Origin of the sequence: Castellaniella caeni NBRC 101664 (assembly GCF_001592225.1) — a bacterium.
GTDB lineage: Bacteria > Pseudomonadota > Gammaproteobacteria > Burkholderiales > Burkholderiaceae_B > Castellaniella > Castellaniella caeni.
This window is the reverse complement of the sequence record NZ_BCWN01000023.1, coordinates 1-57,671: the sequence shown is the minus strand read 5'-3', so window position 1 is coordinate 57,671 and position 57,671 is coordinate 1. Positions and strand designations below refer to the sequence as shown.

Sequence of the window (57,671 nt, the reverse complement as noted above, 5' to 3'; positions counted from 1 at the left end):
AAGGCTACGGGCGGCGGCGCTGGCGCACCAGCTGCCAGGCCGACCGCACGCTCGTGCCAGGCATGCCGCTGAAAATTCTGGCTGATTTCCAGCCCGAGGCCGACGACATCCTGGAACCGGGCGACATGCTCTACCTGCCACCGCACGTCTGCCACGATGGCGTGGCCATCGGCAACGACTGCATGACGCTATCCATCGGCTTTCGCGTACCCAGCCAGGCGACGCTGGCTCGCGGCCTGCTCGAATCGGCGGCGGATCAGATCTCGGCCCAACACCTGGGTGATCCCGGGCTCTACGGGCACCCGTGCCTGCCCGGCGCGGATCTCGCCACGCTGTACACCGACGCCGACACCCCCGCCACCCGCACCCCGGCGGCGCTGCCGCCGCACCTGGTGCAGGCCACGCTCGACACCCTGAAACAGATTCGCCTGGACGAGGCCGTTGCCGCCCGCTTTCTGGGCCAGTGGCTGACATCCTTGCCGGACAACGCCCTGTTCGACCCCACCGAAACCGCCGTCGCCCTGGCCGAGACGGTGCCAGCCACGGGCCGCCTGGTGCTCGACCGCTGCACGCGCCTGATGTACAGCGGCGCCCAGCTGTTCATCAACGGCGAAGTCGCCGCCTGCGCCTCCGAGCCCGCCCTGCAGACCCTGGCGGACGAGCGCGCGCTGCCCGCCGAGGCCATCCGCGCACTCGACGCGCACACGCGCGCCCACCTGGACGAATGGCTGCAGGAAGGCTGGGCGCACTGGCAAGACGCCGCCTGACGCACGGCTCTGCCCGCCACACGCGCCCCGGACGGCCCCACACGGCCCGGGCTGCGGATACCCCAGCGGCCCCGGACGCACTCCGCACCGGGGCCGCTTCATCGATTTCGGCAATCGCGAGGATGCATACAAACAATTGGCGACCTGTACGAACAAGGAGTACGGTGAATGCTCTATTGTCCTATTTCCGTGGAGGTCATCATGGCTGAAATCCTGGGTCCGCAAAAACTTGGGCCACTCACCCCGCTGGTCGGCGAGTGGGAAGGCGACGTCGGCGTCGATCTGTCTTACCACAACAAGGATGACGAAACATCCCAGACCGGCTACTTTGAAAAGGCTTGGTTCCACCCCATCCCCATCGTCGAAAACGGCCACCAGACCATGGAAGGCCTGAACTACGGCATGACGGCCTGGCGCCACGGCGAAGAAGCCATGGATCCTTTCCACGACGAAGTGGGCTATCTGCTGTGGGACAAGGCCAATGGCCAGATCATGCGATGTTTTGCCGTGCCGCGCGGCCTGGCCATTCTGGCGGGCGGCAACGCCGGCCCACGCGACAAGACCCTGCATTTCAAGGCCGAGCCGGGTTCCAAATCGTATGGCCTGTCGCAAAACAAGTACCTGCTTGAACACGCCGAAGCCACCGCCTTCGAAAGCTCGTTCACCTTCAATGCCGACGGCACCTTCAGCTATGTCTCAAGCCTGGTGCTGAAGCTCGCCGCCACAGGGGCTTCGATGCACCACACCGACAAGAACACACTGCACCGGGTACGCCAAATCCACCCCAGTGTCGAACACGGCTAGGCCGCGTTTCTTTCATCACCGCACCTGTCCGCCAGGCCGCCCCGCCAGCGGCGGCGGTGCGGTCGCCAATCAAGCACCCCGCACGCAGACCTGCCCACAGCAGGCACGCATCGTCTTCGCCTGCTCTTTCAGCTCGCGCGGCACTCGCCGCTGGCAATACCCCTCATCCCGTATGAGGAAAAACCCTATCAGGGTTGGTTTTTTTGCCCCACAAGGCCATACTGCGCTCATACCCCACGTAACACGGGGTAATCTCACGTTTACACACAACAACAATAAACAACAATATTTCTTACAAGTCATCCCACTCTTGATCTGGAGGACACCATGTTGAACATGAGTCGTCGGCAGTTCTTCAAGGTGACGGGGGCAACACTGACGGGCTCCAGCCTGACCTTGCTGGGGGCGGCCCCCAGCCCGGCCCTGGCGGAAGTACGACAGTACAAGCTCGCGCGCATGAAAGTCACCCGCAACACCTGTCCCTACTGTTCCGTGGCCTGTGGCGTACTGCTCTACAGCCTGGGCGATGGTGCCAAAAACGCGACGGCAACCGTCATGCACGTCGAGGGCGACCCCGATCACCCGGTCAACCGCGGCACGCTCTGTCCCAAGGGCGCGGGGCTGCTCGACTTCATCAACAGTCCCAACCGGCTCAAGCATCCGGAATACCGCGCGGCGGGTTCCGACAAATGGCAGCAAATCTCGTGGGACGACGCCTACGACCGCATCGCCAAGCTCATGAAGGCCGACCGCGACGCCAACTTCATCCAGAAAAACGAAAAGGGTGAAACCGTCAACCGCTGGCTCACCACGGGCATGTTGGCCGCTTCGGCCACGTCCAACGAGGTCGCGTACATCACCCACAAGGTCATCCGCAGTCTGGGTGCACTTGGGTTCGACAACCAGGCTCGTTTCTGACACGGTCCGACGGTGGCAGGTCTTGCCCCGACGTTTGGCCGTGGCGCCATGACGAATCACTGGGTTGACATCAAAAACGCCGATGTCGTGCTCATCATGGGCGGTAATGCCGCCGAGGCTCACCCATGCGGGTTCAAATGGGTCACCGAAGCCAAGCAGCACAACAAGGCAAAGCTCATCGTGGTCGATCCGCGCTTCACGCGTTCGGCTTCGGTCGCTGACGTGTACGTGCCCATCCGCACGGGCACCGATATCGTCTTCTTGGGCGGGGTCATCCGCTACCTGCTCGAAAACGACAAAATTCAGCACGAATACGTCAACAATTACACTGATTTCCCCTTCATCGTCCGCGAAGACTTCGCTTTCAACGACGGCGTGTACTCCGGCTACGACGAAGATTCCCGCAGCTACGACCGCTCCACCTGGGAATACGAGCGCGACGAGCAGGGCTTCGTGCGCAGCGACCCCACGCTCAAGCATCCGCGCTGTGTGGTCAACCTGCTCAAGAAACACTACGAACGCTACACGCCCGACATGATCGCGCGCATCTGCGGCACTACCCCAGAGCAGTTCAAGCAAGTCTGCGAAATGATGGCCTCCACCGCGGTGCCCAACCGCGCCATGACCATCATGTACGCCCTGGGCTGGACGCAACACTCCATCGGCTCGCAGATGATCCGCACCGGCGCCATGGTGCAGCTGTTGTTGGGCAACATCGGCGTGGCCGGCGGCGGCATGAACGCCTTGCGCGGGCACTCCAACATCCAGGGGCTCACCGACATCGGCCTCATGTCCGAACTGCTGCCGGGCTACCTCACCCTGCCCAAGGATGGCGAGCAAGACTACGGCGCCTACATCGCCGCACGCGCTCACAAGCCGCTGCGCCCCAACGCCATGAGCTACTGGCAGAACTACGGTAAGTTCCACGTCAGCCTCATGAAATCGTGGTGGGGAGACGCCGCCCGGGCCGACAACAACTGGGCCTACGACTACCTGCCCAAGATGGACAAGCTCTACGACATGATGCAGGTCACCGAGCTCATGGTGCAGGGCAAGATGAACGGCTACATCTGCCAGGGCTTCAACCCGCTGGCCTCGTCGCCCTACAAAGCCAAGAGCATCAAGGGGTTGTCCAACCTCAAGTTCCTCATCACGATGGATCCGCTCATCACGGAAACCTCCGATTTCTGGCGCAACGCGGGCGAATACAACGACGTTGATTCCAGCCAGATCAAGACCGAGGTCTTCCGTCTGCCCACCACCTGCTTTGCCGAGGAAGAAGGCGCGCTGGTCAACTCGGGCCGCTGGCTGCAATGGCACTGGAAAGCCGCCAACCCGCCGGGCGAAGGCAAGAGCGACATCGAGATCATGGCGCAAATCTACCTGCGCATCCGGGCCTTGTACGAGAAAGAAGGCGGGGCCTTCCCCGACCCCATCACCAAACTCTGGTGGCCCTACGCCGTGCCCGGCAACCCCACGGCCCAGGAACTGGCCAAGGAAATCAACGGCGCAGCGCTCGTCGATCTCACCGACCCCAAGACCGGCAACGTCGTACGCAAGGCGGGCGAGCAGCTGGCGGGCTTTGGCGAAATGCGCGACGACGGCACCACCACGGGCGGCTGCTGGCTCTATACCGGCAGCTGGACACCCGACGGCAACATGATGGCCCGGCGCGACAATAGCGACCCCACCGGTATCGGCCAGACGCTGAAATGGGCCTGGTCGTGGCCCGCCAACCGGCGCATCATGTACAACCGCGCCTCGTGCGACCTCGAAGGCAAACCCTTCAACCCGGATCGCACGGTCGTCTACTGGGACGGCAAGCGCTGGACGGGCGCCGACACCCCCGACTACAAACTGGATGAAAACCCGGCCGCCGGCATGGGGCCCTTCATCATGAACGCCGAAGGGGTGGCGCGCTTCTTCGCCCGCAAGGGGCTGGCCGAAGGGCCGTTCCCCGCGCACTACGAACCTTTCGAAACCCCCATCGGCCGCAATCCGATGTACGAGGACAAGCGCGCGCTCAACAACCCGGCCGCCCGGGTCTTCAAGGACGACCGCGAATCCTTCGGCACGGCGGCCAAGTTCCCCTACGTGGGCACGACCTACCGTCTCACCGAGCACTTCCACTTCTGGACGAAGCACGCCAAGCTCAACGCCATCATCCAGCCGCAGCAGTTCGTCGAGATCGGCGAGGCGCTGGCCAAAGAGCTCGGCATCCAGGACGGCCAGCAGGTCAAGGTGTCGTCCAACCGGGGCTTCATCAAGGCGGTGGCAGTGGTCACCAAGCGCATCAAAGCCTTGCAGGTGGACGGCAAGACGGTGCATCAGGTGGGTATTCCGCTGCACTGGGGGTTCGTGGGGCTGGCCAAACCCGGGTATCTCACCAACACCCTCACCCCGCCCGTCGGAGACGCCAACACTCAGACGCCTGAGTTCAAGGCTTTCCTGGTCAACGTGGAAAAAGTGTAGGAGCCCGTCATGGCATTGCAATCCCTGGACATCAAACGGAGCTCCGCCACCACGACGCCTCCACCCAGCCAACGCGACATCGTGGTTGGAGGTGGGGTGGCCAAGCTCATCGACACCACCATCTGCATCGGCTGCAAGGCCTGTCAGGTGGCCTGCATGGAATGGAACGACCTGCGAGACGACGTGGGCATCAACCATGGGGTATACGACAACCCCATGGATCTCACCGAAAACTCCTGGACGGTCATGCGCTACGCCGAGTACGAAGAGCCCGAGAGCAACACGCTCGAATGGCTCATCCGCAAAGATGGCTGCATGCACTGCGAAGACCCCGCCTGCCTGAAGGCCTGCCCTTCACCGGGCGCGATCATCCAGTACAACAACGGCATTGTGGATTTCCACCAGGAAAACTGCATCGGCTGCGGCTACTGCGTCACGGCCTGCCCCTTCGACGTGCCGCGCATCTCCAAAAAGGACAACAAGGCCTACAAGTGCACGCTGTGCTCGGATCGTGTCGCGGTGGGCCAAGAGCCCGCCTGCGTCAAGACCTGTCCTACCGGTGCCATCACCTTCGGCACCAAGGAAGAAATGATCCAGAAGGCCGAAGAGCGCATCGTTGACCTGAAGTCGCGCGGCTTCGACCAGGCCGGCCTGTACGACCCTGCGGGGGTGGGCGGCACCCACGTCATGTACGTGCTGCATCACGCCGACAAGCCGGAAATCTACAGCAATCTGCCCAAAGACCCTGTCATCAGCCCCACCGTGTCCCTCTGGAAGGGGGTGGCCAAGCCCATCGGGCTGGCCGTGATGGCACTGACCGCCTTTGCCGGGTTCTTCCACTACATGCGGGTGGGCCCCAACGAAGTCACGGAAGAGGACGAACAAAAGGCCAGAGACGAGGAGACGTCATCATGAGCGATACCCCCAGGCTTATCGATCGGTACACCGCCAGCCAGCGCAGCAACCACTGGGCGGTGGCCATCCTCTTCATCCTGCTGGCGCTCTCGGGGCTCGCCCTGTTCCATCCGGCCCTGTTCTGGCTCACCAACCTCTTCGGAGGCGGCACCTGGACGCGCATCCTGCACCCATTCGTGGGCGTGCTGATGTTCCTGCTGTTCTTGATCCTGGCCTTGCGCATGATCCGTCACAACGGCATCGGCAAAAGCGACCGCCAATGGCTGTGTCATGTCAACGACGTCATCAACAAGCACGAAGAAAGGGTGCCCGAAGTCGGGCGCTACAACGCCGGGCAGAAGCTGGTGTACTGGGTATCCGTCATCTGCATGATCGGGCTCATCCTCACGGGCCTGGTGATGTGGCGCGAATACTTCAGCCTGTACTTCAGCATGGGCGTGGTGCAGCTGGCGTCGGCGCTGCATGCCATTTTCGCCTTCGTCATGATCTGCACCATCATCATCCACATCTACGCGGGCATCTGGGTCAAGGGCTCGATGCGCGCCATGACGCGCGGCAGCGTCACGGCGGGCTGGGCCTGGAAACACCACCACGCCTGGTTTCGCCAGACGCAGAAGGCCGCCCGCAAATAGGCGCTACGCTCTTTCCCAGGGCCGATGATCCATGACTGCCTGGCGGTACGCAGGCAGTCAGTCTTTCAGGAGAACACGTTGCAACGTATCCTCGAACGCGGCGAAATCGAATCGCTGGACCACACGAAAATCCCCCGTCTGCGCCTGCCCGAAGGCGGCACCGTTTTCGCCGAACGGGCCGCCCGGCTGCGGCAGCTCTCGGCGGGCCACGCAGCCGCGGCCTACCTGCAGCTGATGGCGCAAATCGCCGACATCCAGCACCGGCTGCTGCCCGACTGCCCGGCCCCCACTCTCGACCCCGAAGCCCTGCAACTGGCCCAGGCACACGGCATGCCGCCCTTGCAGGCCATCGGCCGAGAACGCGACCCCAGCTGGCGGCACGTGCTGCAGGCCTTGCTCGATCAGCTGGCGGGGCTCGACACGCTCACTCCGCAGACGCGCAGCGTCATGACTCAGCTGCAGACGCTGCGCACCCAGTCGCCCGACGACCTTGAATCGCTGGCGGACGCCATTCTGGCCGAACGCGACGCCGACATCGACTGCCAGCAGGCACCTTTCATAATGGCTGCCCTGCAGGTGTACTGGACGGCCCAGGCCAGTCGCCTCGACCCCGTCCAGGTGCCCCATGGCACGCCGTTTGGCACCTGCCCGGTCTGCGGCAGCCTGCCCGTGGCCAGCATCCAGCGGGTGGGCGGCACGCGCGACGGCCTGCGCTTTCTCTGCTGTTCGCTGTGCGCCACCGAATGGCACGTCGTGCGCGTCACCTGTACGCACTGCGAGAACAACAAATCCATCCTGTACCACAGCATCGAAGGCGGCCCCGAAGCCATCCAGGCCGAATCCTGCGACGAATGCCACAGCTACCGCAAGCTCTTCAACCAGGAAAAAGACCTCGAGGTCGAACCCGTGGCCGACGACCTGGCCAGCATTCCGCTCGACGTCCTGATGGGCGAAGCCGGCTATTCGCGCGCCAGCGGCAACCCGCTGCTGTGGCAGGGCGCCGCCGCCACCTCCGAATAGGCGCGGCATCATGGCAGCCATTCCCCAGCCCGCGCGGGCCGCTGCCCGCCTGTCGGACATCCCCAGCGTCGATCGGCTGCTGGGCGACGCGGGCAGCGCCGCGCTCATTGCCCGGCACGGGCGCAGCCAGCTGCTGTCGGCCCTGCGCGCCCTGCTGTCCGAGGCCCGTGAACAGGTGCTTCGCGGGCAGGCCAGCCCCGAGGCGCTGGCGGTGGCCACCCTGCTTGCTCAGGCACGCGATCGCCTGGCCGTCGCCGCACGGCCCCGGCTGCAGGCCGTCTTCAACCTCACGGGCACGGTGCTGCACACCAATCTGGGCCGCGCCCTGCTGCCCGAGGCCGCCATCCAGGCGGTCGTGCAGGCCATGCAGGCCCCCGCCAACCTCGAATTCAACCTGGCAACCGGGCGCCGGGGCGACCGCGACGACCTCATCGGCGAACTCATCTGCGAACTGACCGGCGCCGAGGCCGCCACCGTCGTCAACAACAATGCCGCCGCCGTCTTCCTCATGCTCAATGCGCTCGCCAACCGGCGCGAAGTCATCGTCTCGCGCGGCGAACTGGTCGAAATCGGCGGGGCCTTTCGCGTACCCGACATCATGCAGCGCGCCGGCGCCAAGCTGCGCGAAGTCGGCACCACCAACCGCACCCATACCGCCGACTACGAACAAGCCATCACCGCGCGTACCGGCCTGCTGATGAAAGTGCATTGCAGCAATTACGCCATCTCGGGCTTCACGCACAGCGTCGAGGTCGATGCCATGGCGCGCATCGCCCGGGCGGCGGGCATCCCCAGCGCCGTCGATCTGGGCAGCGGCACCCTGCTCGACCTCACCCAGTGGGGGCTGCCCAAAGAAACCACCGTGCGCCAGACCATCGAATCCGGGGCCGACATCGTCACATTCAGCGGCGACAAGCTGCTGGGTGGCCCGCAGGCGGGGCTGTTGGTCGGCCGCCGCGAACTCATCCAACGCATCAAGAAAAACCCGCTCAAGCGCGCGCTGCGGGTGGGCAAGCTCACGCTCGCCGCGCTCGAACCCGTCTTGCAGCTGTACCGCGACCCCGAACACCTGGCCCAGCGGCTCACCACCCTGCGCCTGCTCACCCGCCCCATGGGCGAAATGCGGCAACAGGCCCTGCGGCTGCAGGCGCACGTGCAACAGGCCGTCACGCGACAGTACACAGTCAGCGCCGAGCCCCTGTTCAGCCAGATCGGCAGCGGCGCCCTGCCCGTCGATCAGCTGCCCAGCTATGGCCTGGGCATTCGCAGCAGCGGTGCGGGCCGCGGCGGCAAGGCCCTGCACGCGCTCGAACAGCGCCTGCGCCAGCTGCCACGCCCCGTCATCGGGCGCATTGCCCAAGATACTCTGTGGCTCGACCTGCGCTGTCTCGAACCCGCCGACGAAGCCGCCTTCACAGCCCAACTGGAGGCCCCCGACGCATGATCATCGGTACGGCTGGCCACATCGACCACGGCAAGACCACGCTGGTGCGCGCGCTCACCGGGGTGGACACTGACCGCCTGGCCGAAGAAAAAAAACGCGGCATCTCGATCGAGCTGGGCTACGCCTATCTCAGCGCGGCGGACGGCGCCACGCTGGGCTTCATCGATGTGCCCGGCCACGAGCGCCTGGTACACACCATGGCGGCCGGGGCCAGCGGCATCGACTTCGGCCTGCTGGTGGTGGCCGCCGACGACGGCGTCATGCCGCAAACCCGCGAGCACCTGGCCATCCTCACCCTGCTGGGCATCCGCCACGGCGCGGTCGTGCTCACCAAATGCGACCGCGCCGACGACGCCCGGCAGGCCACGGCGCTGCAGCAAATCCAGGCCCTGACGGCGGATACGTTCCTGGCCGATGCTGCGCGCTTCACGGTGGATGCCACACAGGCCGATTCGCCCGCCCTGCGGGCGCTGCTGGCCCATCTGTATACGCAATCGCGGCAGTTCACCCGTCACGACAGCCAGGGCCTGTTTCGCCTGGCCATCGACCGCGCCTTCTCGCTGCCCGGGCACGGCACCATCGTCACCGGCACGGTCGAGGCGGGCACGGTGCGCCTGGACGACCCGGCAAGCGTGCTGCACCTGATGCCGCAGGGCAAGCCCGTCCGGGTGCGCTCGATCCACGCGCAGAACCAGGCCGCCACGCACGCCGACGCGGGCCAGCGCTGCGCGCTGAACATCACCGGCGTCGAACTCGGCAGCATCGAGCGCGGCAACTGGATCGCGGATCAACGCTGCTTCGTGCCCGCGACCCACATCGATACGCAACTGCGCCTGCTGGCCAGCGCCGAGCACCCCATCCGCGCCTGGACGCCAGTGCACGTCCACCTGGGGGCCAGCCACCAGCTGGCGCACGCCGTGCCGTTGTCGGCCGACGTCCTCGCGCCGGGCCAGACGGGCTGGGTGCAGCTGGTGTTCGACACCCCCGTGTGCGCCATGGCGGCGGATCGTTTCATCATCCGCAACGCACAGGCCAGCCAGACCATCGGCGGCGGCACGGTGCTGGACGCCAACGCCCCCGAACGCAAGCGCAAGTCGGCGCAGCGCCTGGCCTGGCTGCAGTCCCTCAGCCGCTTCCAGCAAGACGCCCAGCTGGCTGCCCTGGTGCGGCAGGCCCCGATGGGGCTGGCCGAACCCGTGCTGCTGCGCCTGCTCGGGCGCCCGGCGCAGGCGGACGACCTCGCGCCGGACATCCTCTGGGTGCAGGCCCGGGCGACGCACGCCAGCCGCATCCTCATCGCGCGCGCCCACTGGGATGCGCTCGGCCAGAGCGTGCTGGACGTGCTGGGCCACTACCACGAACGCTGGCCCGAAGAACCCGGCATCGACGCCGCCCGCCTGCGGCGCATGGCCCTGCCCACGGCCAGCGAATCTCTCTGGGCCGCCCTGTGCGACGCACTCGTCAGTGACGGGCGGCTGGCGCGCAACGGCCCCTGGTTGCACCTGCCCAGCCACACCATCACCCTGGCCCCCGAAGAAGCGCGCCTCGCGCAAGACCTGGGGCAGGCGATCCACAGCGGGGCCTACGACCCACCCTGGGTGCGCGACCTCGCCAAACAGCACCAGCAGGCCGAAGACCAGGTGCGCGGCCTGCTGCGCAAGATGGCCCGCACGGGGCACCTGCACCAGGTGGTGCCCGACCTGTTCTACGACCGGCAGCAGATCGCCCGCCTGGCCGCCTTGCTGGACACCCTTGGCGGCGCGCAGGGCGTCACGGCGGCCCAGTTTCGCGATGCCAGCGGGCTGGGACGCAAGCGCGCCATCCAGGTACTCGAATTCTTCGACCGGGCAGGCTATACGCGGCGCCTGCGCGACCGGCACGTCCCCCGTGGGGACAGCGCGGCATTTTGGAAAAAACTGTCATAATGGCTCACAAGGAAGGCATGCGTGTCCGGTGGCACGGCTGGGCTTCAAACCCAGTGGGGGGCGTCAGACGTTCCCAGGTAGGTTCGACTCCTGCTGCCTTCCGCCATTCTTTGCCATGGCCCTGATCAATTCCGCCTTCACCCCCGAAGCCCTGGCAGGCAACACCCCGCACGTCCTGCGCGACGTCGTCCGGGTGCGCGGCCCGCAGGCCGACGCCGGTCACGACGACATCGCCCGCGAACAGGCCGTGGCGCTGGAATACAACGGCATCTCGCACGCCGCCCTGATGGCCAGCCCCGCACACATCGAAGAACTGGCCCTGGGCTTTTCGTTTACCGAAGGCATCATCGAATCCCCCGCCGACGTGCTGGATCTCGACGTCGAGACCACGGCCCTGGGCCTGATTGCCCATCTGCGCATCACCAGCGCCCGGCTGCACGCCCTCAAGCTGCGCCGCCGCAGCCTCATGGGGCGCACCAGCTGCGGCCTGTGCGGCGTGGAAAGCCTGGGCGAAGTGCCTCGTGCCCTGCCAGCCCTGGCCGCGCCCGCAAGCCCCTGGACGCGCGCGGCCATCGACCACGCCCTGGGCCAGCTGCGACAATGTCAGCCCCTGCACAACCTCACTGGCGCCACGCACGCCGCCGCCTGGGCCACGACACAAGGCAGCATCGCCTTCATCTACGAAGACGTGGGCCGCCACAATGCCCTCGACAAACTCATCGGCCGTCTGCTGTGCGAACCCACCGACCGCACCCAGGGCTTCATCGTGGTGTCCAGCCGGGCCAGTTTCGAGATGGTGCAGAAAACCCACGCGGCGGGCGTACGCGCGCTGGTGGCCGTCTCGGCCCCCACCACCCTCGCCATCGAGCTGGCCCACTCGGCGGGCATCCTGCTGGCCGGGTTCGCACGCGAAGACCGCTTCACGGTGTACGCCCACCCCGAACACCTCGACCTGTCCGCAAGCCAGGCCCTGTCGCAACGGGCCTGAGGCCGATGCCCACCAAAGGCGCGCACCATCCCCCGGGATATTTGCTTATATGCGCATAAAAACATAAGCATCGCTTCGTTCACGGCATGCCGGAAGCCCCTCAGAATGGACGCTTCTTTCGTCTGACCAAGGTCATGCCATGCTCGCGCCCAATTACGTCCCCGAGGCCCACCATACGCTGATTGCCGAACTGGCCGGCACACTGGAATCCTCCAGCCTGCACTGGCTGTCGGGTTATTTTGCCGGCATTGCCCAGGCCCGCCAGCCCGCCCGCGAAGCCGTCGCGGCACCGCCCTTGAGCGTCGCCGCCGCCCCCGCCACGGACGCGGCGCAGCGGCTGACCATTCTGTACGGCAGCCAGACGGGCAACGCCAAGCGGCTCGCCACGCAACTCTACGAACAGGTGCAGGCACAGGGGCTGGAAGCCCGCCTGGTGCGCGCCGACCAGTACAAGACCAAAGAACTGAAAGACGAACAGCTGCTGTACGTCGTCATGAGCACCCAGGGCGACGGCGACGCCCCGGACGATTCCATCGCCTGGGTGGAGTTCGTGCTGGGCAAGCGGGCACCCAAGCTGCCCCGGCTGAAGTACGCCGTGCTGGGGCTGGGCGATTCCAGCTATCCGTCTTTCTGTGGCATTTCCCAGAAGGTGGATGCCCGCCTGGCTGAACTGGGCGCGCAGCGCCTGCAAGACGCAGGCACCGCCGACCTGGACATCGACACCGTGGCGGGCCCCTGGCAGACCAAGGCCCTGGAACAGGCCCGTGAAGCCCTGAAACCGGGCGGCGCCGCCGCGCCGCAGGCGACGGTGACGCCGCTGCACCCCCAGGCCGAGAAATTCACGCGAGATCGCCCCTTTCAGGCCGAGGTGCTGCTCAACCAACCCATCACCGGGCGCGACAGCGACCGCGACGTGCGCCACATCGAACTCTCACTGGAAGGCAGCAATCTGCAATATGAACCGGGCGATGCCTTGGGCGTCTGGCCGGTGCAGGACGACACGCTGGTAGCGCGCATCCTGGAGACCACGGGGCTGAATGCCGCCGACACGGTGGATCACCAGGGCACCCAGCGCCCGCTGGGCGAATGGCTGGGGCGTTACCGCGAACTGACCGTGCTGACCCGGCCTTTTCTGACGGCGCTGGCTGAGCGCGCCCAGCAGGCCTCGCTCAACGAGCTGCTGAAACCCGAAGCCCGCGAGCAGCTGGCCGCCTATCTAGGCAGCCATCAACTTATCGACGCGCTGCGCCAATGGCCCAGCCGCTGGAGCGGGCCCGAACTGGTAGCCGCCTTGCGCCCCCTCACGCCCCGGCTGTATTCGATCGCATCGAGCACGGCGGTCTCCGAAGACGAGGTGCACCTGACCCTGGGCCATGTGGCCTTCGAGCAGGACGGTGAATCCCGCTGGGGAGTAGCCTCGCACTTTCTGTCCGAACGGGCCGAAGGCGAAACGGTGCCGGTCTTCATCGAGGAAAACAGCCGTTTTCGCCTGCCCGCCGACCCGGCGCGCGACATCATCATGATCGGCGCAGGCACGGGCGTGGCGCCGTTTCGCGCCTTCGTGCAGGCTCGCGCCGAAGCGGGCGCCGACGGGCGCAACTGGCTGTTTTTCGGCAACCCGCACTTCACCAGCGACTTTCTCTACCAGACCGAATGGCAGCAGGCCCTGAAGGACGGCAGCCTGAACCGCATCGACCTGGCTTTCTCGCGCGACCAGGGCGACAAGGTCTATGTGCAGCACAAGCTGCTGGAACAAGGCGCCGACGTCTACGACTGGATTCAGGCCGGTGCCCATGTCTACGTCTGCGGCGATGCCAACCGTATGGCCCGCGACGTCAATGCCGCCCTGCTGGAGATCGCCCGCGACCAGGGGGGGCTGGACGAAGAAGGCGCCCGCCAATGGCTGGACGATCTTTCAGCCCAAGGCCGCTACGCGCGCGACGTGTACTGAACACGCCACCCTCCCCCGATTGTCCCCATCCACATTCATCCAGGCACCGGCTCGTCCGGTTGCCGGTGGGCACCTTTTTCCATTCCAGTTGACCCGACATGAGCATTTCTCCCCTCTCTCCGCTTGAAGACATCAAGACCAAAAGTCGCTTTCTGCGCGGCACCATCGCCAAGGAACTCGAAAACCCGGTCACCGGCGCCATCCCCGAGGCGGACACCAAGCTGCTGAAGTTTCATGGCAGCTACATGCAGGACGACCGCGACATCCGCGACGAGCGGCGCAAGCAAAAACTGGAACCCGCCTACGCATTCATGGTGCGCGCCCGCCTGCCAGGCGGCGTCATCCCGCCCGAACAGTGGCTGGCGCTGGATCAACTGGCACAAGACTACGCCACGCGCGGCCTTCGCATCACCACGCGCCAGACCTTCCAGTGGCACGGGATTCTCAAGCGCAATCTGCGCGCCTTCATGCAGGGCATCCACGCGGCCCGGGCCACCACGATCGCCGCCTGCGGCGACGTCAACCGCCAGGTGATCAGTTCGGTCAACCCGTACCTGTCCAGCGAACACGCGCTGACGCAAGCCTGGGTGCTGAAGCTCTCCAACCACTTCCTGCCGCGCACCACGGCCTACGCCGAAATCTGGCTGGGCGGTGAAAAGGTCGGCGAAGCGGCGGACGACGAACCCATCTACGGCAACAATTCGGCCTACCTGCCACGCAAGTTCAAGATCGGCATTGCCATTCCGCCCACCAACGACTGCGACGTCTTCGCCAATGACCTGGGCCTGGTGGCCATCATCGAGAACGGCACACTGCAAGGCTTCAACGTGGCCGTGGGCGGCGGCATGGGGGCGACGGCGGGCGACCCCACCACGTATCCGCGGCTGGGTTCGATGGTGGGCTTCGTCACGCCCGACGACCTGATCGCCGTGGCCGAGGCCGTGGTCACGCTGCAACGCGACCACGGCGACCGCAAAGAACGCCAGCACGCGCGCCTGAAATACACGGTCGATCGCCTGGGGGTGGACTGGTTTCGCGCACAGATTCAGGAACGCAGCGGACGCACCCTGCAAGCGGCGCGCGCTTACCGCTTCGAAAGCAACGGTGACCGCTACGGCTGGGCACGCGGCCAGGATGGCCGCTGGCACCTGGGGCTGTACATCGCCTCGGGTCGCCTGTGGGATCACGACGGCCTGCGCCTGCAGACCGGCATGCGCGAGATCGCCAAAGTGCTCAAGGGGGAAATCCGCCTCACCTGCAACCAGAACCTGGTGATCGCCAACGTGGACGAGGCCGACCGCCCGGCCATCGATGCCCTGGTCGAGGAATACGGGCTGGACGGCTACAAGGCGCAAAGCGGCATCCGCCGCCATCACATCGCCTGTGTGGCCCTGCCCACCTGCGGCCTGGCCATGGCCGAGAGCGAGCGCTACACGCCCATTCTGCTGCCCAAGCTCGAAGCCCTGCTCGACAAGCACGGCCTGCGCGACGAGCCCATCCTGCTGCGCATTTCGGGCTGCCCCAACGGCTGCTCGCGGCCCTATCTGGGCGAGATCGCCCTGGTCGGCCGCGCCCTGGGCCGCTACGACCTGCGCCTGGGGGCGGATTTCGTTGGCGAGCGGCTCAACCGCCTCTATAAAGAAAACATCGCCGAGCCGGAAATCCTGGACAGTCTGGACACGCTCTTTGGCGCGTACGCGACGCAGCGCCAGACGAGCGAGGCGTTTGGCGACTTCCTGGTACGCACCGGGGTGGTGTGACGTCATGGATCTGTTTCCGCTCTTCACCCAACTGAAAGGCCGCACGGTGCTGGTGGTCGGCGCGGGCCCTGTGGCCGACCGCAAGATCGGCCTGCTGCTGTCCGCCGGGGCACGCGTCATCGTCGGTGCCCACGCGGCGCACCCCCAGGTGCAGGCCCGCGCGCAGGCGGGCACGATCGAACTGCGCCTGGCGCCCTTCGACCCCGCCTGGCTCGACACGGCCTGGTTCGTCGTCGCGGCCACCAGCAACACCGCGCTCAACCGCCAGGTGGCGCAGGCCGCCGAAGCCCGGCGGATTTTCTGCAACGTGGTGGACGACGCCGCGCTCTCCAGCGCGCAGGTGCCCGCCATCGTCGATCGCGCGCCGCTGACCATCGCCATCTCATCGGGCGGCAGCGCGCCGGTGATCGCGCGGCGCCTGCGCGAGCGCATTGAATCCCTGTTCGAGCCCGCGCTGGGCGCCCTGGCGGCCCTGGCGCAGCGCCAGCGCCTGGCGATCCGCCAGGCGCGCCCCCAGCTGCGGGCACGGCGCGACTTCTACGACTGGCTGCTCGATGGCCCCGTTCTGGGCGCCCTGCGCCGCCAGCGTCCAGCCGAGGCCGAGGCGCTGCTGACGCAAGCGTTGGGCCAGGATACCCAGGCTCCCGTGGGCAAAGTCGTGCTGGTGGGCGCGGGCCCCGGCGACCCCGGCCTGCTCACCTTGCGTGGCCTGCGGGCCCTGAACGAAGCCGACGTGATTCTCACCGACCGTCTGGTGAGCGCCGAGGTACTGGCCCTGGCGCGGCGCGACGCCGAGGTGATCGACGTGGGCAAGCGCGTGGGCGGCCCGCACGAATCCACCCAGGCGCGTATCCACGCGCTGATGGCCTCGCACGCGCGCCAGGGGCGCTGCGTGGTGCGCCTGAAGGGCGGCGACCCGATGATCTTTGGCCGCGGTGGCGAAGAGCTGCAATACCTGCGCCGCCACGGCATCGCCTACGAAGTCGTGCCCGGCATCACCGCCGCGCTGGCCTGCGGCGCCTACGCCGGCATCCCGCTGACCCAGCGCGGCCACGCCCAGTCGCTCACCCTGGCGACGGCGCACCGGCGGCACGACACTGTGGCGCCCACAACGGCGCGCAGCACGCCTGCGACAACACCCGCCCCGGACACCGGTCGCACGCACGTCTTTTACATGGGGGTCGAACGCCTGCCCACCCTGCGCCAGCAACTGCTGGCCGACGGCCTCGCGCCGCAGACTCCCTGCGCCATCGTGGAAAACGGCTCGCGGCCCGAACAACGGGTGCTGCACACCACGCTGGATACCATCGAAACGCAGGCACAGGCACACGCCATCCAATCGCCCGCCCTCGTCATCGTGGGTGACGTAACAGCCCTGGGAGCGGAACTGGGATGGTTCGGCACAACGCTGGGCACCCTCCCATCCCGCGCGCACGACGCCCCCCTGCAGACCTGCGCCTGATCGCTCCGCGCGCCCGCCACGGTCGAAAGCGGGCGGCATTACGCAAAAGCCCCGCCAATAGACGGGGCTTTTGCGTGAATCAGCCTTGAAGCCGCAGTGCCTTGGCGGCACTGGCGGCGTCCGCTTACTGTGTCCCCTTCAGGTTTTTGTCGATGACTGTCAGGATGCGCCGCGCCGTGGCGTCGGTAAGCTGCTTGCCATCCTGGTCGAGCACCGTGACTTCGCTGCCGCCGCCCTGTTGCGCAACGTGGACGCGGAACTTTTGCGGCTCGGCGGCATTGCGCGTACCGAACAGACGGCCAAAGACCGTTTGCTGCTCGATCTTTTCGCCCGTATCGGTATCCAGGTAGCGGATGTAGTAATCGCCCTGATCGCGGTTGCGGTCTTCGACCGTGAAGCGCGCGGAGTCGATGGCCACCCCGACACGGCGCCAGGCACGATCGAAGGTTTCGTTCACCATCAGGGAAGCCTGGCCGCTGCTCAGCTGCGTGGTGGTGGCCGGGCCGGCATCTGGCGTGGCACCCTTGATCTCTTGTGCGGCCTTTTGCTGGTCAGTGCCCAGATAGACCATCAGGCGCGCCAGCATGGCGGCGTTGAGCCCCTGGTCTTCTTTGCCGAACACCCACTTGAAGCCCGTACCATCGGACGTGGGGGTTTCTTCCATGTGCTGGTGCGAGACGTAGACTTCGGTCTTGCCGTTGGCGTCGCGTTCGAGCCGGATGGTGAAGCGGTCGCGCTCGCCGCTGTCGAAGACTTGATCGAGCACGCTGCCCAGCGCGCTGCGCAGCCAGCCCTCGGGGATTTTGGCCCGATTCTCGGCCCAATCGGTCTCGATGAGGCCGGCCTTGGGGTTTTGCGACTGGATGGTGAAGCCCTGATTACCCCAGAACTCGATGAGTTTGGGATACAGGGTTTCAGCGGGCTCGCTGACCACCAGCCAGCGCAAGGCGCCATCGCGCATCACCTGCACGCCCGCCGTCTGCGGCAGCACGCGATCAGCCGGGTTGGCGCTTTGCGCCTTTTGGCCCGCCGCGTATGCACTGAGCGTGGCCACGCCTTCGGGCGCCCGATAGTGGGTGTTGTCGCTGGCCTGGGTGAGGTCGGGCGGGATGGAGAGCGGTTCACCGGTAACCGTGCTCTTGTATTCGACGGACTCAGATTGCCCCGTCAGCTGGTTGAAAGAGGAGCAGGCGGACAGTGCCAGCAGGCTGGCCAGCGTGACGCCAGTGACTAGGGGCGAACGTTTCATCTTCATGTTAGAGGCAACCTGCATCAATCAAGGCCTGGCGCACGGTTGCGCGGAAGGAATCGGACAGGGGAGTGAGCGGCAGCCGGTAGCTGAGCTGAATGAGCCCCATTTCGGCCACGGCCCATTTCACGGGGATGGGGTTGGCTTCGAGGAACAAGACCCGGTTGAGCGTGGACAGCACGGCATTGAGACGGCGGGTTTCAAGCACGTCGCCGCGCAGGGCCGCGGCGCACAGTTCGTGCATCAGGCGCGGGGCGACGTTGGCCGTGACTGAAATATTGCCGCGCCCCCCGAGCAGGATGAGGGCCGCCGCCGTGGGGTCGTCGCCGCTGATGACGTGGAACCCGGCGGGCGCGGCGGCAATCAGCTGGGCGCCCCGGGCGATGTTGCCGGTGGCGTCTTTGACGCCAATGATGCCGGGCACCTGTGCCAGGCGCAGGATGGTCTCGTTGGAGAGATCGGCCACTGTGCGCCCGGGCACGTTATACAGGATGCTGGGCAGTTCGACGGATTCGGCGATGGCGCGGAAGTGCTGGTACAGGCCCTCTTGCGTAGGCTTGTTGTAGTACGGCACGACCGTCAGCCCCGCTGTGGCCCCCGCCGCGTAGGCGTGGCGCTGCAGCTCGATGGCCTCGGCGGTGGAGTTTCCGCCGGTGCCCGCGATGACCGGGATGCGGCCATCGGCATGGCGCACCGCCAGCTCGATGAGTTCGGCCTGTTCTTGCACCGTGACGGTGGGCGATTCGCCGGACGTGCCGACCACCACCAGGGCGTCGGTGCCTTGCTCGACGTGCCAATCGATCAGTTTTCGAAAGGCTTCGAGATCCAGCTGCCCGTCTGGATGCATGGGCGTAACCAGGGCCACCATACTGCCCTGAAGGACTGGAAGGGATGAATCCGAGCCGGCCATGATGAGGGATGCCTCCGAAAAACGCCCGAGCGACTTCCCGGGCGAGAAAAAAACCAAGTTTACCGGATTCGCGGCCCGGGTTTACAAAAATCCACTGACGATCCAGTGGCCCAGGGCCAGGAGCGGCTGCATGAGCGGCCACAACCAGCCCAGCATCATGAGCACGATGAGGATGACGATGCCGTAGGGCTCGATGCGGCCATACTGCCACGCCATGCGCGGGGGCAGCAGGCTGAAGACGATGCGCCCGCCGTCCAGGGGCGGCAGCGGCACCAGGTTGAGCGCCATGAGGATCAGGTTGACCTGCACCCCGGCATACGCCATCTGCGACCAGAAGTCGCCCCCCGTCTGTACGATGCCCGTGAGCAGCAGCAGACGCCACAGCAGCACCCAGGCAATCGCCTGCAGCAGGTTGGACGCGGGGCCGGCGAGCGCCACCCAGAGCATGTCCTGCTTGGGTCGGCGCAGCCGCCCCCAGTTGACCGGCACCGGCTTGGCCCAGCCAAACAGCAGGCCGCCGCCCATGAATTTGGTGACGAACAACAGCACCAGCGGCACGACGATGGTGCCCATGGGATCGATGTGCCGGATGGGGTTGATGCTGATGCGCCCCGCCTCTTGCGCCGTGGGATCGCCAAAAAAGCGGGCCACATAGCCGTGCGCCGCCTCGTGCAAGGTGATGGCAAACAGCACCGGCAAGGCATAGACCGCGATGGTCTGGATGAGTTGATTCATGAAAAGGGGTCGTGGGGGCCAGCCCGTGCCGGCGACCCCCGCAAGCATAACCCTATTGCAGACCCAGCGAGGCCGGATCGCCACGGCCCACGCGCAGCACCTGCGGCACGGCGCCGGTGAGGTCGATGACGGTGGTGGAATCGAAGGGGCACGGCCCGCCATCGACGATGGCGGCCAGGTCGTGCTCGTAGCGGGTGAGGATGTCTTGCGCGTCGTTGAGCGGCAAGGTTTCGCCCTGGGGAATCAGGGTGGTGGACAGCAGGGGCGAACCGGCGGCGTCGATCAGGGCGCGCGCCACCCGGTGGTCGGGCACGCGGATGCCGATGGTCTTGCGCGAGGGATGCGACACCCGCCGGGGCACTTCTTTGGTGGCTTCGAGAATGAAGGTGAAGGGGCCGGGCGTGGCCATTTTCAAGAGACGGTAGTGGGTGTTTTCGACCTTGGCGAAGTGACTGATCTCGGCGAGATCGCGGCACAGCAAGGTAAGGTGATGACGCTCGTCGAGCCCGCGCAGGCGGCGCAGGCGCTCGGCGGCGGCTTTATCGTCGAGCCGCGCCACCACGGCGTAGCTGGAATCGGTGGGAACAGCGACCAACCCGCCCTCAGCAAGCAGTTCACCGGCCTGCTGCAAGAGGCGGGACTGAGGGTTCTCGGGATGAACGACGAAAATCTGAGCCATGAGCATTTCCTTTGTGGGAGCGGTCGGTTAACGATAGCCTGAGCCATTGGCATCCGTCACCCCATAAAATGACCCAAATCGCCGCGCTAATCAAGGGCGGACGGGGTGCTCTGCAAAAGGCGCCCAGTCATGCTAGAATCTCGTTTCTTTCGGCGGTGACCGTAGCTCAGTTGGTAGAGTCCCGGATTGTGATTCCGGTTGTCGTGGGTTCGAGCCCCATCGGTCACCCCAATAATTCCTTTATTTCCATGATGATGAAGAACACAGTAGATTCCATCATGTGAAAATCAGAACAAAAACACGAACTTTAGAAGAATGCCCGCCACAGCGCGGGCTTTTTTGTCTCCGCTTTTTCTTACGCCCCACCCAACCGGGGCCACCACGCCCCAACCGCCCGGTTTTCTTCACACCACCCGGATTTCCAGGTTCTTGCCCAGCTTGTGAAAGGCCAGCTCGATGCTCTCCAGTTTCGATGAATGCCGCAGGTCGACCAGACGGTCTACTTGCGGCATGTGCACATTGAGCCGCCTGGCAAGCTCTGCTTTGCGCACGCCCTGGGACACCATTTCGTTGGCCAGCAAGACCTTGGCGGCAACCAGCGCCGGCAGCGTCACAGCCAGCTGGCCGCGCTTGATTCTGGATGGGGTCGGCACGAGGCGCTTTTCGTCAAAGTAGATGCCGATGGCGGCCTCCAGCGCATCCAGGCCATTGACGAGCGCTTCGTCCGCATCTTTCGCCACACTGAGCGCCTCGGGCACATCCGGGAAGCGCACCAGAAAAATTCCATTGGTGTCAGGCGTCAAAGTCATAGGGTAGGTCAGCATATGATGCTCCTGCCATCGAGCCGCGATCTTCTGCGCCTTGCTTCTTGAGCCATCTTTTGAACTCACTGTATTTCATCCGATCCTCGTACTCGGACAATATCCATGATACAACAAATATGTTGCATTCATACCAGTGCTCCCGGACTCGGTGTTGAACCGCACGTTCCTCTCCCCGAAGGCAACCCTGGCGCCGCGCCTTACACGTTCCCCGCATGCCGTTCTACCCGCCCCCGGCTTTCTTTTCAACCCAGGGTGTGACAAGATTCGCCCAGGTCTGGTGACCTCTGATATCTCCATGGACATCGACATGCCTGCGACACCTGCTGCTTTCCCCGACTGGTCTGACGCCCCCGAGGGCTGGAACTGGTGCGCGCAAGATGCCGATGGCCGCTGGTACTGGTATCGCACCGAACCCGTGCCTGGCATCGGCGGGGGGGTCTGGCGGTCGAACTCGCGCAACCAGCAGTACGCCGGGCAAGGCGCCCCCAACGCCGACTGGCTCGAATCCCTGCGCACGCGCCCCGGCACTGCGGAAGCAGCCTGATCCCATGCAGATGGTCTCGACGTTCCTGCTGACTTACTGGCCGCACATGGTGGCGGCCTGCTCGCTGGTCATCGGCGCGGCCGCGGCCATCCACGCGGCCATGAACAAGAACGACGTGCGGGCCGCCATCGCCTGGGTGGGCGTGATCCTCATGTCGCCCCTGGTGGGCCCCTTTCTGTACCTGGTGGCGGGCATCAACCGCATCCGTCACGACCAACTCTCCACCCAGCGCAGCCGCCTCATCAAGGATTACGTCAACCACGCGCGCGAGCCCTTTAAAGACGTGGGTTCGCTGGCGGGCCCGCAGTTTGCCTCGCTGCGCGTGCTGGGGGATCGCATCAGCCGCTTTCCGCTGCACGACGGCAATCACATCACGCTGCTCGACAGCGGCGACGAAGCCTACCCGGCCATGCTCAAGGCCATCGACGAGGCAGCCCACTGCATTGCCCTGCAAAGCTACATTTTTGACCACGACCGCATCGGCCTGCGCTTTGTCGAGGCCCTGCACCGCGCGCAGCAGCGCGGGGTGGTCATCCGGGTGCTCATCGACACCATCGGTTCAAAGTATTCGCACCCGCCCATCATTCATCTGCTGCGCAGCCGCGACATCCGCACCGAACTTTTCATGTCGCACGTGCTCAGCCTGCGCATGCCGTACGCCAATTTGCGCAGTCACCGGAAAATCCTCTTTATCGACGGTCACCTGGGCTTCATGGGGGGGATGAACATCCGCGAGAGCTTCATGGCGTCGCTCAAGGGTCATCACGCGGCGCACGACACGCACTTTCGTGTCGAGGGGCCCGCGGCCACGCAGCTCTTCGCCGTCTTTGCCAACGACTGGGAATTCACCACCCACGAACGCCTGCGCATCGAAGACTGGTGCAAAGTGACGCCCGAGGCGCCGCAACCGCAGGTGCCCGCGCGCTGCATCCGCTCCAGCCCAGATCGCTTCATCGCCGCCACCCACAACGTGCTGCTAGGGGCGCTGGCCGTGGCGCAGCGCCACGTGCGCATCCAGTCGCCCTATTTCCTGCCCGACCAGACGCTCATGGGGGCGTTGAACACGGCGGCCCGGCGCGGCATCCAGGTGGACATCGTCATCCCCGGGCGCAACAACCTGCGGCTCGTCAACTATGCCATGACCGCGCAGCTGGCCCAGGTAATCTCGGCGGGGTGCCGCGTCTGGCGCAGCCGCGGCAACTTCGACCACTCGAAGCTGCTCACCATCGACGATGGCTGGTCGTACGTGGGCTCGTCCAACCTCGACCCCCGCAGCCTGCGGCTGAATTTCGAGCTGGACATGGAAATCTACGACCCGGTGCTGGCCAGCAAGATTGCCGGGCGCATCGACGCCGAGATCGCCCAGTCCGACTTGGTGACGCCCGAGTCGCTCAAGGCCATCCCTTTCATCAAACAGCTGCGCAACCGCATCATCTGGCTGGCCAGCCCCTACTTGTAAGTAAAAACCACAGACCTGGCAGACAAACCGCGGACAGGAGTCATCCGCCCGTCCTGACGGGGTGGCTGCAAGTACAGCCACCCCCGCAGTTTTGCGCCAGGCAATCCGCACTAAAATGGTACGGCTAAGGCCAGTTCATCTGGCCTCATGATTTTTCAACCCCTTTTGGATCGATACCGTGACCCGACGCCTCAATTATTATCAGGCTGCCCCCGAAGCAGCGCAGAAATACTCGGAATTCAGCCAAGCCCTGCACAAGAACCCCTTCCTGGCCAAGATCGGCTACCTGGTGACGCTGCGCGCTTCGCAGCTCAATGGCTGCGCATTTTGCGTGGACATGCACGTCAAAGAGGCCAAGCTGGCGGGCGAGCGTGAACTGCGCCTGCATCACGTGGCGGTCTGGCGCGAATCACCGCTGTTCGATGCCAAGGAAAAAGCCATCCTCGAATGGACCGAAGCCCTGACCCAGCTGCCGCCGCACGGTATCCCCGACGAGCTGTTTGCCCGTGTGCGCGAACAGCTCTCCGAAGAAGAACTGGCCGATCTGTCGTTTCTGATCGTCGGCATCAACGGCTGGAACCGTCTGGGCGTGGCCTTCCGCGCCGTGCCGGGTTCGGCCGACAAGCAGTTCGGGCTGGACAAGGCCGGGCTGAACTAAGACGCGGCCCAGTCACGCGTCTGAGTCCTGAACAGGCGCAGGCCGTGACCAGCACCCGCCGCAGTGCCGCAGGCAGGCGCGCTCCCAAGTGCCACTTGCCTGCTGCCCGCCCTAAGCAGCAGCCACCGACTGCGCCAGTGCCTGGGCCAGGTCGGCCTTCAGGTCGTCGATGTGTTCTACCCCCACCGACATGCGCACGAAATTGGGCTCGATGCCGGCGGCCTGCATTTCGGCCTCGCTCATCGAGCTGGCCCACATCGAGGCCGTGTGCACCGCCAGGGTCTCCACCCCGCCCAGGCTCACCGCCTGCGTCGCCAGTTTCAGGGCCGAAACGAAACGCTGCGTGCGCGCGTAGCCGCCGCGAATCGAATAGGCCACGATCGCCCCGAACCCTTTCATCTGACGCGCCGCCAGCGCATGCTGCGCGTGGCTTTCCAGCCCCGGATACAAGACCTGCTCGATCTCGGGCCGGGCTTCGAGCCAGCGCGCGACCGCCAGCGCATTGGCATTGATGCGTTCCATGCGCAGCGACAGGGTGCGTAGGCCACGCAGCAGCAGCCAGGCATCCATGGGCGAGAGCACGGCCCCCAGGGTGACGTGCATTTTCCAGATTTGTTCGGCCAGCGCGTTGCTGCAGCAGATGGCCCCGGCCATGATGTCGCTGTGCCCGCCCAGGTACTTGGTGGCGCTGTGCACGACGATATCGATGCCCAGGTCGTGCGGGCGCTGGTTGAGCGGCGAGGCGAAGGTGTTGTCGGCCACGGTGAGGATGCCGCGCGCCCGGGCGATCTGCGCCACAGCGGCCAGGTCGGTGATCGACAGGCTGGGATTGACCGGCGTCTCGACCATGATGAGCCTGGTATCGGGCCGCAACGCGGCCTTCAGGCTGTCGAGATCGGTCTGATCAAAAAAACTGACCTGCACCCCGTAGCGCGTGAGCACCTCGGAGAACAGCTTGGACGTGCTCATATAGTGGCGCTGCTGCGCCACCACATGATCGCCCGCCTTGAGCAGCGCCAGAATGGTAGTGCAGATGGCCCCCATGCCCGACCCCGTGAGCAGCGCGGCCTCGGTGCCTTCCAGGCCCGCGAGGATGGCCTCGACGTGCTTGTTCACCGGGTTGCCATGGCGCGTGTAGAAGCTGGCCGGGCGCACCGTGGTGGCCATGGCCGAGAACTGCTCGGCGGATTCCGCCCGGAACGTGGCGCTGTAATGGATGGGCGGCACCACGGCGGTATCGTGGTGGCAAGCGGCATCGCCGTGCAGCACCAGCGTCTGTTCGTGCCAGAAAGCCGGGTCGTTGATATTGCGAATATCAGGGGAAGGCGTCGTCATGAATCATGCATCCAAAAGCCAGAGATTGCTCATGATACGCCGGGCCAGGCGGCCCGCCGGGCCCGCAGTCCCTTTTTCCGCAGGCCGCCTTGACGGCTGCAACAGGCGCACGACACGGATGCGCGGCGGCGCGGAAACGCCATCGGCCCCACAGGGCCGATGGCAAGCATGACACGTGCCAAGCCTGCGCGCACGGGGCGCGCAGGCGCACACCGTTTAGTGCGCGCTGGCGGCCGCCGCGCCCACGCCGGTTTCGCTGCGCACGGTCTGCGCCTCGAAGCCGGCCCGGTCGATGCGGGCGCGCTCGCTGCGGTCGGTCACCGAGAACAACCAGATGGACACGAAGCCGATGGTCATTGAGAACAGCGCGGGCGAGGCATAGGGGAACCAGGCCGAACCCGCCGGATGGCCCAGCGTGGCTTCCCACACCGATGGCGACACGACGGTCAGGCCCACGGCGCTGATCAGGCCGGCGAAACCGCCGATCATGGCGCCGCGCGTGGTGCAGCCCTTCCAGAGCACCGACATGAACAGCACCGGGAAGTTGGCCGAGGCGGCCACGGCAAAGGCCAGCGACACCATGAACGCGATGTTCTGCTTCTCGAAGGCGATGCCCAGCACCACGGCAATGACGCCGAGGATGATGGTGGTGATCTTGGCCACTTTCATTTCCTGCTCACGCGAGGCATTGCCCTTTTTCACCAGCGTGGCGAAGATGTCGTGCGACACCGCCGACGTACCCGAGAGCGTGAGGCCGGCCACCACGGCGAGAATCGTGGCGAAAGCCACCGCCGACATGAAGCCCAGGAAGACGTTGCCGCCCACCGCGTCGGCCAGGTGCACCGCAGCCATGTTGCCGCCGCCAATCAGGGCGCCCGCCGCATCCAGAAATTCAGGATTGGTGGAGACCATGACGATGGCGCCAAAGCCGATGATGAAGGTGAGGATGTAGAAGTAGCCGATCCAGGTCGTGGCCCAGAACACCGACTTGCGCGCCTCACGGGCATCGGGCACGGTAAAGAAGCGCATGAGGATGTGCGGCAGGCCCGCCGTGCCGAACATCAGGGCCATGCCAAACGAAATGGCGCTGATCGGGTCCTTGATGAAGTTGCCCGGCCCCATGATCGAGTGTCCCTGCACCGCGGCATCGGCGGCGTCTTTGCCCGCATTCATGGCAGCCAGCGTCTTCACCTCGACGGCGGCGGCAAACAGGCGCTCGGGCGAGAAGCCGTAGTGCGCCAGCACCATGAGCGCCATGAAGGTGGCACCCGCCAGCAGCAAGGCAGCCTTGATGATCTGCACCCAGGTGGTGGCCGTCATGCCGCCAAAGAGCACGTAAATCATCATGAGCACGCCCACGACCACCACGGCGATCCAGTATTCCAGGCCAAAGAGCAGCTTGATGAGCTGGCCCGCCCCCACCATCTGGGCGATGAGGTAGAAGGCCACCACCACCAGCGTGCCCGAGGCGGCAAAGGCGCGGATCGGCCCCTGCTTGAAGCGATAGGCGGCCACGTCGGCAAAGGTGAATTTGCCCAGATTGCGCAGGCGCTCGGCCATGAGGAAGGTAAGGATCGGCCAACCGACCAGAAAGCCGATGGAGTAGATCAGGCCGTCGTAGCCGTTGATCATGACGGCGGCGGAAATCCCCAGAAACGAGGCGGCCGACATGTAGTCACCGGCAATCGCCATGCCGTTCTGAAAGCCGGTGATGCCGCCGCCCGCCGTGTAGAAGTCGGCTGCCGAGCGGGTGCGCTTGGCGGCCCACTTGGTGATCCACAGCGTCATCAGCACGAACAGGCCGAACATGGCGATGGCCGTCCAGTTGGTGGGCTGCCGCTGCAGTTCGCCCAGGTCGCCGCCCGCCGCCAGGGCGGACGTGCAGGCCGCCAGCAAGGCCAGCGCGGCGCTTGCGCGCACGGTCGTGTGCTTCATCTCAGGCCTCCTGGACGATTTCGCGGGTGAGGCGATCGAATTCGCCATTGGCACGGCGCACGTACAGGCCCGTGATCAGCACGCTGAAGACGATGACGCCAAAGCCCACCGGGATGCCCCAGGTCATGACGCCCTCGCCCAGTTTGGCGGAAAAGAGTTCTTTGTCGAACGCGATGACGCCGATGAAGGCGTAATACACCAGCAGCATGAACACGGTCAGCGTCCAGCCAAAGCGCAGCCGCGTGCGGCGCAAATACTGGTATTTCGGGTTGGACACAATGTTCTGTGTCTGTTTGTCTCCCATGTCGGCCTCCTGCAGAAGATGGGTGTTCTTTATGATCTGCCGCGCAAGTTAGAGGCCGGGTCTTACGGAGACCTTACAAGCAGCGTAAAGCGCGCAAAGATCAGGGAAAATCCCGATCAATCACCCAGCAGAACATAATCATCCACCTGTTGCGACCACGCAAATATCGCGCTGAATTGAATAGGTGTTAACCCTAATAAATTGCTAAAATCAACGCCAGGACAAACCACTTTTATCGAATCGAGATCGACTATGTATGCAGCGTCTTATGGCGACGGCCGGACAAGCACGTTGCCAGGTGAATGGCAGGCAGGCGCGCGACTGTCACAGTTACCAGGCTGGGCATGGAGCGTCGCAACCACGCTTGTGGGCACGGCTATCCAGGCAGCGGGGCACGTGCAGCGTACCTGCCGCGGTATCCGGCAAGCGCAGCGCAGCCTGGCCCAGGCAAGAGCACGTGGCGCCGCTACGTCGCACCAGATATACGACGTGCCGCTGTTGCGCGGCTGAATAAAAAAATGGCGATCATGTTCGATGATCGCCATTTTTTTATGCAGGCTTGGTGTTGGCCTGCCGGGCAACGCATATTGCCAGTCAACTGCGGAGGCAGGCCTGAAACACAGGCCTGCAGCGGGCCTGGATCAGTTCCAGCGGCCGTTGCGCCCGCCCAGGCTGTAGGCCCCGGCCCCCAGCAGTGCGATGGCGGCTGCCGCCAGCAGGAAGATGCCTTGCAGTTCGAGTGCCCAGCCGCCGCTCTTGCCGATGACGAAGAAATCGGCCATGTGCACCAGGCCGAAGACAAAGAGCATGTTGACGACGAGGATGAGGGCGCCGACACGGGCCCACAGGCCGAGAATCAGCAGCACGGGGGCGACGACCTCACCGATGTAGACGCCGTAGGCCACGAAATGAGGCAGGCCCTTGGCGGTCAGCAGGCCGAACATCCAGTCGATGCCGCCATTGAGCTTGGCGATACCGTGCAGCAGGATGATGACGCCCAACCCAACCCGCAGCACGAGCTTGCCCAGGTCTTCAGTGGTGGTGTTTGACATATGAGAGGCATCCTTGATCTGGTGGTCGGGGCGACATGATTCGAACATGCGACCCTCTGCTCCCAAAGCAGATGCGCTACCAGGCTGCGCTACGCCCCGACAGACTTGGAACGCAAGATTCTACCATGAGTCCTGTGGGGTCATGCCAGCCCCGCACGACGCAGCTCAGGCAAGGTATGCGCCTGATGGCGGTAGGCCCAGGTGGGCCACAGGGCGTGCGCCAGCGCGATGTTCTCCAGTTCCGGGTCGGCGGCGACGGGCTCGTAGGTGTCGGGCGCCGTGTAGCGGAAATGGTGCGCGGCCTGCTGCGGTTCAAGCACCACCAGCCGCTCGCCACGCAGATAGCCGTAGTGGTCTTCGTACTGCATCATGGCGCGTCCGCCGCTGTGCGGATGGGTGAGGTCGTGGCCGATCATGGGATGCGCATCGCTGACGCCGATGAGCGACAGCAGCGTCGTGGGCAGGTCGATCTGGCTGATGATGCGCTCGTCCCGACGCGGCTCGACGCCCGCCCCCACGATGAGCGCCGGGATGTGGAAGTGCCGCAGGGGAATGCGCTGGGCGCCGCCCACCCGGGCATCGTGATCGGCCACGACCAGAAAGACTGTGTCGCGCCAATAGTCGCTGGCCCGGGCGCGCCCGAAAAACTGGCCGATGGCCCAGTCGGCGTAGCGCACGGTGTTTTGCACCGTGGCGGGCTCGCCCTGCACCGCGATGCGCCCCGCGGGGTATTCCCAGGGCGTGTGGTTGGTGACTGAAAATGCCAGATGCAGCGTCGGCTGCGCACCGGGCTGGGACAGCAGCGTGTGCAGCTTGTTGAACATGTCTTCGTCGCTGGCGCCCCAGGTGCCGACGAAGGCGGGGGCATCAAAGCTGGGCAAGTCGTGCAGCTCGTCAAAGCCATTACCCAGGAAGAAGCTCTTCATGTTGTCGAAGTGCGCCTCGCCGCCATAGATGAAGCGCGAGCGGTAACCGTGCTTGCGCAGCAACTGGGCCAAGGTGAAGAAGTGGCTCTGGGCATCGGTCAGGCGCAGGGCGGCATCGGACAGCGTGGGCGGAAAACCGGCGGTGACGGCTTCGAGCCCACGCACCGAGCGCGTGCCCGTGGCGTAGGCCCGGGTGAAGTTCCAGCCCGTGGCGGCCAGGGCATCCAGGCACGGCGTCAGGCCCGCTCCGCCCAGGTTGCCCACGTACTGCGCGCCCAGGCTTTCTTGCACGATGAGCACCAGGTTGCGCGGCCGCGCGGGCTGCGCGCTGGCGGGCTGGTGATGCAGGGTGGGCAGCTCGGGCGGCCCCGGCGGGATGTGCGCCTGCTCGCACACGATGGCCTGCAGGACGCCGTCGGGCAGGTCGCCGTACACGTCCGCCGCCGAACGTTCGTTCTTGATGGCGTACAGCGCAAACAGCACGTTGTACAGCGAGTTGAGCGGCAGCGTGTTGAGCAGGCTGTCGCCGCACCAGGCCACCGAAGCCGGGTTGACGGGACGATGGCCCAGGGTGCCGCGGATCGCCAGCACGATGGCCGCGGCGATCAGCACGGTGAGCACGATGCGCCAGGGCCAGGCCGGCAGCGTGTTCACGGCGGCCTGGGCAAAGAGCGCGTGCCCCGCCCAGCCCGCCAGCAGCAGCACGACGAGCGCGGCGGCCAGCACCAGCTTGTAGCCTTTCCAGAGCATGCCGAAGACCTCTTTGGGGTACTTCAGGTAGTCGAGATACAGGCGGTTGGGGCGACTGTCGTATTCCTGGATGAACTGTGGCGTGGAGATTTCCAGCAACACGAACAAGAGCCACACCAGCTGCAGCCATAATCCGGTGAGCGTCACGGCCAGGGGCTGATCCGCCAGCCAGGGCGCCAGCAGCGCCGGGATGCCCGCCCACATGGCGAGCTGATTGAGGTCGATGCGCAGCCCCCAGCGGAAAATGGCCCAGGGACGACCCGCCGCCCTTACCCGGGGCCAAAGCCACAGGGTGAGCAACAGGCGGCTGGCCGTGAGCAGCACCAGCAAAGAGACGGCAAAAAGCGCAATCTGCGTGAACATCCAAATTCCTTACAGGCGGGGTCAGGGCACCAGGGCAATGCCGATGCGCAGTTGTGCATCGTGCTTCTGGTTGTAGTCCAGCAGGGTTTCGCCATAGCCCCTGAAATACTGCACGTACAGGTAGCCGTTCATGTTGAGCCAGGTGCGCCGCAGCGGCCAGGCCGCTTCGAGCTGGGTGGCGTTGCGCCCTTGCGTGCCCTGACGGTACAGGCCCGAGAGCACCAGCCCCTGGTCTTGCGCCCAGCGCAGCTTCCAATCGACGTAACCGAGCGAATCGGGATAGTGCATGTCGGCCTCGGTCGCCACGTAGGCCTTGAAGCGCGGCATGAAGCTCAGCGTACTGCCCGAGCCCAGGCGGCGATTGATCTCGGGCTGCAGGTAAAGATCGTTGAGCGAGCGGGAATCTTCGCCGTCCTTGCCGTTGGACTTGTGCTCGATACCGGCGTTGAGCCCCGCGAACCAGCGCTTGTCATCGGTCTGCCAGAGCGATTCGCGTGCCCAGAACAGGCTGGGATTATAGGTGGTGTCGATGAAGGGGATGGAATCCGAGTGCAGATCCCAGAGCGAGGTCTGGGTATAGCCCAAGTACCAGTTGTCCATGAAATGCGGTTTGGCGGCATCGTCCGGGCTGAAGAGGCGGTACTTGAAGCTCACCTGGAAGCGCCCCGTGGCGCCCCCCGTGCGCCCGACCACAAAATAGATGGGATCGTAGGGCGAGATGGCGCTGCGAAACGTATCGAAGGGCGACAGCGGTTCAACCTTGGTCGGCGTGCCCGCATCCGCCACGGGCGGCACAGCAGAGGCGGCTGCCCGGCTGCCGGGCGCGGGCGCGGATGCCAGCATGCCATCCGCCTGTGTCGGCACCGGGCCTGCGTTCTCGACACGCAAGGCCAGCAAGGTGTCCGGCGCGCCGTCGAAACTCAGCGTGAGCAGCCCGCGCGCCCGGGGCGGCACCCGCCCCGTCCAGGCTACGCGGGTGAAGGTGTTGACCGGCAGGTCGGCGGCATCGGGCGAGGTGCGCAGGGTAAAGGTGGCCGGGGTGCTGTGCCCGCTGGCATCGACCCAGTGCCCCCGGATTTCGCGGGCGATCGGGCTGCTGAGCGGATTGCCGCTTTCGTTGAGCAGGACACCCTGCACTTCGACCGGCGCCCCCGCCGCCGCCTGCGTCTGTGCAAGCTGCAGGAGCAATTCGGCGCGCGCCGCGGGAATGGACAGGAAACACGCCAGCAACCCCAGAAGTTGGAGGCTGCGCAGGGCTTTAAACTGCATGAATGACATAATAGGCACAAGACAAAGAGCAGGGCTTGCCCGAAACTTTAGCATTTGCAGGGTAGAATCCACGTTTCCTGGCGTATCCCGCCCTGCCCTGCCCTTGCGCCTGGGCAACCAGCCACATATCCGCCCTTAGCTCAGTTGGATAGAGCACAGGTCTTCTAAACCTGGGGTCACTGGTTCGAATCCAGTAGGGCGGGCCAAACTTGCGTCCGCGCCGCGTTTACACATCCGCGGCGGGCAAGGTGATCACCACCCGCGCCCCACCCAATTCACCGGTTTCGATACGTGCCCAACCGCCGTACAGATCGGCCAGGTCGCGCACGATGTTCAAGCCCAGGCCCGAGCCCGGCGTGCGCTCGTCGGCGCGCTTGCCGCGCTCGAACACCGCCTCGGCGCGCTCGGGACTCAGGCCGGGCCCGTCGTCCTCGACCCAGAGGATCAGCTCGCCATCCTGGCGGCGCGCGCTGATGCGCACCTGATGACGCGCCCACTTGCCCGCATTGTCCAGCACGTTGCCCAGCATCTCTTGAAAATCCTGCGCCTCGCCGCGAAACGCCAGGCCTTCGGGCACGGCCATCAGGTCGTAGTCGAGCGCGCGCTCGGCGTGCACGCGCCGCATCACGCGCACCAGCCCCTGCAGCAACGGCAGGATCGGGCTTCGCAGCCCCGTCATGCGCACGGCGGCCGCCGCCCGGGCATGCGCCAAGTGATAGTCCACCTGGCGGCGCGCGGCTTCGACCTGTTCGAGCACCAGGCGCGGCAAAGCCGGGTCGGCGGTGGCGGCGGCATTGCTCAGCACCGCCAGCGGAGTCTTCAGCGCGTGCGCCAGATTGCCGGCCTGCTGGCGGGCCCGCTCCAGGCCCTGGGCATTGCGTTCGAGCACTTGGTTGAAGTCTTCCACCAGCGGCTGCACTTCGCTTGGAAAGGCCCCCTCGATACGCTCGGCCCGCCCTGCCCGCAGCGCGGCCAGCCGCTTGCGCAAGCGCACCAGCGGCCGCAGGCCATATGACACCTGCATCCAGGCGGCCAGCGCCATGCCCAGCACCAGCACGCCCAGGGCCAGGGCCAGCATGCGGTTGAAGCGACTGACCGGTTCGGCCCACAGCGCCTGATCCGCGGCGGCGATCAGAATGAGGTCGTCGTACGGGCCGTCCGCCGGATCGACTTCGCGCACGCGTACCTGCAGCTCGCGGCCTTGCGGCCCCAGAGCACGGGTCCGCAAGTCGTGCCCCGGTCGTAGACCCGGATAGCGATCGGGCAGGCGAGCATCCCACAAAGAGCGGGAACGCAGCTGTCGGGGCGGGTGCCCGTCTTGTGGCGGCACCACGATCTGCCAGTACAGACCCGAGAACGGATGACTGAAACGGGGGTCGGAAGGAGCGGAGGCCAGCGACACCTCGCCCGCCTCGCTGACCTGGAATTGTGCCGTGAGCTGATCCAGGTGAATGTTGAGTTCGGACTGCAGCTGGGCCTGAATGTGTTCGCGGAAAAGCTGCTGGATGCCCCAGCCCGCCACTGCCACGCTGACCAGCACCCACGCCAGCACGCCGACCAGCAGGCGCAGGCGCAAAGAGCGGTAACGGGTGCGCAGCAGGCGGGCCAGCGTCATCGGAGCATACCTTCGGTCAAGCGCCGGACGATGCGCTCAGGCGATAGCCCAGGCCGCGCACGGTCTGGATCAGCTCGGCGGGTATCTTGCGGCGCAAGCGGGCGATGAAGACCTCGATGGTGTTGGAATCGCGGTCGAAATCCTGGGCATAGATGTGCTCGACCAGCTGGCTGCGCGAGACGACTTCGCCCTGATGCATCAGCAGATACGCCAGCACGCGGTATTCGTGGCTGGTGAGATCGAGCGGGATGTCGTCGAGCAGCACGCGCGACTGGCGCATGTCGAGCAGCAACGGCCCGCAGCGGATGTCGGTGGACGCGTGGCCGCCCGCCCGGCGCAACAGCGCCCGCACCCGCGCCTGCAGTTCTTCGACATGAAAGGGCTTGGTGAGGTAGTCGTCCGCCCCCGCGTCGATGCCCGCCACCTTGTCGTGCCAGTTGTCGCGCGCGGTGAGGATGAGCACGGGCACCTGCCGACGGGCCTCGCGCCAGGCGCGCAGCACCGACAGGCCATCGAGCCCGGGCAGGCCGAGGTCGAGCACCACGAGGTCGTAGGGTTCGGTCAGCCCCTGGTGCCGGGCATCGAGGCCATCGGCGGCGACATCGACGGCATAGCCCGCGGATTCAAGCGCGGCCTTCAACTGCGCGGCCAGCAGGGGTTCGTCTTCGGCAATCAAGAGTCTCATTCATGCTTTCCCTGGCCGCGCAGGGGGCGGCGACCCACCCATAATACCTGCCCGGTGTGGGCATCCACCTTGAGCTTCACCAAACGGCCTTGATCCTGAAGAATCTTCAGTTCGTAGATCCAGCGATCCGTGCAAGGCCGGCTCGTGTCCGAGCAGTCTTTGAAGTCGTCATCGTCTTCAAATTCGACCTTCAGCACCTGGCCGGGGTATTCGCTGGCCACACGCGAGAGCACCTGCGACAACGGCAGCACCTCGCCCATCTGCTGCAGGCGCTCGGCTTCGGTGCGGTCGTGGTTGTGGGCCAGGGCGACCGTGGTTCCCAAGACACCCAGGACGAGGACACTGGCAAGAAGGTGGCGATGGCGCATAGCGGGCATCCCCGTGAGTTGGAATGCCCGTAGCTTAAGGGTTCAAGGATGAATGGGGGATGAATGAGGCCGGTCTTGGTGCCGGGCATCCCCCCACGCCGTGCCCTGCGGGGCGCTCCGATTCATCCAAACCGCCCGGTGATGTAGTCTTCGGTTTCCTTGCGGGTGGGCTTGATGAAAATCTGATCGGTCGGGCCGAATTCCATCAGCTCGCCCAGGTACATGTAGGCGGTGTAGTCCGAGCAGCGGGCGGCCTGCTGCATATTGTGGGTGACGATGACCACGGTGTAGTCGTCTTTCAGCTCGGCGATCAGCTCTTCGATCTTGGCGGTGGAAATGGGATCGAGGGCCGAGCAGGGTTCGTCGAGCAGCAGCACCTCGGGCTTGATGGCCACGCCGCGGGCGATGCACAGGCGCTGCTGCTGGCCGCCCGACAGGCCGTAGCCGCTTTGGCCCAGCTTGTCCTTGACCTCGTTCCAGAGCGCCGCCTTGGTCAGCGCCCATTCGACGCGCTCGTCCATCTCACCTTTGCTCAGGCGCTCGAACAGGCGCACGCCAAAGGCGATGTTGTCGTAGATGCTCATGGGAAACGGCGTGGGCTTCTGGAAGACCATCCCCACCTTGGCGCGAATGAGCGAGATGTCCAGGCGCGAATTGAGCAGGTCTTCGCCGTCGAGCTCGATGGCGCCCTCGGCACGCTGGCCGGGATAGAGTTCGAACATGCGGTTGAAGGTACGCAGCAGCGTGGACTTGCCGCAGCCCGACGGGCCGATGAAGGCCGTGACCTTGTTTTCCGCGATGCTCATGTTGATGTCGCGCAGCGCGTGGAAACTGCCGTAATAGAAATTGAGGTGGCGCACGGCCAGCTTGGTTCGTTCAGCGGCGGCAGAGGGATGTGGATTCATGGTGAGCCGTGAGAATTATTTGCGAAACAGGCTGCGGGCGGCGATGTTGATGCCCAGCACCAGCAAGGTGATGAGCGCCGCACCCGCCCAGGCCAGGCGGTTCCAGTCTTCAAAGGGGCTGGCCGCGTACTGGAAGATGACCACGGGCAGATTGGCGATGGGCGCGTTCATGTTCAGTGACATGAACTGGTTGTTCAAGGCCGTGAAGAGCAAAGGGGCGGTCTCGCCCGCGATGCGGGCGATGGCCAGCAGAATGCCCGTCAAGATGCCCGAGCGCGCGGCCCGGTAGCAGATGAACACCACCACGCGCCACTGCGGGCAGCCCAGGGCGGCGGCGGCCTCGCGCAGGCTGTTGGGCACGAGGCACAGCATGTTGTCGGTGGCGCGCACCACCACCGGAATCACCAGAATGGCCAGGGCAAACGCGCCCGCCCAGCCCGAATAGTGCCCCACCTGGGCCACGTAGACGGCATAGATGAACAGGCCGATGACGATGGATGGCGCCGACAGCAGCACGTCGTTGAGAAAGCGCGTGGCGGGCGCGAGCCAGCCCTTGCGGCCATACTCGGCCAGATAGGTGCCGGCCAGCACCCCGATGGGCGTGCCGATGAGCGTGCCGACAGCGGACATCAGCACGCTGCCGATGATGGCGTTGAGCAGCCCGCCCGCCTCGCCGGGCGGCGGCGTGCTCTGCGAGAACAGCGTCAGGGACAAAGCCCCGCCCCCCTTGAGCAGCAGGGTGACGATGATCCAGGCCAGCCACACGAGGCCGGAGGCCAGCGCCAGCCCGGACAGGCCGAGCATCACCCGGTTGACCAGGCGGCGACGCCGGTAAATGGGATTGCCCAGCACGATGGGAGATTCGGAAACAGGCATGGTGAGCTTAATGTTTGGCGCCTTCTTTGCGCGACAGTTGCAGCAGCATGAACTTGGACAAGGCCAACACCACCGTGGTGATCAGAAAGAGGATGAGGCCCAGTTCGAGCAGGGCCGACTTCTGCAGCCCCCCTGCTTCGTTGAACTCGTTGGCCAGGGCCGAGGCGATGGAGTTGGAGGGGGAAAACAGCGATTCGGGCAGGTTGAACGCGTTGCCGATGACGAAGGTGACCGCCATCGTCTCGCCCAGCGCGCGCCCCAGGCCCAGCATGATGCCGCCAATGACGCCGTGCTTGGTGAAAGGCAGGACGACTTTCCAGACGACTTCCCAGGTGGTGCTGCCCAGTCCGTAGGCGGATTCTTTCAGCATGGCGGGCACCTGCTCGAAGACGTCGCGCATCACGGCGGTGATGAAGGGGATGATCATGATGGACAGGATGAGCCCGGCGGTGAACAGGCCGATGCCCATGGGCGGGCCGGCAAACAGGCGTCCCAGCACCGGCACGCCGTCGAACAGATCGACCACGTGGGGCTGCACGTATTCCTGGAACAGCGGCACGAACACGAACAGGCCCCACATGCCGTAGATGATGGACGGGATTGCCGCCAGCATCTCGATGGCGATGCCCAGCGGACGGCGGATCCATACCGGGGCCAGCTCGGTGAGGAACATGGCGATCCCGAAAGAGACCGGCACCGCGATGACGAGGGCCAGCAGTGCGCTGATCACGGTGCCGAGGATCGGCACCAGGGCCCCGAAATGCTGGCGCACGGGATCCCAGTCATTCGTCCAGAGAAACGCCACGCCGGACGCGGCCAGGGTGTCCCGGCTGCCATAGACCAGCGACGCCAGGATCCCGGCCAGCAGAACGAAGACGAGAAACGCAAACACCCGGGTGAGCTGCCGGAAGGCGGCATCGACCAGCAGACTGCGCTGTTTGTTGATCATGAAAAAGGGTTCCGTTGCGACCGTGCCCCACCCGCGGGCGAGGCCTTCGACAGGCATTCAAAAACCGCTATTTTCCCACAGGCCACCCAAGGCTGCCCGTGGAAAACCGCCAACCCGCCCGCATCCCCGGCCTGAACGGGACGGGCGGATCGACGGGCTCAAGGCCAGACGGGCTGGTCGTCCGCAGCGCGAATCTGCCTGGCCCACACGCCGCGGATTTCATCCGTGAGGGCCTGCGGCAGCGGCACGTAGTCGAGGCTGGCGGCCATGTCGCCACCCTCGCGCCAGGCCCAGTCGAAGAAGGCCAGCACTTCATGCGCGCGCTTGGCGTCCGTCTGCCGCGCCTGCATCAGGATGAACGTGGCCGCCGTCACGGGCCAGGAGTCGGCACCGGGCTCGTTGTTGAGGATCAGCCCCATGCCCGGCGCGGAAGTCCAATCGGCATGGGCGGCAGCGGCGGCAAACGAGTGCTGCGAAGGCTGCACGAACTGGCCGTCGCGGTTCTGCAGCTGTGTCCAGGCAAGGCCATTTTGATGCGCGTAGGCATATTCCAGGTAGCCGATGGAGTTGCTCAGCTGGCGGACATAGGCGGCCACGCCTTCGTTGCCCTTGCCGCCCTGACCCACGGGCCACTTGACGGCCTTGGCCTGGCCCACCCGCTCCCGCCACTCGGGGGACATCCGGGACAGGTAATTCGTCCAGCCAAAGGTCGTCCCCGAGCCATCGGCGCGGTGCACGACCACAATGCTCTTGGCCGGCAGCGCGAGGCCCGGGTTGAGCCCGGCGATGGCCGGGTCGTTCCACTTGCGGATCTTGCCCAGGAAGATATCGGCCAGCACCGGGCCGGTGAGCTTGAGCTCGCCCGCCTTGATGCCTTCGACGTTGATCACCGGGACCGTGCCACCGATGACGGCGGGAAACTGCACCAGGCCATTTTTCTGCAGCTCATCGGGTTTCATCGGGTCGTCCGAAGCGCCGAAATCCACGGTCTTGGCGATGATTTGCTGCTGCCCGCCGCCCGAGCCGATCGACTGGTAGTTGACGCGGTTGCCCGAGGCCTGTTGGTATTGGGCAGCCCATTTGGCGTAGATGGGATACGGAAAGGAAGCGCCCGCGCCGGTCAGATCGACCGCCAGCGCCGAGGCACTGGCGGCCGCCATCAGGGCCAGACCCGCCGTGCATTGAACCAGCATCCGTTTGAACATGTGAGATTCCTGTAGGGATGATGTAGGCGACAGATGCCTGATCTGTCAGGACAGGATGATAGGGATGCTTGATGACAGAATAATGACAGGCCGCTCCGATTCGACAGGCTGCCAATAGCCCGCAGGGGCTATTCTTGGCTTGAAGCAGCTCCCCCACCTCGCGGCCTGCAGGCCGCTCCGATTCGACAGGCTGCCAATAGCCCGCAGGGGCTATTGGCAGTCCTGTCTCATCCTAACCTCGCCATGAGGTGTTGGTGCAGGTTGACGGGGGCGCGGCGGTTGCGCACGCGCTGGTAGCGGCCATCGGGCTGGGCGGCCCAGGCAAGCTGGTTGTCGCGCCAGGCGAAGGTGAAGGCCTCGTCGATGACGCGACGACGCAGGGTCTTGTCGAGCACCGGGAAGGCCAGTTCGACGCGGCGCAGGAAGTTGCGATCCATCCAGTCGGCGGACGACAGATACAGCGGCTCGGCGCCGTCCTGGTAGAAATAGAACACCCGCGAGTGTTCGAGAAAGCGGCCAATGATGGAGCGCACCCGGATGTGCTCGGACAGACCCGGCACGCCCGCCTGCAGGGCGCAGGCGCCGCGCACGATGAGATCGATGCGCACGCCCGCCTGGCTGGCCTCGTAGAGCGCCTGGATGACCGTGGGTTCGAGCAGGGAATTCATTTTCGCGCGAATACGGGCGCGCTTGCCCGCCCGGGCGAACTCGGTTTCTGAGCGGATCAGATCGAGCACGGTTTCGTGCAGCGTGAAGGGCGACTGCAGCAACAGCTTCAGCTCGCGCCGCGCGCCCAGGCCCGTGAGCAGCGAAAACACCTGATCCATGTCTTCGCAAATGGTCTGGTTGGCCGTGAGCAGACCGAAGTCGGTGTACAGCTTGGCCGTGCGCGGATGATAGTTGCCCGTCCCCAGATGGCCATAGCGCCGGATGCGCCCGTCTTCGCGGCGCAGTACCAGCGCCATCTTGGCGTGCGTCTTGTGGCCCACCACGCCATAGCTGACGTGCGCCCCCACTTCTTCGAGGCGTGCCGCCCAGTTGATGTTGGTCTGTTCGTCAAAGCGGGCCATCAGTTCGACCACCACCGTCACCTCTTTGCCCGCGCGAGCCGCCGACAGCAGCAGGCTCATGAGTTCGGAATCCTCGCCCGTGCGGTAGATGGTCTGCTTGATGGCCACCACCTGCGGGTCGAGTGCCGCGGCACGCAAGAACATGAGCACCGGCTGAAACGACTGATACGGGTGATGCAGCAGGCGGTCGGCGGTGGACAGGGCGGCGAACAGGGCCTCGGGGCGCTGCAGATCGCCGTCGAAGGGGGCCGGAATGCGCGGCCGAAACACCGGGTATTCGAGATCAGGCCGCTTGGCGCGGTTGCACAGCTGCATCAGCCGCCCCAGGTTGACCGGGCCGTTGACGCGATAGGTATCGGCGGCCCCCAGGTTGAACTCGCGCTGCAAAAACAGTTCGAGGTCGGGCGGCATGGCATGCGCGATTTCCAGACGCACCGAGGCGCCAAAGTTGCGCTGTGAAAGTTCGCCCTGCAGCGCCTGACGCAAATTGGTGATTTCTTCTTCATCGACGAACAGGTCGCTGTTGCGCGTGACGCGCCACTGATAGCAGCCCTGCACGTCCATGCCCGGGAACAGGTCGCCGACGAAGGCATTGATGAGCGTGGTCAGCAACATGAAGCCGTCGCTGATGCCGGAGATTTCGGGCGGCACCTTCATCATGCGCGGCAAGGCGCGCGGCGCCTGCACGATGGCGATGTGTCCCTCGCGGCCAAAGGCGTCCTCGCCGCTCAGGGATACGATGAAGTTCAGGCTCTTGTTGTAGACCCGGGGGAAAGGATGCGCCGGATCGAGGCCGATCGGGGTGAGCAGCGGCATGACGTCGCGCTGGAAGATGCCATAGGCCCATTCGCGCTGCAGATCGGTCCAGCCGGTGGAATAGATGAGGCCCACGCCCTCTTCCATCAGCCGGGGCATGACTTCGCCCGTGAGCAGGCGGTTCTGCCGATCGACCAGGGTGTGCGCGGCGCGCTGCACCTTGTCGAAGGCCTCGGCGGGCGCCATGCCGTCAGCCCCGCGCAGCTCGGGGGTCTGGCGCTGCTGTTCTTTCAGGCTGGCCATGCGGATTTCAAAGAATTCGTCCAGATTCGAGCCCACGATGCAAAGATAGCGCAGGCGTTCGAGCGGGGGCACGTCCAGGCGCTCGGCCATGGACAACACGCGCTCGTTGAATTTGAGGACGGACAGCTCGCGGTTCAGAAGCGGCGGCGTAGCGGGGGCGCCATGCATGGGAACTCCAAATCCTGTCGTGAATCGGCCACTATAATCCCACAGAGTGACACTTTCAGGTAAGACTATGGATGAGCGGCTAGCCTCGATCGACCTCGGTTCCAACACCTTCCGCCTCTCCATCGGTCGCATCGTGCGCCACGGCGACACCCTTCAGCTCTACACCGAAGACAAGCTGCGCGAGCTCGTGGCACTGGCCAACGGGCTGGACGAGCACCTGCGCATCGACGCCCCCACCATGACCCAGGCGCTGGCCGCCCTGCGCCGCTTCGGCGAGCGACTGCAAGGGTTCTCCGCCGACAACGTCCGCGCCGTGGCCACCAACACCTTCCGCGTGGCGCGCAACGTGGCCGATTTCATGCCCGAGGCCGAACGCGCCCTGGGCTTTCCCATCGAAATCATTTCCGGGCAGGAAGAAGCACGCCTTATCTACCTGGGCGTCATCCAGGATCTCCCGCCATCCGAACACCGGCGCCTGGTGATCGACATCGGCGGCGGCTCCACCGAGTTCATCATCGGCCAGGCGGCCAAGCCCCTGCGGCTGGCCTCCTTGCAGCTGGGCTGCACCACCTGGACGCGCCGCTTCTTCCCCAAGGGCCGCATCACTCGCGCACGCATGCAGCAGGCCACCCTGGCCGCACGCAGCGTCATCGCCGGCATCGTCAAAGACTATCGCGGCATCGGCTGGCAAGAGGCCTATGGCTCGTCGGGCACGGCCAAGGGGTTGCTGGCGGTGTTGGTCGAAAATGGCCTGAGCGCCGAAGGCATCACCCTGAACGGTCTCGAACGGCTGGCCGACGCCCTCGCCCAGGCGGGCGAAGTCCGCCTGCACGACTGGGCCGGCCTGAAGGCCGAGCGCGCGTCGGTGCTGGCGGGCGGCCTGGCCATCATGACGGCGGCCTTCCACGAGCTGGGCATCGAACACATGGGCGCGGGCGACGGCGCACTGCGCGTGGGCGTGCTGCACGACCTCATGGGCCGCGACTCGCACCACGACCAGCGCGACCAGACCGTGCGGCAGATGAGCGCCCGCTACCAGCTGGACGCCGACCAGGCCGGCCACGTGGGTGCGCTGGCCTTGCGGCTCTTCGACCAGCTGCGGCTGCACCCGCAGCCGGGCGTGACCGACCTGCGCAGCGCCCTTTCCTGGACGGCGCAGCTGCACGAAGTGGGCCTGGCCATCGCGCGCAACGACTACCACAAGCACACGGCCTACATCCTCGAACACGCCGACATGCCGGGCTTCTCGCGCGACGACCAGCGGCTGCTGGCCTTTCTGGCCCTGGGCCACCAGGGCAAGCTGGCCAAGGTGCGCCCCTACGCCCCCAGCCACGACCAATGGCTGACCCTGTGCTGTCTGCGCCTGGCCGTCCTGCTGCTGCGCCGCCGCGATGCCGCTGACACGCCCGACATGGGCATTCGCGCGCAAGGGCAGAGCATCACGCTCGACGTGCCCCCCGGCTGGCTGCAGGCGCACCCGCTGAGCGCCTATCTGCTGAAATCGGAAACCGACATCTGGCGCAAGGCCGGCTTCACGCTCGACCTCGCCGACTGACTCACGCCAGCCCGAAATGCCGCCGGTAGCGGGCATCGAGCCATTCGAGATCCAGCAAAATCGGAAAATCGGCGGTGTGGAAATCCGGATCCCAGGCGGGGGCACCGCAGATGGTGGCCCCAAGCTTCAAATAGCCCTTGATGAGCGGCGGCACCCGGGTCGGCAAAGTACTGTCCAGGCGTGCCAGCGGATACGGATGCAGGGGCCGGATTTGCGGTAATTCGGGGTGCGCCGCCATCAGCGCCTGGGCTCGGCGCCAGACCTCGGAAGCCGTCACGCCGCCATCGCGCAGGCTGACGCTGGCACAGCCCAGCATGTAGCGGTAGCCGCCCTGCGCCATCACCTGCGCCAGGCCCGACCACAGCAGCATGATGGCCGTGCCGTGGCGAAACCCGGCGTCGATGCACGAGCGCCCCACCTCGACCAGCTGCGGCCTGAGGGCGTTCAGCGGTGTCAGGTCGAATTCGGACTCTGAGTAGTAGGAGCCCGCCCGCAGCGCGGCCTCGGGCGTGAGCATGCGATAGGTGCCCACAACGCGCTGCGAGGCGGTGTCTCGCACCATGAAATGTACGCACCAGGGGTCGAACCGATCGACGTCCCGGCCATCCCGAGCCTGCGGAAAATGCGCCCCCAGGTCTTCGGTGAAGACGCGAAACCGCAAGCGTTGCAAGGCATCGAGTGCGTCCGCCGTGCGCGCGATACTGAGCGTGAGGCCACCCGCCTCGACACCGGCCCAATCGATCAGTTCCATGGAATGCGACTGCGAGGCGCTCAGGCCAGCTTGACCGCCAGCAGCTGACGCACCCCGTCTTCGGCCAGGGCCTCGTCGTCGGCCTCGACCATCAAACGCAGTTTGGGCTCGGTGCCCGAGGCGCGGATGAGTACCCGGCCCCGATCGCCCAAGCCCGCTTCCACGGCTCGCGCCGCCGCCTGCAGGCCGGCGTGCGACTGCCAATCGACCCCTGGCGCCAGCGGCACGTTGACCATTTTCTGGGCATACAGGGTGAGATCGGCCACGAGGTCGGCCAGGGGCGCCTGGGCGTGCTGCATGGCCGCCAGCACCTGCAAGGCGGCGACGATGCCGTCGCCCGTGGTGTGGCGGTCGAGGCACAGCAGATGACCCGAGCTTTCACCGCCAAACAGCCAGCCATGCTGGTGCAGCAGTTCGAGCACATAGCGGTCGCCCACACGGGCGCGCTCAAAGGGGATGCCCAGCTCGCGCAGGCGGCGCTCGAAGCCAAAATTGCTCATGAGCGTACCCACCACACCGTCGATCTTCTGCGTCTTGGCGCGGTCGCGCACGATGGCGTAGAGCAGCTCGTCGCCGTTGTACAGGCGTCCGCTGGCATCGACCATCTGCAAGCGGTCGGCATCGCCATCCAAGGCAATGCCGAGGTCGGCCTCTTGCGCCCGCACGGCGGCCACCAGGGTCTCGGGGTGCGTGGCACCCACTTTTTCGTTGATGTTGAAGCCGTCGGGTTCGCAGCCGATGAGGGACACCTCGGCGCCCAGCTCGCGGAACACATGGGGGGCGATGTGGTAGGCCGCGCCATTGGCCGCATCGACCACCAGCTTCAGGCCTTGAAGATCGAGCTCGTTGGGAAACGTGCTCTTGCAAAATTCAATGTAGCGGCCAGCGGCATCGGTGATGCGCCGCGCGCGCCCCAGGCCTTCGGAATCGGCGCAGCCCACCGGCTGCTGCAGCATGGCCTCGATGGCCGCTTCGGTGGCATCGGGCAGCTTGGTGCCCGCCGAGGAAAAGAACTTGATGCCGTTGTCGTAGTGGGGGTTGTGCGAAGCGCTGATGACAATGCCCGCCGCCAGCCGCCAGGCGCGCGTGAGATAGGCCACGGCGGGGGTGGGGATGGGCCCGGCCAGCAGCACGTCCACCCCTGCGGCGGACAGCCCGGCCTCGAGCGCGGATTCGAGCATGTAGCCGGAAATGCGGGTGTCCTTGCCGATGACCACGGTGGGCCGACCCGCGCTCACGGCGCCTTGCGCCAGCACCCGGCCTGCGGCATAGCCCAGGCGCAGCGCGAACTCGGCATTGATGCGATCACCGCCCACGATGCCGCGCACCCCGTCGGTTCCAAAATATTGACGTGCGCTCATGCACGGACTCCTTGTTCAACCGCCGACCAGACACGCAGGGCATCGATGGTATCGGCCACATCGTGGACACGCAGAATGTGCGCCCCCCGCACCGCCGCCGCCAGCGCGGCCGCCACGCTGCCGCCCAGGCGGCGGCTGGCGGGCCGACCCGTGACGGCGCCAATCATGGATTTGCGCGACACGCCGATCAGGCTGGGATACGTGGTTCCCACGACTTGGGGCAGTTCGCGCAGCAAGGCGTAATTGTGCGCCACTGTCTTGCCAAAGCCAAACCCCGGATCGAGCACGATGCGGTTGGCGGCCACCCCCGATTCTCGCAGGCGCGCGGCACCCGCGGCCAGATAGTCGCGTACCTCGGCCACCACGTCGGCGTACACCGGGTCTTGCTGCATGGTGCGCGGCTCGCCGCGCATGTGCATCAGACACAGGGCGCTGTCCGAATCCCGCACGGCGTCCAGCGCGCCTGCGGCCGTGAAGCCGGCAATGTCGTTGATCATGTCGGCCCCGGCCTGCAATACGGCCCGCATGACCTCGGGCTTGCAGGTGTCGATCGAGATGGGCACCCCGCAATGCAGCAGCCCCTGCAGCACGGGCAGCACACGGCGCAGTTCTTCGTCCACAGAAACGCTTTGCGCACCGGGCCGGGTGGACTCGCCGCCAATGTCGAGCAGGTCGGCCCCCGCTTCCACCAGGCCCAGGGCGTGCGCGATGGCCTGTTCGGTCTGGAAGTGGCTGTTGCCGTCTGAAAAGGAATCCGGGGTGACGTTGACGATCCCCATGACCAAGGGGCGTTCCAGCGACAGCTGGAAACGCCCGCATTGAAGAGTTGAATGCATGAAGCTTCCGAGGAGAGGCCCGGTCAGACGGGCGTGGTGGCCGTGCCCTTGTCCTGGCTGGCGGCTGGCTGCCCCGACGAGGGCGGCGTGCGCGGCGTGTTGTCGCTGCCGCCCGAGGAAGACTGGCGCGGAGGCCGCGGCGGCTGCCCGGCCAGGATGTCGTCGATCTGTTCGGCGTCGATGGTTTCCCATTCGAGCAGGGCATGCGCCATGGCATGCATTTTGTCCTGGTTGGATTCGATGATGTCGCGCGCCACGCGGTATTGCTCATCGATGATGCTGCGGATTTCGTTATCGACCTTCTGCATGGTGGCTTCGGACACGTGCGTGGTCTTGGTGACGCTGCGGCCCAGGAAGACCTCGCCTTCGTTTTCGGCATAAACCACCGGCCCGAGGGAATCGGTCATGCCGTAGCGCGTGACGATGTCGCGGGCAATGGCCGTGGCGCGTTCGAAGTCGTTGGAGGCGCCCGTGGTCATCTGGTGCATGAAGACTTCTTCGGCGATGCGCCCGCCAAAGAGCACGGCAATGGTGCTGAGCAGGCGCTCTTTGTCCATGCTGTAGCGGTCGTTTTCGGGCAGCTGCATGGTGACGCCCAGCGCGCGCCCGCGCGGAATGATGGTGACCTTGTGGACGGGGTCGGTCTTGGGCAGCATGCGCGCCACCAGGGCGTGGCCCGATTCGTGATAGGCCGTGTTGCGGCGTTCTTCTTCGGGCATGATCATGGAGCGGCGTTCGGCACCCATGATGATCTTGTCTTTGGCCTTTTCGAGGTCGTTCATGTCGACCGTGCGGCCATTGCGCCGGGCGGCGAACAGGGCGGCCTCGTTGATGAGGTTGGCCAGATCGGCCCCCGAGAAGCCCGGCGTGCCGCGTGCCAGCACGTTGGCATCGACGTCTTGCGCGATGGGCACCTTGCGCATGTGCACCTTGAGGATTTGCTCGCGCCCGCGGATATCGGGCAGCGACACCACCACCTGGCGGTCGAAGCGGCCCGGACGTAGCAGGGCCGGATCGAGCACGTCGGGACGGTTGGTGGCGGCGATGACCAGCACCCCCTGCCCGGTCTCAAAGCCGTCCATCTCGACCAGCAACTGGTTGAGGGTCTGTTCGCGTTCGTCGTTGCCGCCGCCCAGGCCGGCGCCGCGCTGACGGCCCACGGCGTCGATTTCGTCGATGAAGATGATGCAGGGCGACTGCTTCTTGGCGTTTTCGAACATGTCGCGCACACGGGCCGCGCCCACGCCGACAAACATTTCGACGAAGTCGGAGCCCGAGATGCTGAAGAACGGCACCTTGGCCTCGCCCGCAATGGCCTTGGCCAGCAAGGTCTTGCCCGTGCCCGGAGGGCCGACCATCAGCACACCGCGCGGGATGCGCCCGCCCAGGCGCTGGAACTTGGTGGGGTCGCGCAGGAAATCGACGAGCTCTTGCACGTCTTCTTTGGCTTCGTCGCACCCGGCAACATCGGCAAACGTGATGTTGTTGTTGTTTTCATCGAGCATGCGGGCGCGCGACTTGCCGAAGCTGAAGGCGCCCCCCTTGCCGCCGCCCTGCATCTGGCGCATGAAGAAAATCCACACGCCGATGAGCAGCAGCATCGGGAACCAGGAGATGAACAGGCTGGTGAGGAAGGACGGTTCTTCGCGCGCCTTGCCGGAAACCTGCACGCCGTCCTTGACGAGTTCGGGCACCATCCAGAGATCGCCTGGCGAGGTGAGGCTGTAGGCGCGGCCCGATTCGGGCGTGACGTAGATGGTGTCGCCCTGGATGTCCACCTTGTTGATACGGCCTGCGCGCGCATCTTCCATGAATTGCGTGTAGGTGACGGTGTCGCTGCCCACGGCGGGGCGACCGTCGAACTGCTTGAACACCGTAAAGAGCACGAGCGCGATCACCAGCCAGACCGCGATCTTGGAAAACGAGTTGTTCAAAGCCAATCTCCTGGATTTTGCTACGGCCAGCCTGCCGCCCGCCCGAGGGCGCGATTACAACAAGCTGACACTTACGTCAATGTTTCATTCTACCTGAATCCGCCCGCGCGCCACGAAATACCCGCGGTGGCTCAAGTGTGCCGGGGCGCCTTCAGGCCACGGCCCACGAGAAAGGTCTCGGCGGACTCGCCCCGCGAGGCCTTGGGCTTGCGCTCGACCACGCGAACGAAGTGCTGCTTGAACAACTGCACGATCTGCGAAAAGCCGCTGCCGTGAAACGCTTTGACCACCAGCGCGCCATCGGGCTTGAGGTGTTCGCAGGAAAATTCGAGCGCCAGTTCGCACACATGGGCGATGCGGGCGGAATCCGCCGAGGCCACACCAGACAAGTTGGGGGCCATATCGGAAATCACAAGATCGACCACCTGCCCTTGCAGGCAATCGTGCAACTGCCGCAAGACGTCGTCCTCGCGAAAGTCGCCCTGGATGAATTCCACCCCGGCGATGGGTTCCATGGGCAGCAGGTCAAGGGCAATGACACGCCCGTCGATGACCCCGCCCGCCCCCAGCAGCCGCTCGCGCACGATTTGCGACCAGCTGCCCGGCGTGGCCCCGAGATCGACCACCACGTCACCGCGCCGCAACAGCTTTTCAGTGTCGAGGATCTCGCTGAGCTTGAAGGCCGCGCGGGCCCGGTATCCCTTTTGTTGCGCCATTTTGACGTACGGGTCGTTAATATGCCGGTGTACCCAGGCTTGGGAGAATTTTTTCTTGGCCATTCTCGTACAATTCCACTATGCCGAAACTAGAACTAAGCTCTCAGCAGCGCCGCGACTTGCGCGCTGCCGCACACCCCTTGCATCCTGTCGTCCTGATCGGAGATCGGGGCCTGACCGACGCTGTACTGGGTGAAATCGACCGCAACCTCGCCGCACACGAACTCATCAAGGTTCGCGTGGCGGGCGCAGAACGCGACGCGCGCGAAGCCATGCTGGATGCCATCTGCGAAGCCCTGTCGTGCGCCGCCGTGCACCATCTCGGCAAAACGCTGATTATCTATCGCCCCGACGTCATCGCGCAACAGGCCGCCATCGCCGCCGAGAACGCCACGCGGGCGGTACGCAAGAAGTCCGAACCCTACGTGCCGAAAAAGCAGGCCGCCCACCCGGGTGCCGCCCAGCCCCCTCGGCGCAAGGCGGGCGAGGCGCCGCGCCGCGAGCGCCGCGACACCCCCGCCGCCGAAGGGCGCTTTGGCCGCGGCGACGCACCGCGCGCCAGCCGTCGGGACGACCCCGAAGGGCGCCCCGGCACGCGTCGTGCACGCCCCTCGGGCGCTGGGCGCCCTGGCACGGCAGGCGCGCACGGCATCCCGCGTCGCAGCGGCAGCGCCTTGTCCCTGCGCGCCGGGGCACGCCGCGGGCGCACCTCGCGCTGAACGCCGGACAAGCGCCAGACCACACCAGCCAGGAAAAAGGCCGGATGCACGCCCCACATAAGGGGTGCATCCGGCCTTTTCGTCCCGGCGTGCCGAGGGCTCACGCCGCGGCACCCGTGCCGCCGCGGCTTACTGGTAACTGACCGAGCAGACCTCGTATTCGCGCACCCCGGCGGGCGCACGCACCTCGACGACGTCGCCCTGGCTCTTGCCGATCAGGGCGCGCGCCACCGGGCTGGACACCGAGATCATGTTGGCGCGGATGTCGGCTTCGATGTCGCCCACGATCTGGTATTTGAGCCGCTCGCCGGATTCGAGGTCTTCGATCTCGACCGTGGCGCCAAACACCGCCTGCCCCTGGACGTCGAGGTCGGCGGGATTGATGATCTGGGCGTTGGAGAGCGTGCCTTCCAGTTCCTGGATACGGCCTTCGACGAAGCCCTGGCGCTCGCGCGCGGCGTCGTACTCGGCGTTTTCCGACAGATCGCCCTGGGCACGCGCCTCGGCGATGGCGTTGATGACTTCGGGGCGCTCTACCGTCTTCAGACGTTGCAACTCAGCTTGTAAACGCTCTGCCCCGCGAGCTGTCAAAGGGATCGCAGCCATAATTTCCTGACTCAAAGTAAAAGACGCCCCATGCGCGGGGCGCCCGACAACAAGATTAATTGAAACGGGACGATGCCCGTCAGTGCCACGGCCCGCCGGAATCGGCGTAGCCGGGTGCGAGCAGCCTGACCGGTGAACCCGACAGGGCAATGGGCGGTGGGGAGATACCCCGGCACCAAACCTTAGCGATCGATGGGCTTGCTCGTGAAAAACCCCGGCCGGAACCGGGGTGCTGGGGCTATTGTGGGCAATCCGCGCAGAAAAAGCAAGGCCCTTGACGAATCTGGCGCGAACAGGATGACAGAAGGCCTGACACGCCGGGCGGCGCGGCGCCCCCCGGTTTGCCAACAGCCTACTGAACCGCCTCTTCCACCTCGGCCACGGCGGCGGGCAGCGTCGCCTGAGGCCGCCGCGGGGCCTTGCGCCCGCGCAGCAGGGCGTACAGGATGATGGCGCCGAAAGTGGCGGTGCCGATGCCGTCAAGCTTGAAGCCGCCCAGGGACACCGAGAAATTGCCCGCGCCCAGGATGAGCGTGACCGCCGCCACGATGAGGTTGCGGTTGTCGCTGAAATCCACCTGGTTGACAACCCAGATGCGCGCCCCGGCAATGGCAATCAGGCCGAAGACCACCACCGCCATGCCGCCCAGTACCGGGGCCGGAATGGCCTGGATGACGGCGCCGAACTTGGGCGAGAAGCCCAGCAGCAAGGCCACCAGGGCCGCCACCACGAAGACCAGCGTGGAATAGATTTTGGTGACCGTCATGACGCCGATGTTTTCGGCATAGGTGGTGACCCCCGTGCCGCCCATCGCACCCGAGAGCATGGTGGCCACCCCGTCGCCCAGGAAGGCGCGTCCGAGGTACTGATCCAGGTTCTGGCCCGTCATGGCGCTCACGGCCTTGATGTGCCCCAGGTTCTCGGCCACCAGGATGATGGCCACCGGCGCGATCACGCTGATGGCATGCGTCTCGAACACTGGCGCCGTCATGCGCGGCAGGCCCAACCAGGGGGCGGCGGCGATGGCGGAAAAATCGATCGGCGTGCCCAGGCCCAGGCCATTGGTCAGCAGCGCATACAGCGCACAGGCCAGAAACAGACCCACCAGAATCAGCAGACGCTGCACGAGCCCCCGCGTGTAGACCGCCACCCCACCCACGCAGAGCACCGTCATCACGGCCATGGCGGATTCGAACAGCGAGCTGCCCATGGCGTTTTTCGCCGCCAGCGGCGCGAGATTCAGGCCGATCACGGCGACCACGGCGCCGGTTACCACTGGCGGCATCCAGCGGTCGATCCAGTCGGCGGCCGCCCCCTGGCGGGAATTGGCCAGCATGGTCAGCAGGCCGATACAGGCGTAGATGAAGCCGCAGGCGATGATGGCGCCCAGCGCCACACCGATATTGACGTTGGGGCCGCTGCCCGAGTAGCCGGTGACGGCCACCACCCCGCCGATGAAGGCAAAGCTGGAACCCAGGTAGCTGGGCACGCGCCCGCCCACGAACAGGAAAAACACCAGCGTGCCCACCCCGGACATGAGGATGGCCATATTGGGGTCGAAGCCCATGATGAGCGGGGCCAGGATGGTGGAACCGAACATGGCGACCACGTGCTGGGCCCCCATGGCCACGGTCTGGGGCAGCGGCATGGTTTCATCGGGCTGCACCACGGCGCCATCGGCCGTGCCCGATACGCGTCGCCAACGCGGGAAATAAGTGGCATTCATGAAATGTATCCTGAGTCGCGGATTGGATTGGATTGATGGATGTATTCGAGGCCGCGTGCGTGGCGAGCCCCGCGCTGGGCGGGCCAGGTGGGCCGCACACGACGCGGCGCCGCGCGCATCAGGACGTATCACCGATGCGCGGCTTGCGCTTGCGCCGGGCCGCCAGGGCGTCATACCAGGCCCCGGGCACCAGCGGCAACAGGCGCGCCACCCAGGCCATCGGCCAGGGGATGACGCGATAGCGGTCGCGAGCCTCGATGGCGCGCACGGCGCGCGCGGCGAAACGCTCGACGGGCATCAGAAACGGCATGCGATAGGGGTTGCCCGCCGTCATGGGCGTGGCAATGAAACCCGGCGCAATCGTCACCACCCGCACCCCGCTGCCGTACAGCTCGACGCGCAGGCTTTCGCACAGGGCGCGCACCGCCGCCTTGGAGGCGCTGTAGGCCCCCGCCCCCGGCAGTCCGCGCACTCCGGCCACGCTGCCGATGCCCACCAGCACCCCGGCGCCGCGCGCCCGCATGGGCGCGATGAAGGGCTCGAAGGTGCTGACCATGGCCAGCACGTTGGTGTCGAAAATGGCCTCGAACACGGCGAAGTCTTCGGGCGCGTCGGCCAGCGTGCCGACGCTGATGCCGGCGCTGGCAATCACCCGGTCGACCGGCCCGCCAGCGAGAAAATCGGCGGCGGCCGCCCGCAGGGCCGCGCGGTCGCGCACGTCCAGCGGATAGAGGCGGTGCCCGTCGCCGGGCAGGGCGTCGCACAGCGCCTGCAGCGCTTGCGCGCGGCGCCCCACCAACCCCAGCACGGCGCCGCGCGCGGCATACGCGCGGGCCAGCGCCGCGCCGATGCCGCTGCTGGCGCCCGTAATGAAAACCCGTCCGGGCTGGCCAGCCGGGACGGGTGCGGACGCCGCCTCGCGCGCGGGCGAGGCGGAGGCGGACGCAGACGCGGTGTCCGCCATGGCGGCTCAGGCAGCCGTGGCCGCGTGCATGGCCTGCAGCGCGTAGACCTTCAAGCCGCCGCCGTGGCGCAGGTACTGCAGCCCTTCGACCGCGGCGCGGGCGCCCGCGATGGTGGTGAAAAAGGTGACCCGGTTGGCCAGCGACTGCGTGCGGATGGTGCGCGAGTCGGCAATCGCGTTGCGCCTCTCTTCGACCGTGTTGATGACCATGGCGATCTCGCCGTTCTTGAGCATGTCCACGATGTTGGGACGCCCCTCGGTGACCTTGTTGACCACTTCGACGGCCAGGCCCGCGGCCTCGATGACGGCAGCCGTGCCGCGCGTGGCGATGAGCTTGAAGCCCATGGAGGCCAGGCCGCGCGCCACCTCGACGGCGCGCGCCTTGTCTTGCGCGCGCACGCTGATGAAGACCTTGCCGGTTTCGGGCAGCAGGGCGCCCGCGGCGATCTGCGACTTGACGAAGGCCTCGCCGAACGACTCGCCCACGCCCATGACCTCGCCCGTGGACTTCATCTCGGGCCCGAGGATGGTATCGACGCCAGGGAACTTGACGAAGGGGAAGACCGCCTCTTTGACGCAGTAATGCACCGGTGCGGGGATGGCCTTGACACCTTGCGCCGCCAGCGACTTGCCGGACATGACGCGCGCGGCGATCTTGGCCAGCGGCTTGCCCGTGGCCTTGGAGACGAAGGGCACGGTGCGCGAGGCGCGCGGATTGACCTCGAGCACGTAGACCTCGCCGTCCTGGATGGCAAACTGCACGTTCATCAGGCCCTTGACGTTCAGGGCGCGCGCCATCAAGGCCGTCTGGCGCTTGATTTCATCCACGATCTCGGGCGAGAGCGAATACGGCGGCAGGCTGCAGGCCGAATCGCCGGAGTGCACGCCGGCCTGCTCGATGTGTTCCATGACGCCGCCAATGACCACGTGCTCGCCATCGGCCAGACAATCGACGTCCACCTCGGTGGCGTTGTTGAGGAAGTGATCGAGCAGCACCGGCGAATCGTTGCTGACCTTCACCGCCTCGCGCATGTAGCGTTCGAGGTCTTGCGGTTCGTGCACGATTTCCATGGCGCGCCCGCCCAGCACGTAGCTGGGACGCACCACCAGGGGATAGCCGATTTCACCGGCCAGGGCCAGGGCTTCGCTTTCGGTGCGCGCCGTGCGGTTGGCCGGCTGGCGCAGGCCCAGCTTGGTGAGCAGCTTCTGGAAGCGCTCGCGGTCTTCGGCCACGTCGATGGAATCGGGGCTGGTGCCGATGATGGGCACGCCATTGGCTTCAAGCGCGCGCGCGAGCTTGAGCGGCGTCTGGCCGCCGTACTGCACGATGACACCCACCGGGTTTTCTTTATGCACGATTTCGAGCACGTCTTCGAGCGTGAGCGGCTCGAAGTACAGGCGATCGGACGTATCGTAGTCGGTGGAGACGGTTTCGGGGTTGCAGTTGACCATGATGGTCTCGAAGCCGTCTTCGCGCAGCGCGAGCGCCGCGTGCACGCAGCAGTAGTCGAACTCGATGCCCTGGCCGATGCGGTTGGGGCCGCCCCCCAGCACGATGATCTTCTTGCGGTCGGTGGGCGCGGCTTCGTCTTCGTCTTCGTAGGTGGAATACAGATAGGCCGTGGTGGTGGCGAATTCGGCGGCGCAGGTATCGACGCGCTTGTACACCGGGCGCACGTTCATTTGGTGGCGCAGCTTGCGCACCTCGCCCTCGGTGGTGTCCAGCAGGAAGGCCAGGCGGCGATCGGAAAAGCCGCGGCGCTTGAGTTCGCGCATGGTCTCGTCGTCAATTTCGGAGAGCGTGCGCTGTTCGAGGGCCAGTTCGATATCGACGATCTCTTTGATCTGCGCGAGAAACCAGGGGTCGATCTTGGTGAGCTGGTGGACTTCGTCGAGGCTGAAGCCTTGGGCAAAGGCATCGCCCACGTACCAGATGCGCTCGGGGCCGGGCTCGCCCAGCTCGATCTGCAGGCGTTCGCGGTCGGTGGTCTTTTGATTGAGGCCATCCACGCCCACTTCCAGGCCGCGCAAGGCTTTCTGGAAGGATTCTTGGAAGGTGCGGCCAATGGCCATGACCTCGCCCACCGCCTTCATCTGCGTGGTGAGGCGCGAATCGGCCTGGGGGAATTTCTCGAAGGCGAAGCGCGGCACCTTGACGACCACGTAGTCGAGCGTGGGCTCGAACGAGGCGGGCGTGGCACCCCCGGTGATTTCATTGCGCAGTTCGTCGAGCGTATAGCCCACGGCCAGGCGCGCCGCCACCTTGGCGATGGGAAAGCCCGTGGCCTTGGACGCCAGCGCCGACGAGCGCGAGACGCGCGGGTTCATCTCGATGACGATCATGCGCCCGTTGGCCGGGTTGATGGCGAACTGCACGTTCGAGCCGCCGGTCTCGACGCCGACCTCGCGCAGCACCGCGATCGAGGCGTTGCGCATGATTTGATATTCTTTGTCGGTGAGGGTCTGCGCCGGGGCGACGGTGATGGAATCGCCCGTGTGCACGCCCATGGGGTCGAGGTTTTCGATGGCGCAGACGATGATGCAGTTGTCGTTCTTGTCGCGCACGACCTCCATCTCGAATTCTTTCCAGCCCAGCAGCGATTCTTCGATCAGCAGTTCGTGGGTGGGCGAGGCCTCGAGGCCGCGGCGGCAGATGACTTCGAATTCTTCGGCGTTGTAGGCAATGCCCCCGCCCGTGCCACCCAGCGTGAAGCTGGGGCGGATCACCATCGGAAAACCGGAGTTGTTCAGCTCGGTGGCGATGCGCTTTTGCACCGCCCAGGCGTCGTCCATGCTGTGCGCAATGCCCGACCTGGCTGAATCGAGCCCGATGGACGTCATGGCATCCTTGAACTTGAGGCGGTCTTCGGCTTTGTCGATGGCCGCGGCGTTGGCGCCGATGAGTTCGACGCCGTGCTTGGCCAGCACGCCGTGGCGGTCGAGGTCGAGCGCGCAGTTGAGCGCCGTCTGCCCGCCCATGGTGGGCAGCACGGCGTCGGGTTTTTCGATTTCGATGATTTTTTCGAGCGCCTGCCAGGTGATGGGCTCGATGTAGGTGACGTCGGCCGTTTCCGGGTCCGTCATGATGGTGGCCGGATTGCTGTTGACCAGAATGGTGCGGAAACCATCGGCCTTCAGGGCCTTGCAGGCCTGTGCACCGGAGTAGTCGAATTCGCAGGCCTGGCCGATGATGATCGGGCCGGCGCCGATGATGAGAACACTTTTGATATCAGAACGCTTGGGCATGAGGTGACCGTGTGAATTATTTGGACGACTGGGCTTTGTGCTGGGCCATCAGGTCGATGAACTTGTCGAACAGCACCAGGATGTCGTGCGGGCCGGGGCTGGCCTCGGGGTGCCCCTGGAAGCAGAAGACCGGCTTGTCGGTGAGTTCGAAGCCCTGCAGCGTGCCGTCGAACAGCGACACGTGCGTGACGCGCGCATTGGCGGGCAGGCTGGCGCCATCGACAGTGAAGCCGTGGTTCTGGCTGGTGATGAACACGCGCCCGGTGGCCAGTTCCTGCACAGGGTGGTTGGCCCCGTGGTGGCCGGTCTTCATCTTGACGGTGCGCCCGCCCAGGGTGATGCCCAGCACCTGTTGGCCCAGGCAGATGCCGAACAGGGGAATGCCGCGTTCGAGCACGGCCTTGCAGGTATCCACCGCGTACTGGCAGGCGGCCGGGTCGCCCGGCCCGTTGGAGAGAAACACGCCGTCGGGGTTCTGCGCCAGGATGTCGGCCACCGGGGTGGTGGCCGGCACCAGGGTGATGCGGCAGCCGCGATCGGCCAGCAGGCGCAGGATGTTGGACTTGATGCCGTAGTCGTAGGCCACCACGTGGTATTCGGAATTGTCCTGGCGACGGAAACCCGCGCCCAGCTGCCAGGTGCCCTGCACCCAGGAGCCCGCTTGCGGGGTGCTGACTTCGAGGGCGAGATCCTGGCCTTCCATGCCGCCAAAGCCGCGTGCCAGTTCGACGGCGCGCGCCACGTCTTCGCCCACCAGAATGCAGGCGCCCTGCGCGCCACGCTCGCGCAAAATACGTGTAAGCTTGCGCGTATCGACACCCGAGATGGCAACGATCCCTTGCGATTTCAGGTAGTCGGGCAGCGATTGCGTGGCCCGAAAATTGGAAACGCGCGCCGGACAGTCGCGCACCACCAGGCCGGCGGCGTGAATCTGGCTGGATTCGACGTCTTCCGCATTGACGCCGGTGTTGCCGATGTGGGGATACGTCAGGGTGACGATCTGGCCGCTGTAGCTGGGATCGGTGAGAATCTCTTGGTAGCCGGTCATGGCGGTATTGAAGACGATCTCGGCGACGGTAAAGCCATCCGCCCCAATGGAAACGCCCCGAAACACAGTACCGTCAGCCAAGGCAAGAATTGCTGGAACAAGCCCTGCGGGCCCTTCTGGAAAGATTGACGGCAGCAAAATAATACCCCAGTTGTAAAGTCGATATATAAACCTTCCTATTATACAGTCTCCTCAGGGTTTCTCCGTGGTCGCGGCAGAAATTCGCGCCGATGCAAAGGCATGAAAATGGTCTACAGTAAGAGGTTTATCACCTTTCTACTGTGAGGCTAGGGTCTTATGAGCCACCAACTGGATGCACTGCGTGCCTTGACCACAGTCGTTGCCGACACGGGCGACTTTGAAACCATGCGGGCCTACCAGCCAACAGACGCGACGACCAACCCGTCCCTGATCCTGAAAGCCGTGCAGCAAGCCGCATATCGTCCCCTGCTCGAGCGCGTGCGGCGCGACCATGGCGCGGCCCCGCTCACCGAACAGGTCGATCGCCTGCTGGTGGCCTTCGGGCGCGAAATCCTCGCCATCGTGCCGGGCCGCGTCTCCACCGAAGTGGACGCACGCCTGTCCTTCGACACCCAGGCCAGCATCGAGCGCGCGCGCCAGATCATCGGCCTGTACGAGGCCGCCAGGGTGCCGCGCGAGCGGGTGCTGATCAAGCTGGCCGCCACCTGGGAAGGCATCCAGGCGGCGCGCACGCTCGAAGCCGAAGGCATCCACTGCAACCTCACACTGCTATTCTCGCTGCCACAGGCCATCGCCTGCGCGCAGGCGCGCGTGACGCTGGTGTCGCCCTTCGTGGGGCGCATCTACGACTGGTACAAAAAGGCCGCGGGCGCGGCCTGGGACGAAGCCGCACAGGCCGGGCCCAACGACCCCGGCGTGCAATCGGTCACCCGCATCTACCGCTATTTCAAGGCCTACGACATCCCCACGCAGGTGATGGGGGCCAGCTTTCGCAACATCGGCCAGATTCAGGCGCTGGCGGGCTGCGACCTGCTGACGATCAGCCCGGCGCTGCTGGGCGAACTGGCGGCCTGCACCGACGCCCTGCCCGCGCGCCTGACGGTGGCCGACGCCAAGGCCGACGCCCCCGAGTGGGTGGCGAGCAACGAGGTGGCTTTCCGCACGCAGCTCAACCAGGATGCCATGGCCACCGAAAAGCTGGCCGAAGGCATCCGCCTGTTCACCGCCGACGCCATCAAGCTGGACGACCTGCTGGTTCAGGCGCCGGTGGCAGCCTA

General features: G+C 65.6%; 47 protein-coding genes and 4 tRNA genes (1 of these 51 running past the window's edge). 21 read left to right on the top strand and 30 right to left on the bottom strand.

Features of this window, described 5'->3' with window-relative positions:
- The 13 genes from CCA01S_RS13005 to cysG form a co-directional block, all read left to right on the top strand.
- A protein-coding gene (locus CCA01S_RS13005; RefSeq protein ID WP_066459206.1) for a cupin domain-containing protein crosses the window boundary here: on the top strand, positions 1–767 show its 3' portion. The gene continues 442 nt to the left of window position 1, outside the view; only the last 767 of its 1,209 coding nucleotides appear in the window; the start codon falls outside the window, past its left edge; it ends in the stop codon at positions 765–767.
- 168 nt (positions 768–935) lie between these two features.
- Positions 936–1,571 carry a heme-binding beta-barrel domain-containing protein gene (locus tag CCA01S_RS13000; protein WP_066459205.1) on the top strand — a complete coding sequence of 212 codons (636 nt, stop codon included), beginning with the start codon at positions 936–938 and terminating at the stop codon, positions 1,569–1,571.
- 327 nt (positions 1,572–1,898) lie between these two features.
- Entirely contained in the window at positions 1,899–4,961 is a 3,063-nt protein-coding gene (gene fdnG / locus CCA01S_RS12990) for a formate dehydrogenase-N subunit alpha (protein WP_146030620.1), read from the top strand.
- 9 nt (positions 4,962–4,970) lie between these two features.
- Entirely contained in the window at positions 4,971–5,876 is a 906-nt protein-coding gene (gene fdxH, locus CCA01S_RS12985) for a formate dehydrogenase subunit beta (protein WP_066459200.1), read from the top strand.
- A complete protein-coding gene (locus CCA01S_RS12980) occupies positions 5,873–6,508 on the top strand; it encodes a formate dehydrogenase subunit gamma (protein ID WP_066459198.1) in 636 nt (211 codons plus the stop codon). Before fdxH ends, CCA01S_RS12980 begins: the two co-directional genes overlap by 4 nt.
- Before the next feature lie 78 nt (positions 6,509–6,586).
- Positions 6,587–7,528, top strand: coding sequence for a formate dehydrogenase accessory protein FdhE (fdhE, locus tag CCA01S_RS12975; RefSeq protein ID WP_066459190.1), 942 nt, complete (start codon positions 6,587–6,589; stop codon positions 7,526–7,528).
- A 10-nt stretch (positions 7,529–7,538) separates the two neighbouring features.
- Positions 7,539–8,972: an L-seryl-tRNA(Sec) selenium transferase gene (selA, locus tag CCA01S_RS12970; protein ID WP_066459185.1), complete on the top strand. Its 1,434-nt coding sequence runs from the start codon at positions 7,539–7,541 to the stop codon at positions 8,970–8,972.
- A complete protein-coding gene (selB, locus tag CCA01S_RS12965; RefSeq protein WP_066459182.1) occupies positions 8,969–10,897 on the top strand; it encodes a selenocysteine-specific translation elongation factor in 1,929 nt (642 codons plus the stop codon). The genes selA and selB overlap by 4 nt, the downstream gene beginning before the upstream one ends.
- 10 nt (positions 10,898–10,907) lie before the next feature.
- Positions 10,908–11,003: transfer RNA gene (locus CCA01S_RS12960), tRNA-Sec, on the top strand.
- 9 nt (positions 11,004–11,012) lie between these two features.
- Positions 11,013–11,885, top strand: coding sequence for a formate dehydrogenase accessory sulfurtransferase FdhD (fdhD, locus tag CCA01S_RS12955; RefSeq protein WP_066459180.1), 873 nt, complete (start codon positions 11,013–11,015; stop codon positions 11,883–11,885).
- 139 nt (positions 11,886–12,024) lie between these two features.
- A complete protein-coding gene (locus CCA01S_RS12950; RefSeq protein ID WP_066459178.1) occupies positions 12,025–13,836 on the top strand; it encodes an assimilatory sulfite reductase (NADPH) flavoprotein subunit in 1,812 nt (603 codons plus the stop codon).
- Between the two features lie 98 nt (positions 13,837–13,934).
- The gene (gene cysI / locus CCA01S_RS12945; protein WP_066459177.1) at positions 13,935–15,596 is read left to right on the top strand and encodes an assimilatory sulfite reductase (NADPH) hemoprotein subunit; all 1,662 of its coding nucleotides are present in this window, start codon (positions 13,935–13,937) and stop codon (positions 15,594–15,596) included.
- Positions 15,597–15,600: 4 nt separating this feature from the next.
- Positions 15,601–17,058, top strand: coding sequence for a siroheme synthase CysG (gene cysG / locus CCA01S_RS12940; protein WP_066459175.1), 1,458 nt, complete (start codon positions 15,601–15,603; stop codon positions 17,056–17,058).
- A 124-nt stretch (positions 17,059–17,182) separates the two neighbouring features.
- Here cysG and bamC read toward each other — a convergent pair whose 3' ends face one another.
- The 4 genes from bamC to CCA01S_RS12920 all read right to left on the bottom strand — a co-directional run bounded on the left by bamC (position 17,183) and on the right by CCA01S_RS12920 (position 20,631).
- Positions 17,183–18,313: an NlpB/DapX family lipoprotein gene (bamC, locus tag CCA01S_RS12935; protein ID WP_066459173.1), complete on the bottom strand. Its 1,131-nt coding sequence runs from the start codon at positions 18,311–18,313 to the stop codon at positions 17,183–17,185.
- A gap of 1 nt (position 18,314) precedes the next feature.
- A complete protein-coding gene (dapA, locus tag CCA01S_RS12930; protein WP_066459214.1) occupies positions 18,315–19,217 on the bottom strand; it encodes a 4-hydroxy-tetrahydrodipicolinate synthase in 903 nt (300 codons plus the stop codon).
- 81 nt (positions 19,218–19,298) lie between these two features.
- Positions 19,299–19,952, bottom strand: coding sequence for a site-2 protease family protein (locus CCA01S_RS12925; RefSeq protein ID WP_066459171.1), 654 nt, complete (start codon positions 19,950–19,952; stop codon positions 19,299–19,301).
- A gap of 52 nt (positions 19,953–20,004) precedes the next feature.
- Entirely contained in the window at positions 20,005–20,631 is a 627-nt protein-coding gene (locus CCA01S_RS12920; RefSeq protein WP_066459212.1) for an L-threonylcarbamoyladenylate synthase, read from the bottom strand.
- 155 nt (positions 20,632–20,786) lie between these two features.
- Here CCA01S_RS12920 and CCA01S_RS12915 point away from each other — a divergent pair.
- A tRNA-His gene (locus CCA01S_RS12915) sits at positions 20,787–20,862 on the top strand.
- Positions 20,863–21,035: 173 nt separating this feature from the next.
- Here the strand turns inward: CCA01S_RS12915 and CCA01S_RS12910 are convergent.
- Positions 21,036–21,521, bottom strand: coding sequence for a type II toxin-antitoxin system HicB family antitoxin (locus CCA01S_RS12910; RefSeq protein ID WP_308411255.1), 486 nt, complete (start codon positions 21,519–21,521; stop codon positions 21,036–21,038).
- 241 nt (positions 21,522–21,762) lie between these two features.
- Between CCA01S_RS12910 and CCA01S_RS12905 the strand changes: the two genes are divergently transcribed.
- The 3 genes from CCA01S_RS12905 to CCA01S_RS12895 all read left to right on the top strand — a co-directional run bounded on the left by CCA01S_RS12905 (position 21,763) and on the right by CCA01S_RS12895 (position 24,116).
- Positions 21,763–21,999, top strand: coding sequence for a hypothetical protein (locus CCA01S_RS12905; protein ID WP_066459210.1), 237 nt, complete (start codon positions 21,763–21,765; stop codon positions 21,997–21,999).
- A gap of 4 nt (positions 22,000–22,003) precedes the next feature.
- Positions 22,004–23,458, top strand: coding sequence for a cardiolipin synthase (gene cls, locus CCA01S_RS12900; protein ID WP_066459167.1), 1,455 nt, complete (start codon positions 22,004–22,006; stop codon positions 23,456–23,458).
- Between the two features lie 178 nt (positions 23,459–23,636).
- On the top strand, positions 23,637–24,116 hold the full coding sequence (locus tag CCA01S_RS12895) for a carboxymuconolactone decarboxylase family protein (protein ID WP_066459165.1): 480 nt from the start codon (positions 23,637–23,639) through the stop codon (positions 24,114–24,116).
- Between the two features lie 111 nt (positions 24,117–24,227).
- On the opposite strand, the gene CCA01S_RS12890 is transcribed toward CCA01S_RS12895, so the two are convergent.
- From CCA01S_RS12890 to CCA01S_RS12860, 7 genes are all read right to left on the bottom strand, one after another.
- Complete coding sequence (locus tag CCA01S_RS12890) at positions 24,228–25,451, bottom strand: trans-sulfuration enzyme family protein (protein ID WP_066459162.1); 1,224 nt, start codon at positions 25,449–25,451, stop codon at positions 24,228–24,230.
- Positions 25,452–25,667: 216 nt separating this feature from the next.
- Positions 25,668–27,386, bottom strand: a complete 1,719-nt coding sequence (locus tag CCA01S_RS12885; protein WP_066459160.1) for a cation acetate symporter — start codon at positions 27,384–27,386, stop codon at positions 25,668–25,670.
- Between the two features lies 1 nt (position 27,387).
- Entirely contained in the window at positions 27,388–27,690 is a 303-nt protein-coding gene (locus CCA01S_RS12880) for a DUF485 domain-containing protein (protein ID WP_066459158.1), read from the bottom strand.
- A 641-nt stretch (positions 27,691–28,331) separates the two neighbouring features.
- Positions 28,332–28,742 carry a DoxX family protein gene (locus CCA01S_RS12875; RefSeq protein ID WP_066459156.1) on the bottom strand — a complete coding sequence of 137 codons (411 nt, stop codon included), beginning with the start codon at positions 28,740–28,742 and terminating at the stop codon, positions 28,332–28,334.
- Between the two features lie 22 nt (positions 28,743–28,764).
- Positions 28,765–28,841, bottom strand: a tRNA-Pro gene (locus CCA01S_RS12870).
- 41 nt (positions 28,842–28,882) lie between these two features.
- Positions 28,883–30,781: an LTA synthase family protein gene (locus tag CCA01S_RS12865; protein ID WP_066459154.1), complete on the bottom strand. Its 1,899-nt coding sequence runs from the start codon at positions 30,779–30,781 to the stop codon at positions 28,883–28,885.
- A 21-nt stretch (positions 30,782–30,802) separates the two neighbouring features.
- Positions 30,803–32,050 carry a phospholipase A gene (locus CCA01S_RS12860; RefSeq protein ID WP_232305124.1) on the bottom strand — a complete coding sequence of 416 codons (1,248 nt, stop codon included), beginning with the start codon at positions 32,048–32,050 and terminating at the stop codon, positions 30,803–30,805.
- A 129-nt stretch (positions 32,051–32,179) separates the two neighbouring features.
- Between CCA01S_RS12860 and CCA01S_RS12855 the strand changes: the two genes are divergently transcribed.
- A tRNA-Arg gene (locus tag CCA01S_RS12855) sits at positions 32,180–32,256 on the top strand.
- Positions 32,257–32,276: 20 nt separating this feature from the next.
- On the opposite strand, the gene CCA01S_RS12850 is transcribed toward CCA01S_RS12855, so the two are convergent.
- The 8 genes from CCA01S_RS12850 to ppk1 all read right to left on the bottom strand — a co-directional run bounded on the left by CCA01S_RS12850 (position 32,277) and on the right by ppk1 (position 40,950).
- The gene (locus CCA01S_RS12850) at positions 32,277–33,665 is read right to left on the bottom strand and encodes an ATP-binding protein (protein ID WP_066459150.1); all 1,389 of its coding nucleotides are present in this window, start codon (positions 33,663–33,665) and stop codon (positions 32,277–32,279) included.
- A 16-nt stretch (positions 33,666–33,681) separates the two neighbouring features.
- Positions 33,682–34,350 (bottom strand): response regulator transcription factor, encoded by a 669-nt coding sequence (locus CCA01S_RS12845; RefSeq protein WP_066459148.1) that lies wholly within the window; start codon positions 34,348–34,350, stop codon positions 33,682–33,684.
- Positions 34,347–34,718 carry a PepSY domain-containing protein gene (locus CCA01S_RS12840; protein WP_103035600.1) on the bottom strand — a complete coding sequence of 124 codons (372 nt, stop codon included), beginning with the start codon at positions 34,716–34,718 and terminating at the stop codon, positions 34,347–34,349. The genes CCA01S_RS12845 and CCA01S_RS12840 overlap by 4 nt, the downstream gene beginning before the upstream one ends.
- Before the next feature lie 122 nt (positions 34,719–34,840).
- The gene (gene pstB / locus CCA01S_RS12835; protein WP_066459144.1) at positions 34,841–35,623 is read right to left on the bottom strand and encodes a phosphate ABC transporter ATP-binding protein PstB; all 783 of its coding nucleotides are present in this window, start codon (positions 35,621–35,623) and stop codon (positions 34,841–34,843) included.
- A gap of 15 nt (positions 35,624–35,638) precedes the next feature.
- A complete protein-coding gene (gene pstA, locus CCA01S_RS12830) occupies positions 35,639–36,499 on the bottom strand; it encodes a phosphate ABC transporter permease PstA (protein WP_066459142.1) in 861 nt (286 codons plus the stop codon).
- Between the two features lie 7 nt (positions 36,500–36,506).
- Positions 36,507–37,448, bottom strand: a complete 942-nt coding sequence (gene pstC, locus CCA01S_RS12825; RefSeq protein WP_103035597.1) for a phosphate ABC transporter permease subunit PstC — start codon at positions 37,446–37,448, stop codon at positions 36,507–36,509.
- A gap of 158 nt (positions 37,449–37,606) precedes the next feature.
- Positions 37,607–38,653: a phosphate ABC transporter substrate-binding protein PstS gene (gene pstS, locus CCA01S_RS12820; protein WP_066459138.1), complete on the bottom strand. Its 1,047-nt coding sequence runs from the start codon at positions 38,651–38,653 to the stop codon at positions 37,607–37,609.
- A 227-nt stretch (positions 38,654–38,880) separates the two neighbouring features.
- On the bottom strand, positions 38,881–40,950 hold the full coding sequence (ppk1, locus tag CCA01S_RS12815; protein WP_066459136.1) for a polyphosphate kinase 1: 2,070 nt from the start codon (positions 40,948–40,950) through the stop codon (positions 38,881–38,883).
- 67 nt (positions 40,951–41,017) lie between these two features.
- On the opposite strand from ppk1, the gene CCA01S_RS12810 reads away from it, so the two are divergent.
- On the top strand, positions 41,018–42,505 hold the full coding sequence (locus tag CCA01S_RS12810; protein ID WP_066459134.1) for a Ppx/GppA phosphatase family protein: 1,488 nt from the start codon (positions 41,018–41,020) through the stop codon (positions 42,503–42,505).
- A gap of 1 nt (position 42,506) precedes the next feature.
- Here the strand turns inward: CCA01S_RS12810 and CCA01S_RS12805 are convergent, their stop codons facing one another.
- The 5 genes from CCA01S_RS12805 to CCA01S_RS12785 form a co-directional block, all read right to left on the bottom strand.
- On the bottom strand, positions 42,507–43,256 hold the full coding sequence (locus tag CCA01S_RS12805) for a GNAT family N-acetyltransferase (protein WP_066459132.1): 750 nt from the start codon (positions 43,254–43,256) through the stop codon (positions 42,507–42,509).
- A 20-nt stretch (positions 43,257–43,276) separates the two neighbouring features.
- Entirely contained in the window at positions 43,277–44,617 is a 1,341-nt protein-coding gene (gene glmM / locus CCA01S_RS12800) for a phosphoglucosamine mutase (protein ID WP_066459130.1), read from the bottom strand.
- Positions 44,614–45,453, bottom strand: a complete 840-nt coding sequence (folP, locus tag CCA01S_RS12795; protein WP_066459128.1) for a dihydropteroate synthase — start codon at positions 45,451–45,453, stop codon at positions 44,614–44,616. Before folP ends, glmM begins: the two co-directional genes overlap by 4 nt.
- A gap of 23 nt (positions 45,454–45,476) precedes the next feature.
- Positions 45,477–47,387, bottom strand: a complete 1,911-nt coding sequence (gene ftsH / locus CCA01S_RS12790; RefSeq protein ID WP_066459126.1) for an ATP-dependent zinc metalloprotease FtsH — start codon at positions 47,385–47,387, stop codon at positions 45,477–45,479.
- Positions 47,388–47,518: 131 nt separating this feature from the next.
- Positions 47,519–48,166, bottom strand: coding sequence for an RlmE family RNA methyltransferase (locus tag CCA01S_RS12785; protein ID WP_066459124.1), 648 nt, complete (start codon positions 48,164–48,166; stop codon positions 47,519–47,521).
- 17 nt (positions 48,167–48,183) lie between these two features.
- Here CCA01S_RS12785 and CCA01S_RS12780 point away from each other — a divergent pair, with 17 nt between their 5' ends.
- A complete protein-coding gene (locus CCA01S_RS12780) occupies positions 48,184–48,822 on the top strand; it encodes a YhbY family RNA-binding protein (protein ID WP_066459122.1) in 639 nt (212 codons plus the stop codon).
- 129 nt (positions 48,823–48,951) lie between these two features.
- On the opposite strand, the gene greA is transcribed toward CCA01S_RS12780, so the two are convergent.
- The 5 genes from greA to carA all read right to left on the bottom strand — a co-directional run bounded on the left by greA (position 48,952) and on the right by carA (position 56,550).
- Positions 48,952–49,428, bottom strand: a complete 477-nt coding sequence (gene greA, locus CCA01S_RS12775) for a transcription elongation factor GreA (protein WP_066459120.1) — start codon at positions 49,426–49,428, stop codon at positions 48,952–48,954.
- A 352-nt stretch (positions 49,429–49,780) separates the two neighbouring features.
- The gene (locus CCA01S_RS12770; RefSeq protein WP_084386749.1) at positions 49,781–51,154 is read right to left on the bottom strand and encodes a solute carrier family 23 protein; all 1,374 of its coding nucleotides are present in this window, start codon (positions 51,152–51,154) and stop codon (positions 49,781–49,783) included.
- A gap of 118 nt (positions 51,155–51,272) precedes the next feature.
- Complete coding sequence (locus CCA01S_RS12765) at positions 51,273–52,118, bottom strand: SDR family oxidoreductase (protein WP_084386748.1); 846 nt, start codon at positions 52,116–52,118, stop codon at positions 51,273–51,275.
- Positions 52,119–52,124: 6 nt separating this feature from the next.
- On the bottom strand, positions 52,125–55,364 hold the full coding sequence (gene carB / locus CCA01S_RS12760) for a carbamoyl-phosphate synthase large subunit (RefSeq protein WP_066459119.1): 3,240 nt from the start codon (positions 55,362–55,364) through the stop codon (positions 52,125–52,127).
- Positions 55,365–55,380: 16 nt separating this feature from the next.
- Positions 55,381–56,550, bottom strand: a complete 1,170-nt coding sequence (gene carA / locus CCA01S_RS12755; protein ID WP_066459117.1) for a glutamine-hydrolyzing carbamoyl-phosphate synthase small subunit — start codon at positions 56,548–56,550, stop codon at positions 55,381–55,383.
- Positions 56,551–56,709: 159 nt separating this feature from the next.
- Between carA and tal the strand changes: the two genes are divergently transcribed.
- Positions 56,710–57,671: transaldolase (gene tal / locus CCA01S_RS12750; RefSeq protein WP_066459115.1), on the top strand; the 962-nt coding region annotated here is incomplete at its 3' end.

Bases quoted from the DNA above. Each gene is read 5' to 3' on its own strand.
- CCA01S_RS13000 (WP_066459205.1), top strand. From the start codon at position 936: ATGCTCTATTGTCCTATTTCCGTGGAGGTCATCATGGCTGAAATCCTG.
- fdxH (WP_066459200.1), top strand. From the start codon at position 4,971: ATGGCATTGCAATCCCTGGACATCAAACGGAGCTCCGCCACCACGACG.
- CCA01S_RS12980 (WP_066459198.1), top strand. From the start codon at position 5,873: ATGAGCGATACCCCCAGGCTTATCGATCGGTACACCGCCAGCCAGCGC.
- selA (WP_066459185.1), top strand. From the start codon at position 7,539: ATGGCAGCCATTCCCCAGCCCGCGCGGGCCGCTGCCCGCCTGTCGGAC.
- selB (WP_066459182.1), top strand. From the start codon at position 8,969: ATGATCATCGGTACGGCTGGCCACATCGACCACGGCAAGACCACGCTG.
- fdhD (WP_066459180.1), top strand. From the start codon at position 11,013: ATGGCCCTGATCAATTCCGCCTTCACCCCCGAAGCCCTGGCAGGCAAC.
- CCA01S_RS12950 (WP_066459178.1), top strand. From the start codon at position 12,025: ATGCTCGCGCCCAATTACGTCCCCGAGGCCCACCATACGCTGATTGCC.
- cysI (WP_066459177.1), top strand. From the start codon at position 13,935: ATGAGCATTTCTCCCCTCTCTCCGCTTGAAGACATCAAGACCAAAAGT.
- cysG (WP_066459175.1), top strand. From the start codon at position 15,601: ATGGATCTGTTTCCGCTCTTCACCCAACTGAAAGGCCGCACGGTGCTG.
- bamC (WP_066459173.1), bottom strand. From the start codon at position 18,313: ATGAAGATGAAACGTTCGCCCCTAGTCACTGGCGTCACGCTGGCCAGC.
- dapA (WP_066459214.1), bottom strand. From the start codon at position 19,217: ATGGCCGGCTCGGATTCATCCCTTCCAGTCCTTCAGGGCAGTATGGTG.
- CCA01S_RS12925 (WP_066459171.1), bottom strand. From the start codon at position 19,952: ATGAATCAACTCATCCAGACCATCGCGGTCTATGCCTTGCCGGTGCTG.
- CCA01S_RS12920 (WP_066459212.1), bottom strand. From the start codon at position 20,631: ATGGCTCAGATTTTCGTCGTTCATCCCGAGAACCCTCAGTCCCGCCTC.
- CCA01S_RS12905 (WP_066459210.1), top strand. From the start codon at position 21,763: ATGCCTGCGACACCTGCTGCTTTCCCCGACTGGTCTGACGCCCCCGAG.
- cls (WP_066459167.1), top strand. From the start codon at position 22,004: ATGCAGATGGTCTCGACGTTCCTGCTGACTTACTGGCCGCACATGGTG.
- CCA01S_RS12890 (WP_066459162.1), bottom strand. From the start codon at position 25,451: ATGACGACGCCTTCCCCTGATATTCGCAATATCAACGACCCGGCTTTC.
- CCA01S_RS12885 (WP_066459160.1), bottom strand. From the start codon at position 27,386: ATGAAGCACACGACCGTGCGCGCAAGCGCCGCGCTGGCCTTGCTGGCG.
- CCA01S_RS12880 (WP_066459158.1), bottom strand. From the start codon at position 27,690: ATGGGAGACAAACAGACACAGAACATTGTGTCCAACCCGAAATACCAG.
- CCA01S_RS12875 (WP_066459156.1), bottom strand. From the start codon at position 28,742: ATGTCAAACACCACCACTGAAGACCTGGGCAAGCTCGTGCTGCGGGTT.
- CCA01S_RS12865 (WP_066459154.1), bottom strand. From the start codon at position 30,781: ATGTTCACGCAGATTGCGCTTTTTGCCGTCTCTTTGCTGGTGCTGCTC.
- CCA01S_RS12860 (WP_232305124.1), bottom strand. From the start codon at position 32,050: ATGCAGTTTAAAGCCCTGCGCAGCCTCCAACTTCTGGGGTTGCTGGCG.
- CCA01S_RS12850 (WP_066459150.1), bottom strand. From the start codon at position 33,665: ATGACGCTGGCCCGCCTGCTGCGCACCCGTTACCGCTCTTTGCGCCTG.
- CCA01S_RS12845 (WP_066459148.1), bottom strand. From the start codon at position 34,350: ATGAGACTCTTGATTGCCGAAGACGAACCCCTGCTGGCCGCGCAGTTG.
- CCA01S_RS12840 (WP_103035600.1), bottom strand. From the start codon at position 34,718: ATGCGCCATCGCCACCTTCTTGCCAGTGTCCTCGTCCTGGGTGTCTTG.
- pstB (WP_066459144.1), bottom strand. From the start codon at position 35,623: ATGAATCCACATCCCTCTGCCGCCGCTGAACGAACCAAGCTGGCCGTG.
- pstA (WP_066459142.1), bottom strand. From the start codon at position 36,499: ATGCCTGTTTCCGAATCTCCCATCGTGCTGGGCAATCCCATTTACCGG.
- pstC (WP_103035597.1), bottom strand. From the start codon at position 37,448: ATGATCAACAAACAGCGCAGTCTGCTGGTCGATGCCGCCTTCCGGCAG.
- pstS (WP_066459138.1), bottom strand. From the start codon at position 38,653: ATGTTCAAACGGATGCTGGTTCAATGCACGGCGGGTCTGGCCCTGATG.
- ppk1 (WP_066459136.1), bottom strand. From the start codon at position 40,950: ATGCATGGCGCCCCCGCTACGCCGCCGCTTCTGAACCGCGAGCTGTCC.
- CCA01S_RS12810 (WP_066459134.1), top strand. From the start codon at position 41,018: ATGGATGAGCGGCTAGCCTCGATCGACCTCGGTTCCAACACCTTCCGC.
- CCA01S_RS12805 (WP_066459132.1), bottom strand. From the start codon at position 43,256: ATGGAACTGATCGATTGGGCCGGTGTCGAGGCGGGTGGCCTCACGCTC.
- glmM (WP_066459130.1), bottom strand. From the start codon at position 44,617: ATGAGCGCACGTCAATATTTTGGAACCGACGGGGTGCGCGGCATCGTG.
- folP (WP_066459128.1), bottom strand. From the start codon at position 45,453: ATGCATTCAACTCTTCAATGCGGGCGTTTCCAGCTGTCGCTGGAACGC.
- CCA01S_RS12785 (WP_066459124.1), bottom strand. From the start codon at position 48,166: ATGGCCAAGAAAAAATTCTCCCAAGCCTGGGTACACCGGCATATTAAC.
- CCA01S_RS12780 (WP_066459122.1), top strand. From the start codon at position 48,184: ATGCCGAAACTAGAACTAAGCTCTCAGCAGCGCCGCGACTTGCGCGCT.
- greA (WP_066459120.1), bottom strand. From the start codon at position 49,428: ATGGCTGCGATCCCTTTGACAGCTCGCGGGGCAGAGCGTTTACAAGCT.
- CCA01S_RS12770 (WP_084386749.1), bottom strand. From the start codon at position 51,154: ATGAATGCCACTTATTTCCCGCGTTGGCGACGCGTATCGGGCACGGCC.
- CCA01S_RS12765 (WP_084386748.1), bottom strand. From the start codon at position 52,118: ATGGCGGACACCGCGTCTGCGTCCGCCTCCGCCTCGCCCGCGCGCGAG.
- carB (WP_066459119.1), bottom strand. From the start codon at position 55,364: ATGCCCAAGCGTTCTGATATCAAAAGTGTTCTCATCATCGGCGCCGGC.